The sequence below is a fragment of the Scytonema sp. PRP1 genome (genome assembly GCF_036697665.2).
Taxonomy (GTDB): Bacteria; Cyanobacteriota; Cyanobacteriia; order Cyanobacteriales; family Nostocaceae; genus Kalymmatonema; species Kalymmatonema gypsitolerans.
The window spans coordinates 1-57,671 of sequence record NZ_JBAHYJ020000072.1 but is presented as its reverse complement, the minus strand read 5'-3'; the positions used below and the strand labels follow the sequence as shown (position 1 = coordinate 57,671).

The following is a 57,671-nucleotide window of genomic DNA, read 5'->3' as shown; positions in this document are numbered from 1 at the left end:
AATGCATTGAACCAGCCGGCGCACGCCATATTTCACGTGCAACTTGTGCCACAGTACCTTCATCCCAATCTCGCAGCGGCAATTCTCCGAGATTTATGGTGAACAGTAAAACTGCTGCCAAAAGCAGCACTATTACCCATACCCAATCAATCCATTTATCAACCGTGCGATACTGTTTTTCTAGACGACCCCAAATAAAGCTTCCTTCTTGCATATTCGGTGGATATTTGTTGTGCTAGCTGGTTCGATTAAACTCCAGACGCTCTGGAATCTCAAATGTTGCCACTTGTAACAAGGAATGTTCTTAAATCATCCCTTGATTTTAAATTAACTTACATTTCCTCGTAAACAAATAATATTTTTTAATAGATTTTTCCTATTTTTTCTTTAGTTTATAATCTTTTTTTTATAAAACTGCTAAAACTATGACTTATTAAAATATTTTTGGAGATAATTGAAAGGGCATTTGATAGCGAGCGTGGTCTTGCTATTTTTATAGATGCACCCTTTTGCTTCGATTTACAAAAGGAGAGTTATGAATGTGCGTAACGCGGGTAGACAACTTGTGTTCTATGACATAAATCAGTAGAGGAATATACTGTTTATCCCATTACGGCAAATGGTAGCTCTTGTGATAAAGTTAGAAACATCTTTTTAGTACTGATGGCTCTACTAGGTCGTTATGGTTTCCATAATCCTTTCGAGCAAATTGTATTTGTAACATCAAACGGTCTTGACGAGTTGGTATCATTGCCTTATGAAAACAAAAAGTATCTTCTGCGAATCCAAAACCAGCTTTTCCGCAGATAGGTACTACATTTTCAGAGCCATAATAGTCAATAATATCCTCATCGGAACTTCGTCTAAAAAATGACAGCAGATGAGCAATGTTCTTCTTTTTGTGGCTGCCACAAACACAAACGTGAGCCCCACTATATACATCTACATCTGTCAGGTAAAAGAAAAATTTTAAAAATTGATAGTCATCAAGGTCGTAATGAAAAAAATAAGCACCTTCTCTGGTACTTCCTTGTAATGAAAGAAACCTCATTTTCTCTAAAAGAAGGTGCTGCTCTTGTTCTTTCAGCGAAAACAACCACCAAAGACGACTTCCCGTCTGCACGGGAGTACCGCCTAAATATTTAGCGGCAATCTCCAATAACTTTGGGTCATTTCCAAGTTTTTTGATAGCTGGACAAAGCAAATTACTATTGAAATAGTCACCACGTTTAAAAGTTCTCCCACACTTAGATTCTGCTTTTTCTTTTTCAGTGTAATAAAAGCCAAGCTGGTGTTCTCCATCACCGTAACAATCTGTACTGCTTGCAAATTGTAGTATTTCTTGTACAATGCTTTCCGGCAGATTCAGCCCAAGGGAAAAACTATCTTTTTTCAAAGATTCAACGACATCATCTACTTCAATATCAAAGAAAGAACACGTTGCCTGATTTCTTTCAATTATCTGGGGTTGAACAAAGAAGCTTTTCAAAAGTGCCACACTCTTAAATCGGCTAATTATAACCATCAAAAACCATTCCGGATTTTCTAGCCGTTTCTTTAAGTATTGATAAGTGATGAAATATTTTGCCCAAAAATTTCGGCAAACTAAAGTAGCCGCGATATTTATTTCATTATTTACCATTGCAATCTCCTGATATACTGACATCTTGCACCAATCTTAAAAAGCAGATTGTTACACAAAAACAAAAACCCACAAACAAAGGGTGGAGAGAAAGATTAAGTTTAACTGATGAACCATGTTATTTATCAGTATTTACACTTAATTATTTTACAAACTTTTGTATTTTATAGAAGTCTTAATATCAAAAATCAAAAAATTAGATAAGTCATATGAAATCTATTTGTTTACTTATCGTATCCGCGAAACTTTACCCCTACCCCTGTCCTTACAAAGGAGGGGTAGCGCAACCTGCGTGAGGTATGGATTCTAGCGATTTACAACCCGTTGTAAAATATACCAAAGAAATAATGAACCACAGATAGACACAGATAAAACAGATAAAACAGATAAATCTGTACTTCATTTAAATGAGAAGCGCGATAGTAAGTACCAGATTTGATATCACCACTAAAAAAGGTGGTTTCTTCAAGTCAGCAACTAACCCTGGTTATATGTTGAGTTAAAGTTGTCGTTCAAGTTCGTTTTAAAATTTTAAAAAATAAAAATAACTCGCAATTCCCACTCTTTATCCTGACGAATAATCTCAATTTGTCGAATAAATTCTCGAAAGTAAAATCGTCGCTCTGCTTCAGACAAGTCTAACCAAAATTGCGGAATCGAAACAGCTTGGGCAACAGAACGCAAATTAACTGGTGGTAAAGTTGCTAGTTTTGCTTGGAGTGCAGACATTTCTGTGCGGATTTTATATGCTCTTAACTTTGCTGTTTCCACATCTAACACTCCTGTTTCCAACAAACAGGGTAACTGATTGAGTACCTCTTGCTGGCGGTAAATAGCTTCATTTAAGCTATTTTTGACTGCATCCAACTGAGGAAAATTCATAAGCGCCACAGCAAGGGGTAAGTCACGGCAAACCGTTTGGATTGTCTGTTCCAAAACTTGTTGGTAGGGAAGGGCGCGACACTTGGGGTGTTTGGGGCAGGTAATAGGACGTAAATAAAGATACTCTTTCTCTTGCTTGCGCATAGTCACACGAGTCACGCTCATGTGAGATTGGCACTCGTTACAGACAACCAACCCAGCCAGAGAACGCGGTGCGCTAGCAGTCCGAGGTGGTAAACGCCTATTGCGGCGCAACAGTCTATCAACCTGGGCGGCTTCTTCCCTGGTAATAATAGGAGCATGAGTATTGGAAATGATTTCTCCGTTTTGATAAGCTGTATCACCGCGATAAACCGGATTTGTCAACCAACGACGCCCGGTGGTGACAGAAATTTTCTTGCCGTATTTTTTCGCTAGGTGACGTACAGATCCTCGCAGAGAACCATAGAGTAGGAAGTGTTCAAAAAAATCTTTGACGACTGGGGAAGTCGTGCGATCGATGATATATTTTCCTTTGCCTCGACGGTAGCCGTAGGGGGCTTTACCAGGTGGTGGTGCAGCATCCAAACGGTTGCGGGCATGTCCTTGGCGGATGCGGCGGCTACGTTGTTGATGCTGAATTTCGTACAGTAATTTCAGCAATTCGGCGCGGAGGTTGGGACTGTCTTGGGAAGAATTGTAGTCTTGCTCAATAGCAATGAGTGTTATTCCCATGACTTCCAGTTCTGCAAGGCGCGAACTTACTTCGTCTAGAGTATCCCCCAATTCTTCTAAGCGGCGGATGAGGAGACAATTTGGTGGTTCGGTTTTACAGTCGTTGAATAATTTTTGTAGTTGAGAGCGTTTGCCTAAGTCTTGGTAAATACCGTCTAACTCCCATTCCCAAGTTGTGGGGTCAGGAGTGGGTTCTAGTAGGGGATCGCTGTAGGTGTAGGCGAAGATTTTCATTAACGAACCGCCAAGACGCGAAGAACGCAAAGGTAAGATTTGAGAGGAGTGTAACGCACTTGTGTTGGAATTTGAACCGCAAGAGGCAATAAACAAAGCAGAGTTAGGAAAAAATTTATCTTTCTACCTCATCTGCCTCATCTGGGCTTCTCATTGCTGACTTAGTTCTATAACATTGCCATCTGGGTCCTTGGTGAAGAGGGCTGGGCGTCCGGAGGCGCTGGGTTGAATAAGGCAATTTTGATCTAGGAGTTGTTGTTTGGCTGTGTCTAAGTCCGCAACGCAGAAGGCGATGTGGGGGTTGCGTCCCCATTTTTCGTTTTGGTCTTCGGTAGGAACTCGAACGGCGGCTATCAGGTGAATTTGATAGTTTCCAACTTGATACCAAGCGCCAGGGTATTTCAGGGAGCGTTCTATTTTGGGCAATCCTAGCACCTTTCCATAGAAATGTTCGGCGCGTTCTAGGTCAGTGACAAGAATGGCTGTGTGGAGACACTGAGTAATCTGCATTGGTCTTGGTTCGTTGGGTATGATATCAATATCATGCACCTGCATTGACAAAGCTCGGAAAGAAATTTCCACTTCTTGTTAGCGAAAGTCCTGTTCAAAGGACAAGGACAAAGCTTTTGAGTCCATTCTAAATCCGTCCATGAGAAAATAGACGCGTTTTTGGCTAAGATTAAGAGCAGGTTATAAATTACCTCGGATTTCACTTACGTAGTTTCATTCTTGAAAGTTTCGGTTGAGGAGCGCTATTGACCCCAAAGTAGGAGACAAAGTTCTAATTCTTCGTCCAGCATACGTAGCTGGAAAAGTTGGAGTTATTTGTGGTCGAGAACTACTCTCTAGCGGTCAGTCTAGCGATCGCTGGCTGATTCGAGTAGATTCTAAAAATGATTCTGAAAGTATAGTGGTGTCGCTAACCCCAAAAGAGTTTGAAGTACTCCTGTTGGACTCTGAGTAAGCTTAAGTTGCATCCGGTGGTGGCTCTGGTTCGTTTGGCGGCTCATCGCCAATCCCTAGTTCCTTTTTGCTACGTTTTAACTGTTTCCAGAGCGCCTTAATTTGCTCATAGGCTTGTTCAGGAGAGATTTTTCCAGAAGTTTCTAAATTGGTAATGTAGCCAACTTTTTGAGCAAATTCTTGCAGATTGGCGTTAAACACGAGGTTTTCTGGCTTAACTTGACCGTAATAGCGACTATGAGGGTAGAAAAAGCTGTCTTTGTCTCCCTGATCTGGCTGGCTCATAACTCACCCCTAATAAATAATTTTTTGTTAAATATATTTAATTTAACCTTAATCAATGTATTTTTTTTTACAAACAAATTAAAATTACGTATAGTAATCATGAAACCATATTTTACCAAAGTTTTTGGTAAAAATAACCTCTTAGAGATTTGAAAGGTCATATATCAGGCAATACGGTTCAATTAAGGATTGTTGATGATAGCGTAAGCGCAGCCTGTCCGGAATGTGCTGTCTTATTCCACAGGTGTAGAACTTTCGGATGCAAGGTTTCTACATTGCGATCCTGATAATCGTTTTGGTCTTATCACCAACTGTATTAATATATGAGGGAGGGTTCGTGCCATAAAATGTATACTTACTACAAGTTTTGCCTCTGGTGACACGAAACTTAACACTATCTCTTCTTGGCAGAGAATTTGAGCATACTGAGCTATTTATTTTTAACTTGAATTTAATTTTAACTTGAATTTTAACTTGTACTTAATTTTCAGTAAACAGCCCGATTTTCCGTAATTATTTAAGTAAAAATTTGATTTGTATACATGATTACTTACAAACTTAACTTTAATTAATACCTTCTGTACTGCAAGCTTAAGCTTAATTCATCCTTTAGGTGAAAACGAGACGCCTGCTAATAAGGGTAAAGTCTGAAATACACTAACATCAAGTCTTGAGTTTGAGAAGAAACTAGAGAGTTTTTTCTTAAAATTACTGCAAGGTTATTTTGGAATGACAATAAAACTATATTTGTACAAATTTGCCTAGAGGCGTTATGCTGCCTTTGTGTCACTTGGCTAAAGCGGTTTACAGGTGCGATTGAAAACAGCAACTCAAGAGGAATTATGAAAGAACTTAGTGAAAACGTTTCACCTTACGGTGACACTTTTGTTACCCACCGAAAATACAAAATTTTCTACAACTACCATAAAAAACATTGTGAATGGTTTGTCATCGTGTATGGCACAAATAAAGCAGTACGGTATGGCTATCCCTGCCTTGGTAGTGACTGGCACAAAACCAAAGAGAAAGGAATCGACTGGGCGAAAGCATTAATTGATCATGCTCTCGAAACGCCAAAAGCTCAAAAATAGAGGTTCAAACTAAATCTTTTAAATATAATCTATAGCAGTCCTATTTGATTTGTGAGAAATCGAGGACGTAGAGGAGGACACTTCTGTGCGGGGGTTCCCCTCGTTGTAGAAAGTGTCCGTGACACAGAGGAAGGAAATCAGAGAATTTCACAACTGATTTAGGATTGCTATAGTGTTTAAATATGTATAGTAGGACTCCGGTTATTGCAGTCACAAGAAGGTCAATCAGCAGTAGGTAACTGGCAATCTGGAGGTGTTTAGTGCCTACCATCAATTTCGGTGTTACCTTGTAAGGAGTTATTATATGAACCAAATCAATCGGGTTGCGATCGTTGGTGGAACCCACGGAAATGAGTTCACAGGGGCATACCTGATTAAAAAATTTGACCAGTTTCCTTATTTGATTGAGCGACCTAGCTTTAAAACTTTGACGTTATTAGCCAATCCCAAAGCCTTTGAGGAAAATAGGCGCTACATTGACAACGACTTAAATCGTTGCTTCAAAAGTCAAGATCTGCTTGACCCAACGCTCTGTGACTATGAACAGATGAGAGCAAAAGCCATTGACCAAATACTGGGACCGAAAGGCAAATCCCAAGTGGATGTGATTTTGGATTTGCATACTACAACTGCAAACATGGGATTGAGTATTCTGGTGGAGAACGAGCATCCCTTCAGTCTGCGATTAGCTGCGTATCTGACCTCGATGAATCCCTTGATAAAGGTTTGTTGGACACAACCGAAGCAAGAGAGCCCCCTTCTGAGATCCCTATGCGAATTGGGTTTTGTCATTGAAGTGGGTTCTGTGGCTCAGGGTGTCTTGAATGCAGACTTGTTTGCGAAAACCGAGAAACTGGTTTATGTCATCTTGGACTACATAGAAGGATACAACAAAGGTTTAGTTCCACAGACTCACAGCACACTCACTTTGTATGAATATGTGGGAACCCTCGACTATCCCAGAAATGAGAAGGGAGAGATTCAGGCGATGATTCACCAACAGCTTCAGTTTAGGGACTATGAGCCTCTCAATCCAGGCGAGCCGATTTTCCTCACTTTTGATGGTAAGGAGATTGCTTATGAAGGAGAATCAACAGTCTATCCAGTTTTCATTAACGAAGCAGCTTACTACGAGAAAGGCATTGCGATGTGTTTAACCAAGAAACAACAGGTACTGTTGAGAGATTAAGGCGCTGGTGCTCAAACAAAAACGTTCTGATATCACATCCGTTTGTTTACTTATCATATCCGCGAAACCTCACTTCTTCCCCTCTGCGAACTTACGAAGAAGGGTGCCGTTAGGTGGGGTGAGATGTAGATGCAGTAAGTGAGTAACTGGATTTGATATGAAACATAGATGTGTCTTACTATAAAAGACTAAACACTAATGAGAATAAGCAGCGCTTTGTATTTAAGTATAAAAAACAAAAATTTCTGTAATTTTTAGTAATTTTCCGGAAATAAAACCAGATATGATGTTTAATTTATATTATTTTTTGATTTTATCTGGAAAAATGCCCTCAAAGGCTCATATTTAGTAAGTTATAAAAAAAGTAAATCCTCCATAAGAGATATTTTTAAATAAACATTTATGAGTGAATATATATTTAGTGGTACAAATTGTCGATAACAGCAGTCACACCCTAAAATCATGTTCACGAGTTTTGAAAAATCGCAGCTATCCTGAATTTGGAGTTATCAACATCAATCTCATTCATCGTTTGGCAATATATAATTCTTGACCAAAGAGGCAGGGGAGCAAGGGGCAGACGAGCAGGGGCGAAAAAGTTAAACCTAAGTTTTCCTGAATTTATAGGAATTGAAGATATCCTTAAATCTATAAAGAGAGCAAAAAAGATTTATATTCAAAGCAATTGAACGAGATTGTCGAAAGAAATGCTATTTATATTTTCATCTATCATCTATATTATTAAAGAGTTCAGGGAAAAATTCTGAGAAGAGATGAATGGTTATTTTTTAAGATGTAGCAAAAAAGATGATTTTAAAGCAAAGATTATCTCATAAAATAAATGACGCCAAGTTACTATATAGTGTTTTAGGTGCGTATAAAAACTACATCGAAAAAGTTATTAGTTCAATGGGAGATGCCTTGCTAATAACGACTAAGTTAGGAGAAATCAAGAAAGTCAATTCCGCAGCATTAGAATTATTTGGTTATAGTGAAGAAGAATTAGTAAATAAACCAATTTCTTTAATATTTGAAGATAATAATTTTTGGCAACAAGCTTTTCAATCGATTTCTTTATATAAAAAAAGTTTTCAAAATAGAGAATTTATTTGTCGCAAGAAAACAAAAGAAAAAATACTGATTGCTTTTTCTTGTTTAGTGATTAAGAAAAAAATAGATGGGTTAGAAGATATTGTATACATTGGTCGAGACATCACCGCCAGACAGCGCAGACAAGAACGCAACAATACACAATCTGCTATAACCCGTATCTTATCAGAGCCTCAAAGTGTAAAGCAGGCGATTCCGAAGATTATACAAACAATTTGTGAAAACCTGGCATGGGATTTAGGAGAACTTTGGACATCAAATCAATATATGGAAGCATCGGTACAGCGATGCAGTTTCAATCCAGTTCTCAGGTGTGTGGAAATTTGGTCGAGTCGAACATTTGCGGAGCAAGAATTCAAAGCAATCACTTGGCAGACGACTTATACCCCTAGTGTAGGCTTACCTGGTCAAATTTGGGTGACGCGATCGCCCGTTTGGATGAGTCATATATCGCATCATACTAATATTGAGCGATTGGGCAAGGAACAAGGCGCTGACAGGCGATCTTCTGCCGCTGTTGAAGCCGGATTGCATACAGCATTTGGCTTTCCCATCTTGGCTGACAATGAAATATTAGGCGTGATGATTTTCTTGAGTCGGGATGTACAATCAAAAGATGCAGACCTGTTGCAAATGATGGTTTCTATAGGTAGCCAAATTGCTCAATTTATCAAACGCAAACAAGCAGAGTCAGCGCTACTGGAAAGCGAAGAACGGTATCGAGACTTGTTTGAAAACACCAACGACTTGATTCAGTCTGTGACTCCCTATGGTCGTTTGGAATATGTTAATCGAGCATGGCTTCAAACTTTAGGATATACTCAAGCTGAAATTCAGAAGATAAATTTGTTTGACATCATCCATCCCGATTTTCAAGAAGAATGTCGGGAACTATTTTGTCGCGTGATGTCAGGGGAAAAACTCGAACAACTGACAACTGTATTCGTTTCTAAAGATGGTGAAAAAATCTTTGTGGAAGGGAATATTAACTGTAAATTTGTAGAAGGAAAACCAGTTGCCACTCGCGGCATTTTTCGTAACATGACTGGCTCCATTGTAGCAGAGGAAGCACTACGCCATCAACAGCAACAAAACGCGTTCGGTTTGTTGGATAATTTACCAGAAGCAATATTCAACCCCTTGAAAGAAGAACCAGGTACAATTGCAGAAGACTTTGCTAATATCACAGTTCTGTTTGCAGATATTGTAGGTTTTACTGAAATCGCCTCTCAAATAAGTGCAATTCAATTAGTCAACATACTCAACAAAATTTTCTCAGTTTTCGACCAACTTACCGAGCGATATGGTTTGGAGAAGATTAAGACTACCGATGATGCTTATATGGTAGTTGGTGGTCTGCCTAGGCGATGCCCAAACCACGCCCAAGCGATTGCCCTTGAGGGCACTGCGCTGAGTCCCGAAGGGACACGCTACCGCGAACGCGCAATCGCCCAGATGGCGTTAGATATGCAAACAGCGATCGCCCAGTTCAATACTGAAAACAACCAAAACTTTAGCATCCGTATCGGAATTCATAGCGGTCCGGTGGCGGCGGGGCTCATTAGCATGAAAAAGTTTACCTACGACCTCTGGGGAGACACAGTAAAAATTGCCAGCCGTATGCAATCTCAGGGCTTGGCTGGCAAAATTCAAGTGACAGAAGTTACCTACAAATGTTTACGTGATGAATTCCTATTTGAAAAACGTGGTGAAATCGAAATCAAAGACAAAGGGAAGATGACGACTTATATGTTGGTCAGTCGCAACTGATGAGGAGATAAGGAACATGAGGAAGAATTTTCTCCCCCTGCTCCCCCATCTCTCTTACTCCCCGCCTCCGGTATTAGGAATCAACCTGCCTACAGGATAAGTTGCGACTTCTTGGGGAGAACCGCCATCAGTCACAGCAGCTGGTATTTCATCTACTGATTGAGTTTTAGCTGCTAAATAATCTGTCCGCAACTTTTCTAACATCTGTTCCCGCTTGTCATACAGCCGCTTCAAAGAACGAGGCTGGTTTTGGTTTAAAACGTAAGCTGTGACTAAGGGCAGTGCAATTGTGCTATCGGTATAACAAACGATGGTGCTGGGTAACTCATCTGGGTCAATCTTACCCCAACTCACAGCTTCCGAGGGTGTTGCTCCAGATAACCCTCCAGTATCAGGACGAGCATCAGTGAACTGGACAAAGTAATCGTGTCCTCGTTCTTCTAGTCCCAAAACTTCATGAATTTGCGGTTGTGTTTGTAGCAAAAAGTTTTTCGGACTGCCACCACCAATAATGACAGCTGCACTCTTGCCTCCTGTCTCCCGCGCAGAGTAGGCAATAGCTGCTGTTTCATTGACATCTATCGAAGGGTCTAAGATTAGCTTGGAACCTTCCAACGACAATGCGGCAACGTTCATACCAATGGAACTATCCCCCGGCGAAGATGTATAAATAGGTACGCCACACTCGTAAGCTGTAGCGAGCAGGCAGGAATGCTTAACCCCCAGTTGCTTTTCTACTTCCCGGACATACTTGCCTAGTAGATGATGAAATTCCGCAGTTCCCATCCGTTTTTGGAATGGTTCAGCTTGCAAAACTTTACGGATGAAAGCATCTGTTTCCAACAGCACATCATAACCAAAGATAATGTCATAAATACGGATAGTGCTTTGCTGGCGCAGCTTCACATCATCCAAAAATGGATTGCCAGCGAAGAGTTCAAAACCTAGCCCATAGTGCATATCATGATAAAGATTAGCACCAGTGCTGATGATCCAGTCAATAAATCCGTTGCGGATTAACGGTGCCAGTGCAGAAACTCCGTATCCTGCTGGTGTCATCGCACCAGAAAGGCTGACTCCTACCGTCACGCCTTCCTTGAAGACATCTCGACTAAGGAGATGACATATCTCCCGTAACCGTGCTGAATTGTAGGCGGTGAAGTAATTATCAATCAAATCGACGACGCCGATATCAGTTGGCATCGGTGCAGGTGAGATTTTTTTACCCAGCTGTTTTGACATGGTAGCCCCCAAAGAAATAACTGATAAGTTTACTAGACATCTGTCCAGCTAAACTCAACGACAAAAGATTTCTAGTCTGCATAGGCAGGTTTTCTGCTGCAAACCCCAAGCATGAAAATCTTCCTCCCCTTGTCCTTTTTCTAGTTAGCCCCAGACTTGTATTCTATGGACGACTACATGTCAAATTTGAATAAACAGACAGGATACAATCGTATCTACCTTTGAGTGATTTCTTGCATCACCTGCAAGTAGCAATTGTAAGCGTTTTGCCCAAAACAAACGAAAATGGCTTGTTCTAGGGAATCATTGCTCTGTAAAAACTTATTAACTTCACTAACAGCAATTTTAGTAGCCCGGTGGAGCGGAAAACCATAAGCGCCTGTGCTAATGGCTGGAAAAGCAATGGTTTTTATGCCATTTTGCACTGCTAAGGCTAGACTGTTGCGATAACACTGTGCCAATAGCTCATCTTCACCAGAATTCCCACCTTCCCACACAGGACCAACGGTGTGAATGACCCACTTTGCCGTCAGCTGATAACCTTTGGTGATCTTTGCTTGACCAGTATCGCATCCGTGCAACTTGCGACACTCTTCCAAAAGTTCTGGTCCGGCGGCACGATGTATCGCGCCATCTACACCGCCTCCTCCCAACAGGCTGTTGTTGGCAGCATTCACAATAGCATCTACCTGTAGCTGAGTAATATCGTCTTGGATAACGGAAGCTCTATTTTCCATAAATCAGCCGTCGTTGCATTCTTAAATGTTTTGGTTGATCATATCCCCTAGACCAGAGATGGTAGGTTTTTCAGGGAAGATACTTATACTTTATGCAACCGTGCAAATGTCCTGCAAACCAGGCAAAATTTAATAACCACCTCACTAAACTTTCTCTATCACGAACTCTCAGCATAAATTTCAAAGCAAGAATGACTGCGTCTTTGACAAACCCCTGCCATTTGATCAACTTAGGCATACCCACTTGTTGATGCTTTTTATGTAGCAAAACGTCGTAACAAGCTAATTTCCAAGATCGACGGTACAGACCTTCAATGGTGTTGCGAAACCGGAAATGAACGAGTGCATCTTTTGCACAGTCAAGTGTTTTCCCTGCCTCTTGAATCCTCCAGCAGTAGTCAACGTCTTGGAGTGAGAGCATCGTTTCATCGAAACCACCGACCATTTCATGGACTGAACGCTTGACACCAAGATTACTGGCACCTGCATATGGAAAATATGGATGTTTGTTAACTCCATTGCCCTCTGCGTATGCACAGCACTCAATGACCCACGGTTGATTCAATTTCGAGTACTCGTTGCAACCTGCAACTAAGTCGTGTTTGGAGAGTGCTTCAATCATAGCTGCTACCCATCCTGGGGCAACTTCGTCGTCAGCATCGCAGAATGCAAAGGCAACACCCTTGGCAACACTTGCACCAACGTTGCGGGCGTAGGCAGAACCTCTGCGAGCAGATGCTTCGACAAAACGAAGATGAGGTATGCGGTGCTGATATTGTTTGATGATCGCCACGGTGTCATCAGTTGAGCCGTTGTCGGCAACAACAATCTCCCACGGTTCGGAGCATTGCTGCTTAGCCAACGCCTCCAATTGAAAAGCGATGGTATCCGCAGCATTGAAACAGGGTACGATCACACTTAATTTCATCAAAATTTGATATTCCCTTCAATTCGTGCTTTTTCAGCACCTGAGATTGTTTATCAAAATTTTTTATATATTTTTTTTCTGATACTACTGAGCCTGCTGTGTGACAAATTTTTCACTGGTCATCGTACCAAATTTTGAGATTCTTTTGTTAGATAATTAACATTTATATCAGTGAATTTAAGGCAATGCCTTGGGTAGTGTAACGGAAGCTGCAATCAAATGGCATGTAAACTGAACGGTTTAGTTTAGTTGTTTTTGTAGCGATTGTTCACAATAGCATCTGTGCGAAAGTCATATCGCCTTGAATAACAAGAATTCTGTTTCCCGCAATTGAGTTCGCTTGCTTCAGATTGACTGTTTTGGTTCATGCTAGTAGTAATGACACTGAATTCAATGCCAGCGCCATGCAAACCGATGAAACTTGGGCAACGACTAGTGATGTAGCTGTTGGGGAGAATTCCTCCCTGACGTCAGAACAGTACCGCAAAAAGATGGAGCGACGCAAACAAGTGCAGGAGGTGCGAGTTACTAATGCCTCTACTGAAAAAGGGTTAATTATCGTAAATACTGGTAATGGCAAGGGAAAAACCACGGCGGCGCTAGGAATGGTGTTGCGTGCGCTTGGTCATGGTTATAAAGTCGCGATTATTCAATTTATCAAAGGAGCTTGGGAACCTGCGGAAAAAAGAGTTTTCAGTATTTGGCAAGATGATTTATTAGAATTTCATGCTATGGGCGAAGGCTTCACTTGGGAAACCCAAGACCGCGATCGCGATATTGAAAAAGCTGTCGAAGCTTGGCAAAAAGGATTAGAATATATCCGCAACCCAGATTTCAAGCTGGTGCTGTTGGATGAAATTAATATAGCTCTTAAACTTGCTTATTTAGGAGTTGAAGAAGTTTTAGCCGGGTTGGCTCAAAAGCCACCTGACAATCATGTTATTCTCACCGGCAGAGGCGCTCCTACGGCATTGATTGAACAAGCCGACTTGGTGACAGAAATGTCTCTCATTAAGCATCCGTTCCGCGATCAAGGCATTAAGGCGCAACCAGGAATTGAGTATTGACAAGCGGGTAAAATTGTGTATTAGAAATTGTCGGTTATTTTTGATTTCCTACTCCCTTACGGGCGCAAGGCATTACACCCCTACTGACTGATACCGCTTTGACACATTTGTAAAACCTGGCGATCGCTAGCAGCCATTCCATTGACCGGATAATAATCTTGGAGCGTTACAGAGTGGGCATAATTACTGGACTCATCATCCATGACCCGAGGCAATGTATTGTTTGTCGCCACCTGAGTAGGGCTTTTATCACCAGGGTAACCTGTTACCGTCATTGCCAACTGTCCTGAGGACTGGAGTGTGCCATTAAAACAACTAAACTCAGAGCTTGGCATATAGAGCGCACCAATCACTTTGCTCTGCCGTTTCTCAAATATGATATAGCCTTGCCCGAGTTCACCTGATTTTGGCGATTGACCATAAAGGTAAACACCATCTTGTTGGGGAAATTTAGCTCCAGCAGCCGCAGCTGTGGCTTTTTTGGCAGATGTTTGGGGTTCTACAACCTTTGCTGTGGTTGTTGTAGAGACGATTTCTAAATTATTTGGTTGAGTGATATTTGGTTGAGTGACATGACCTAGAACACTCACTGATTTTGTCAGTGCTTTGCGCAAACGGGCTTGCTTGTCCCCACTGAATTCTGAAGCAGGCGAAGGATGACTTTGCAACCAAGTGTAAGTTGGTAACTGAGAATCTGTAGAGGACACCGTGGATGGATCAAGGTATGCAGTTTGGTTACTGAGTACTGGTTTCGGAAAATTAGCAACAAAACCAAGGATGAGAAGTCCGCCTACAAAGGGGATTCCTAATAAACTTGAAGAAACAAACTTTTTGATGTTGTTAGCCACCCTACTACTCCTGTAAAAAAATTATCTGGGTTTTCTACAACTTACTTACAAGTTACCGAAGTATTGATATATAAAGGCTCCGTCAATGGTTTGATTTATATTGTCTGGAGAAATCTTTGCCAACAAATAAATTTTTCATTGAATTTTCGGCGATGATCTTAACCTACCATTATTCGTTCTATTCGCGCTTCACCCCTAAGGTTCACCCCATAGGATGATTGTTTTGAAAAATGAAAAATGAAAAAGAAAACCTAATTTTTAGCATTTTTCTTGTTGATTATTTAATTTCAAAAACAATTAACACCTTTTTGCTAGAGTCATCTCTCTAATGTATGAACAAGCTAAACTACACAAGCAATTTTCTTGATTCCGAATTTCGTCGAGAAATTTTGGCAAAAATAACTGAATATAGGGAAGTAGGGGGAAATGGTAACGCATGACCAACAAAGAACTCAGAATTCAGGACTCAGGACTCAGAACTGAGTAGAACTTACGCACTATACGAATTTACCCATATAGATATTGACAATAGGTTGTTTTTGCCAGCAGCTTATAGGAAGCTGTTGGTTTAACTTTAAGCTGCAATTGTGAAGAACTTGGGAATTTTTAAAGACAACCCTCAAAAATTCTCTTGTCTTAAGTTCAAACTTAACGAGCGTCCCGCTGTACCAGGCTTGATATAAGCTCACACAGCAAGTGGATTCATCTGTGGAGGTGATTGTGAGTTCTGTGTTCTGTGTTCTCCTCAAAAAAAATCGCCCCCTGAATTCAGGAGGCGCGTCGCCATGATTCATTCAAGACGTAGCAATGCTACGTCCGTAGATTAGCTAGCAACGTATTCTTTAACATTGGCACGACGACGACGCAGATGAGCAAGGGCTTGATGCTCTAACTGACGGACGCGTTCGCGGCTAAGGTTCAACCGTTCGCCAACTTTCGCCAAAGACATTTCGTTTCCATCCAGTAAACCAAAGCGCAGGGCTAAAACTTCTCGCTGTTGCGGGGTAAGTTCTGCCAACATATTGTTTAAGTCTTGGCGCAAGAATTCCTGGGTGGTGTAATACTCTGGTGATGGTCCTTCATCTTCGAGCATTTCTTGCAGTTCGGTATCTTGGTTATCGCCAACTTTTACATCCAAAGATACTGGCTGACGCGCCATGTTGAGGTACTCGCGGATTTGCGCTGGTTCTAACTCAAGTTCTTTGCCAATTTCCGCAGGAGTTGGCGATCGCCCCAACTTCTGAGCCAGTTCACGCTGCACTTTTTTGATTTTGTTCAGCTTCTCGGTAATGTGGATCGGTAAACGAATCGTACGACCTTGCTGAGCGATCGCCCGCGTTATCGCTTGACGAATCCACCAGTAAGCGTAGGTTGAGAACTTATAACCACGCGTTGGGTCAAATTTCTCCACACCCCGCTCTAATCCTAGTGTTCCTTCCTGGATCAGATCCAGAAACTCCATGTTCCGCTTCTGGTACTTCTTGGCAATGGCAACAACTAAGCGCAAATTCGCTTCAATCATCTTCTGCTTTGCGCGCTTGCCTTGGTGTACGATCTGTTTGACCTCAGTCTCAGATTTGCGAACATGAGCAGCCCATTCTTCTAAGCTAGGTTCCTGGCGTAATTTCTTCGCCAAAGCCTCCTTAGCATCCAGGAGCGTCATCATTTGTTGTACCTGCTTCCCAAAGACAATCTCTTGCTCACGGGTTAGCAGCGGTACACGACCAATCTCGCGCAGATAGGTTCGCACCATATCAGCCGTGAATTTGGCGTTAAGGTTTTCGGTTTGGGTATCAACAGTAGGCATTGGTGCGTTTTCCTCTACTCCGTAAACAAAAATTAATACTTAATAACTAGGGCGGATTGGGAAAGTTAGTACACGTAATACGCATCCAGGGGAACTATCACAGAGAAAATTGATTTCTACAGAATTTGTCAAGACGGTTACTCTTTTCGATAGGTTCCCCTACCTTCCCTAAATTTTGAAATCGTTTATAACCATACTGGTTTGTCTTCAATAATTTTTTTAATCCTTAAATCGCTGATGGCGAGAATCATAATACGAAGTCAGTATGACTTCTAGATCTTCTATAGTACGATATATCATGTTAATCGTAAAGTACTTTAGTTAAATCTTTCTATTATAATGCAAATCAATCTTATTGTACGAAGAGTCTAATACTCATTTTGAAAAGTTACACTATCTATAGTGACTCTAAAATCCCGTAATCATTCCTCCATCTATAGCCGGATAACCGAACTGAAATGGTTCTCATCATGGAGGGATGTCACGAAATCTAGAAATCGGGAATTGGAAATTGAGAATTGGTAGTTGAGATGTTTTCTCCCTTAACCTGGGTTTAGAGCTATCACTTTTTTCACCAAAGACTCAATAGCCGAAAAGGGCGCTCCAGGCTTGAGAGCCACTTCAAAAGCCATGTAAGTATCTATGCTCGTAAGTTTTGAGCCAGTTCCAACTCTCCTTTGAACCGAGATACCACTTCTGACGTAAGGCAAAATAGTCTTCAAGCAGCGTATATAGCAGCCACACACGACGGTAATCAGCTTCAATGTCTCGTTGGGAGATGCGCTTTAACATCTTGTAGCACCAAGTGCGCCGCAGTTGAATTTCGTTTGCTGATAGCGCCGCAGGATTCAGTGGCAAAGAACTCGTCTACTTGCTTGAGCAAGTTTTGCCCGAAACCTTCCCGTTGCAATACTACGCCCCCGAGAATCTGCAGGAAGGAACTATCTACGATTATAACATCTTTCTGGTTATAGATGAAAATATCTAGATAGTTATTATTCCAGAAACGGGCATCCCGCAGACTCAAAGCCAGTTTGTTTAACAGCAATCAGGTCGTAGTCATGCTTGAGCGGTGTGTGTACGTTTAGCTGTTGAACCGTACAAAATTACAATATGGCATCCGTGAACGTTGCAAAGTTCATCAACCACTGCTGCAAGAATTTTGTCATCCTTGAGTTGATGCGCGGTAGCTGGACATAATTACAGAGTTTGTTCAACAAGTGGTCATGGGTACGTAATTGCGCCCAAGCGCGACTAAAAACCTAAATATCAACTACGAATTACCCACCCCGATTACCAATGTTAGACCTTTTGTTACTCCCATCGCCGACTGCCTATCTTTATATCTTTTTGAAGAGTGATGGATAAGTTACTGGTTGGTTGTCCACCTAAGCTAGCGATCGCACTTTGAAGTTCCTCTTGGAGGATCGCAACACCTGCGCGAAAACCAAACACTTTTTGAAAGCCAAATGTGTCTCCTATTTTGCGTTGAAAAAATATATTTTCACCTTTTTTGAGCAAATGCGGAGACAGGTTTTGTCTGTATAGCCGCGATTTCTAATCGCCTGGATACATAAAAATAAGCTTTTCAAACATCCTCTTAAACAGCCCAAATGTTCCTTACTACATAATTGCCATCGCGAAAACTTAAACCGAGACTCAGCGCTCCTTTGTCTTGAAAAGTTTCCTAGGTCGGGAAACCCCTTCGGGTATCTCCTATGCCTGCGGCACGCCAAGGGCGAACGGAGACGCTACGCGTATGCCTAGCGGCGCGCTTTGCGCTTACGCCAGTTGCCTAGGTCGGGAAACCCTCCTGCAGCACTGGTCTCACCTCCTGCAGAACTTTTCGCTGCGTTTACCGAGCGCGCTCCTGGTGCGTTTCAAAACATTACGAATTCATGAAATACTGTACTTAGCGACTACCAATTGTCAAATTTCAAATCGAAAATTTCTAAAACCCGAGATCCGCTTTGGCGAGTTGTGCTGCGGCGAAGACTTCTTCATCTGGCTTTTCTTCCCAAGCAGTTTCGCCAATTTCTTCATAGAATTTGATATCGTAGGGACGCGTACGCACAACCACCGGCATGGGAACGGCGTGACCTAAAATTAAGGCTTGCTGCTTAGAGTCCAATTTTGCCAACACAGACCGCAAGGCACCTCCACCAGACACGCCTGTAAAAATGGCTTCAATGTCTTTTTCATCGTTGAGTAAGGCGGTGATGCGAGTGCCAATCTGGGACATAACTTCATTATCTATCCCCGAGGGACGTTGATCAACTACCAAGAGCGTTACGAAATATTTCCGCATCTCGCGGGCAATAGTACCAAAGATTGTACTTTGTACTGTCGCTGGGTCGAGGAAACGGTGCGCCTCCTCAATCGTAATCATCAATTGCGTTGGTTTATCGTTCGGATTTTTTGTTTGTAAAAACTTTTCTGCCTTACTGACATAGTGTTGGTGAATCCGCCGGGTAATCATGTTGGTCACCAACATATAAGAAAGCATATTCGATTGAGACCCAAACTCTACAACAATATTCTTCCCAGCTTCTAGGGAACGCAACATTTGATTGACGTAATTTTGGGGACACGCCGCACGCATATACTTTAAATTTTCCAATCGCAGGAGTTTGCGCTGCAGTGCGGTAATTGAACCTTGGTGTCCTCGCTTCTCTTCACAAAAGAGTTTGATTTCCTCATTGGTCATATTTATGAGTTGGAGAATCCAAGACTTGCCAAACTCAGCGAACAAAATATTGGCGTTATCCAAACTCGCTTCCGAAAGTCCTAAATCACGACTGCATAACTTAATATCTTCGACTTCAATTTGGTCGTAACTTAAGTAGAGTTCTTGAGCGTGAGAAACGCCTCGGCGCTTGGTGGATTCGGGATCGAGAGTGTAGACTTCAACAAGACTAGGAAAGAGCTGTTTTAAACCTTTAACAGTGCTAAATTGTTTCCCTTCCGAGACGGCTTCCCAGCCATACTCTGAGTGCATATCAAAAATCAAATTCACTGCAGCATTTTTGCGGATTGTCCCAGCTAAGAGTAACCTTGTTAAAAACGATTTGCCAGTTCCTGATTTCCCAAAAACGCCGTTGCTTCTTTCTACAAAGCGGTTTAAATCGAGGCAAACTGGTACCTCCATATCCAGTGGTTGACCAATGGAAAAATTTTTCCTTTGAGGATCATCTTCCCAACCGAATACCCGACGAAAATCTTCTTCGGAAGCTTCATAAACTTGGCTAAAGTGGCTGGGAATCGTTTTCACTGGGAGCAGTTCCATTGTCGTGCTGGTTTGCGGCTGAAATGATGCCAAACCTGTCGCCGATGGAACAAAAGGATTTGCAGATTTGCCGTTTGTTGGAGAAAAAGATTCTTGAGATTCCGGAGTAAACATCAACATAGGCGCGAGGTTGATGGTACCGTATGTGCCGCCTCCTGCTAAAATTTCTCGTAAAAAAGTATCTTCCCAATTAGGAGGATTAGCAATAATTCTTTGGTTGGCAATTCCTAACGCTACGTCTGTGAGCATGCAGAAAAAACGCGATCGCACCCCTTGGACAACTAAAAATTTACCCACCCGCATATCTTCTACCGAAACATCGGGGTGCAATCTAACTTCTAATCCCCCTGTGAGAGAGCCTTGTATAACCGAACCTAATGGAGCGTCCAAATTCATTTCATTAATCACATAGTGATGAGCTTTCTCATATGTTGCATTCTAATTGTACAAGACAAAATTGGCGACAAAAGTTTTGTCATTTGTCATTTGTTAAGAACCAATAACTAATGACTAATGACTATTGACTCATTACTCAATTTGAATTGAAGTAGGCGCATTTGGACTTGCTGTGGTGGTACCACCTATGAGTGGTCTGCGATATTGCGCATAGAGGCGATCGCGCCAAGCAAAGAACGGTTGGTAAGCTGGATTTTCAGCCAATACGGGGACTCCTTTGCCTCTGATGGTTTCTGGTAAATTTAGATAGGGACCATCCGGGAACTTCAGCAATATCGACAAACCCGCCACGGCAAAGTCAGCTAAGGTCGGTTCATCTCCTACTAAATAAGGGCTATCTGCCAACAACAGCACAAGCGCTTCCAAGTCTTGTTTCAAGTCGGCGATCGCGCTACGTATCGCATCTGGGCTATAACCCACCCCTAAACCCAAAACTGTCAGTACGTCGCTGGGTACTCCTTCTACCAGATTTTTGAGCACATCTGGTGTGTTGGTTGGGAGTAAGGACTTGCGAAAATTCTGGTTTTGACTAATGGCAGAAAACAGTGCTTTGCGACCTTTGACCCCAATTGATTCATCCGCCCATTCTTCTATTAATAAACATACACCCCGCTTTTTTGGATCGGTTGGTATCAAAGGGCGTTCTGGATACTGTGAGTCTAAATACTTGGCTATTTCCGTTGAATCCGCTATATATCTACTACCGTCCTTCAAAACTGGTACTTGACGCTGACCAGTCAACCGGAATAGTTCTACCTGTCCAATCCCTGGCGTCACCTCGATTTTGCGGTATTCCAGCCCTTTATAATCAAGGATCAGGCGCACTTTTTCTGAGTATTGAGATAATTCAAACTGGTATAATTCCAGCATTCTTCAGTTCCTATAGGTGGTTCCCTTATAAATTTTACAATGATGAAAGCAGAAAGCCCACTCCAACGAGCGTGTGGGACGCTACTCGCCTGCACTGGCTTCTCCGTCGGAGAGCGCACCGCGAGTGAATGCGTAGCACATACGCGGTGCTGCTCATATGTTTTCTAATCAATTGCTCAATATATTCACTTGCGCTTATTCCTTTTTCTTTTGGCTGGAATTATGCAATTCTGCCGGAATTTTCATTTTCCGGGAACAGAATAACTAATTCAATGGTCTATAAATAAATGTTTTTTCCAATTCAACTATATTTGATATAGATTTTTATGTGGGTGGTAAATTATAGCGAGTTTCAATTTCATGGAATACGTTTTGAAAGAACAAGAGAACAAGGCAACACAGAATTCATTCTCATTCCCTCGCTGATGAGTTGAGGAATATTATTTGCCCTAGCTGCACTTCATTCATGCCTTGAACCGCTATAAACTCATCAATAGGAAAATGTTCAAATTTTTCCAAATTAATATATTGCTTATTTGTGACAAAAAATCTTACTTCTTTAGTTAGATTTTCTGTCTACCATAATGATATAAATCATTATGGTAATGTGTGGAAATTAAAGCCAAACAAAGTTTATGAAGGTTGAATACAGCAATTTGCTGACCAAGTTGGCTGGCATAGTAGGAGTAACGGGCATTAGTCTCCTTATGGGTCTACCTACTGGAGCAAGCGAGATATTAAATTCTAATCCTGGTATTTTCAAGGAAGCAGCGTATAGTGATGCTCAACGCCTATTAGTAAATGCAGGTTATTCTACACCTAGTGAGCTTGCACTACAAGCTACATCCAAAAAAAACCCAGCTAAAAACACAACAGTGGCACAAGGACGACGAGGAGTAAACCCCAGTCCTAGTATTTTACAGGAGTGTCCTTATAACCGTGCTGCTTGTCCAGGTGGAGCTGGGACAAGTCCTTCTGTGGCTCCCACATCTCCCCCTGGAAGCACACCCACCCCGCCTGGAACAGAAGTACCTACAACACCAGGTACACCCACAACACCAACTACACCCACCACACCTCCTGCACCTGGAGCGGGTACAAGTAGCCAAAACTTGGTAGCGGTTGCAGAGTCCAACGGTTCCTTTACGTTTCTAACCAAGGCTTTAAGGGCGGCTGGACTAGCAGAAACCTTGCAAGGCAAAGGTCCTTTCACAGTCTTCGCACCTACCGTGATGCAGCATTTGCCAAACTGCCACAAGATGCGGTACAAGATTTGTTAAAGCCGGAAAATAAAGAAGTCCTGGTGAAGATTTTGCAATATCATGTGATCTCAGGTTCAGTATCGTCCGGTGATTTGAAATCTGGAGAAGTGAAAAGCATTGAAGGTGGTCCGATTAACGTCAAGGTTGATCCCAGCGCTGGGGTAACAGTGAATGATGCTAAGGTGGTTCAGCCTGACATCAAAGCCAGCAATGGCATTATTCATGTGATTGATAACGTGATTTTGCCTCCTGATTTGTAAGTTGTAAAGGTACAAACTGTAACAAAAGTAGGTTGTAATTAATTTTTTGACAAAAGAAATCCGTTCAAATGATAATTTGGACGGGTTTTTTTACAGATTGGCAATGCTTAACTGTCGTACAAAAATGCGTAACGTTGCAATGTAGCATCAACTTGAAGCTGGATCTCTTTGGAGTTAGGGTTTTTCAGCGCTTCTAGAGCCTCAAGCACCGCACGCTCATGATAAATGATTTGTCGGAGTCGTTTTATGGCATATAGCTGATACATATCTGAAGGATACTGTAACTCACCCAACAGATACATTTTGTAGCGTTCCAGAAAGTAGTTTTCAAACGCCAGAGTGCGATTGCCCAAGGGGCACTGGCGGAGCCAATCGCCCAACTCCAAAACTGCGATCGCATTGTCGCTTGACCCAAACTACACTTGCTGTTAAAGCTTAAGAAATTGACAAACGCAAAATCTACAGTATATGAATTTATAGTTTTTACTAGCTTACATACATCTTTAACATGGCATGATTTTTAACGTTTTCTCACCTCAGATTCAAAGCTTGGATAGCAAAGAGCTTGTCGAACTGCTGAAAAAATTGCTATATGCCGAAGCTCAGTGCTCTGGTATCAGTCTGCGTGGAGTTTCAGTACCCCTTCAGATTACTGTTCCCGATGGAGGAGAAGATGCACGAATTTCATGGGCTGGTGGTCTTGAACGTACAGATTATTTACCTTCTAGATTTTGTATATTTCAGGCAAAAGCTACCGATCCGGGACCAGCAGGCTGGAAAAAAGAGGTTTGGACAAAGGGTAGTCAAAAAAAAGGGGCTGTACGAACGCTGAATGAGGCGATGACAAAGGTCATTGCTGAAAATGGTTCTTATATCGGTTTCACATCTGCCGTGGTGATTGGAACCAAATACGATGAGCGAATTAAAGGTATCAAACAAGGTATTCGAGATGCTGGAGCTGATCCCAATCAATTAAAGAATATTGATATTTATGACGCGAATAAGATTGCTGATTGGGTGTCACAACACCCAGCGATCGCACTCTGGCTTAATGAGAGGCAGTGTGGGCTTAGTTTAAGAGGTTTTCAAACAGTTGAAAGATTGGGTAGAAAAGCTGATATTGCGTTAATTCCACAGGTCGAAGACAAAGCAAATCGTTTTCTGATTGGAAATAAAAAGATTCTCAGCCAGCTAGAACGCGAAGCTCCTAGTGAGAACTCACTTACTTTCGAGAAAATAAAAGAACGAATTGCAGACTATCTAGCCGAGTCTAAAAAATTCGTCAGGATTTTTGGTCCATCAGGTGTGGGAAAAACTCGGTTTGTATACGAGGTATTTAGAGATAGAACCACTATAGCGAAGATTGCATTAGCAACATCTACAATTTATTGTGATTTCAGGGACATTGGTCGTCAGATTTTCCAAACGGCTCAGAGTCTCTCAGAATCTGGAAGTTCTGCCCTCATTATTGTGGATGAATGTCCGCGTGAGACTGCTGCTCAACTCTGTGAAATCGTGATGACGGAAGGTAGCAACCTCAGAGTTCTAACGATTGGCAATGATAACCAACCTATCGAAAAAGATAACTGCCTCAATATCTCTGTTGCTCCTGCTGACGACACTCTTGTTGAGGGCATCATTCGACAACGCTACCCAAAAGCTGATGACTCAGATATCAACTTTATCAAGAATCTAAGTGGCGGGTACCCACGCATTGCTGTGCTAGCAACAGATAACTATTCAGAAGGAGCACCAATTCTGAAATCTGTCGAAGATGTTGTAGAGCGCATCCTCACAGGTTGCGGCATCAATCGAGTCGAACAAGTTCGAGCGATCGAGTGTCTTGCTTTATTCAAGCAAGTAGGTGCGGATGAAAATCTCAGTGATGAGATTGACTTTGTCGCTGAAAATTTAGCTCGACAAACTGGTGATGAGATGTATGAATATTTAGCTCATGCATCAAAACAACATCTTGTAGATCATCGTGGTTGTTATTTCATAGCCCAACCTCTCCCCATAGCTGCTTTTCTTGGAGCCAGAAGGCTGGATTTACTACGTGTAAAAACTATTCTTAACTTCATAGAAAATGCACCTCCAGCGCTACGTGCGTCTTTCCTAAGTCAATGGCGTTATTTTGATGTTTCAAAAACAGCCGCTATAGTTGCTCAACGGCTTTTGGCAAGAGATGGATGGTGCGGCTCGTTGGAAAGATTGAGTACAGAGCTTGGTTCACAGTGTCTTAATGCTCTGGTACATATTGATCCTGATGGCGTTGCCGATGTTATCCGGTATGTATATGGAGATCTATCTATAGATGATTTGAAAGAAATAGTGACGAGAAAGCAAAATCTTGTGGAAGTGTTGGAAAAACTTGTTTTCCGAAAAGGATCGTTTTACGTAGCAGCACAACTACTCATGCGACTAGCTGCGATCGAAAATGAAACTTATTCAACTAATGCAGCTAGTCGGTTCAAACAACTTTTTCAATTACAACTGAGTGGAACTGAAGCTGAGCCTTCTGAAAGGTTTGCAATACTTGATCAAGGGCTGTCATCTGGTGATGAGAGAATTATTTCAATTTGTATTGAAGCATTAGACAAAACTTTAAAGCAAGATTACATTGTTTGGTCTAGAGGCTCCGAATTAATAGGGAGCCGACCTCCTCTTAAAGATTGGAATCCAAAAAACTGGGATGAAATTTTCGATTTTTATAGAAATGGTCTTCAAAGGCTCACGAATATTCGTACTAACTATAGAAAATTTGCAGATAAATGTGAGAAGATTCTTGCTTCTCATATTCGAGCATTACTCTGTGAAAATCTGTTTGGCGATATTGAAAATATCGTAAAGGATATTGGAAAAGAGAAAGGCATTTGGCTTGAGGCTATTGAGGGAGTTGGTGATTGGCTCTATTTTGATCGAATGAAAGCATCAGAAAACTTCTCCCAAAAAGTTAGAAAGCTTTATGACGATCTTATGCCGACAGATCCAATCCAACGAGCCCTTCTCTATACGAAATTTTGGTCGGCGGATATTCGTAATCCCGATTTGAGTTATGACAGAGATAATAGCTCCACCCGAGATTTTGAATACTCATCCAGGAAAGCAAAGGAAGTTGCGGCTGAAATTGCGGTAGACAAAGAGCTTACATATCGTGCCATTCAAACAATGGCTAAAGAAGAACTGAATAATGCATTCCCGTTTGCCCATGAGTTAGCAATGAAATTGGAAGATCCGATAGATGCTTTTCAGGTTGCAGTGAACGAGTTTGAGGCATCTATCGACCGAAAGGGAATACAGTTTCTCCGTGGATTACTTGCTGGTATTGATAAAAGGGGAACAGAAGCTGCGGGTAAGTGTATCCAGATTGCTCTTAAATCTGACGCTCTCAAGAATCAGATGGTAAATGTATACACCGCCGTTAAGATTTCTGTTGAAAGACTTAATGAAATTGTTCAGAGTGTAAAAGAGGGAAGTATTCCTGCAACAGTATGTGTGTATTTCTCATATGGGAAGGGATTGGACAACCTCAGTGCCGAAGATATCCTTCCTTTAATTGATGAGCTAGCTTTTAATCACGGTTCGGAAGGTATATGGACAGCTCTCGAAATTATTTCCATGTACCAACACAACCGAGAGGAGCTTGACAAACAACTTGTCAAATGGATTAAACAACTGATTACTTCACACAGACTTCTTGAAAACGTTAGGGGCTCTGCAAGCGATGGGTATCTGTTTGAGGAGGTTACTCTCTTAGTTCAAAAACATTGTGGCATTGATGATGAATTCGCAGTTGGACTCAGCAATCAAGTTACACGGCTATGCCAAGTAGAATATCACAGGGTTTTCTTTGCACTAGATAGTAATTTCCGAAATATCATTAAATTATTAGTGAAAGAGAAACCAATTTTGCTGTGGGGGACTTTATCACGTTTTTTTGAGATTGCAACTCCATCAGAGGTTCATTACTTAAAAGCTCTTGTTGGACCACGACAACACAGGTTTGATGGAGAGTCTCCTAATAAAGAAGGCATATTATTCGGTATTTCCGACGCTGAATGTAGAGAATGGGCTAAAGTTAATCCAGAAATTCGTGCGCCGTTCCTATGTATTTTTTATCCTATGCTTGAAATAGACAAAACAGGTAATAATAAATGGCACCCAGCTTGGGAAAAGCTTACTCATGAATTTGGTGCATTTCAAGAATTTCGCCAAGCCTTAGAAGATCGTCTTTATCCCAGTATATGGTCAGGCTCAATTCCACACCTTGAGATGTATTTGATGCTCCTACAAACATGGTTTTATCACCCAGTACCTGAAATGTGTTTTTGGGCAAGGGATGTGAGCCGTTCACTAGAAAAGCAAATAGCCAGGGAACGTAATCGAGAAGGAAAAAATTCATAGCGATCGCAGTCTCTCCCGCAGCAAATCTCGAAGCACTATCGATAGAGACAGTGCTTCTGTCATTGATCAACTTTAAATCTACGGGCAATCCGTTCAAGGGCGATCGCGTAGCCTCCCGTAGGAAATCGCCCCTTGCCAGAAACGCGATCGCGAAGCGGGCGCTCTGCGCCATCGCCCTTTGGGCGGCTCCGGAGGAGCATCGCCTACTTCACATTTTCCATCAACCATTGTTCCAAATCTGGCAGGCTCTGAAATTTCAACAGAGCGAGACTGAAGCTTTGACGCGAATCACTTCCACCGCGTCATTACCCCAAAGGTAATGACAGCCAAAACCAGCATGAATCCTCCTGCTAAACCATAAGTCGTACCCAAACCAACCGATTGACTTAAGGGCTGACTGATGATAGGTGAAATGAACTGACCGAGGAAAAAACAAGTCGTCAATCCGCCTAACACTCGACCCCGCGAGACAGCAGGAATGACGGAGGTTAAACAAACATTCAGGTTTGGCATCAACAGTCCTAGTCCGAAACCACCAACTGCTAACCCAACAAGAACGATTCCATATGCCGGAGCAAAACCGATGATCTCATACCCGATGCCCATAAACAAAAAGGCGATCGCGTAAATATTAATGAATGACAGACGTGCTTTGATGCCCTGATATCCAAAAGCAGTCGCAGAATTGAAGAGCGTGCATAAGGCGATCGCCAATCCACTCTGAGAAGCATTAGCATTGCTCAACTGTTGGAGAAAGAAGGGCAATTGCACTGGTATCATGTAGAACACCACCTGGGTGACAAAAGCAATTCCGTAGGTTAGCACCAGCAACACCCACGGAAAATCACTTGGTTCTGGTGGTGTATCTTTGAGTTGAGTTGAGGAATTGCCTGTGCGACTAGGTTCGGGCAAAAGCAGGATAAAGGGCAAAAGCACTAAGGCAACCAGGTAAATTAAAAACGGCATCCGCCAAGAGATATCTGCCACAAAACCGCCGACAGTGAGGAAAATCACGCCCCCCAAACCCATAAATGCTGCCTGGAATCCCAGAAACTGGGCGCGGTTTGCACCAATGTAATAGTCAGCAATCAGAGTTGTGGCTGTGGTCATAATCCCCGCTACACTCAAGCCCAGCAGCGCCCGTCCTAGTAGAATAATTCCTATGGAGTTCAATACAAAGCCTGAGCTACCAGCCAAACCATACACAACCACAGCTATGCTCAGCAATGGTTTTCGTCCAAAGCGATCGATGATGAGCCCTGCAAAAGGAGCGCCTATTGCAATGCAGAGTGCTGGAAACGTCAAAACCAACCTCACCCAGTAGTCCACATTTGCGACACTGGCAAAATGCTCGCGCATTGCAGGTAGTGAAGGTGCGATCGTTGCCCCTGCCATAACAGTCAGGGTGCTTGTGGTAAGCAGAGTTGCTTTGACCAAGAAAGAATCAGTTTTTGGCTGCCGCATAATGTAGTGACATAATGGTGAGGTTTTTCTGTTATGGCAAGCCTAGTAGTTAACGCTTGAACACTTTAGTAGCAATGTTGCTGAATATACCATAACTCAGCTGATAGTTCTTGTATCTACTTAATGTCAAGGTTGGAATTGATTTTAAGGCTTGCCGCTCACCATTGTCTTTTCTTTTCTTGCTAAAAATATCCTAATATTGCTAAGTTGCTGCAATTTCGCACTACTTACGCGTGTAGCGGTGCTTCACCCCAACGGGGAAATATTCTGGATCGCCTGTTGGCGCTAATGCAACTTGTGGCATTTGGTATTCTGGGGGAACGTAGTTCGCAAATTCGCTGTTAAGGCGCTTGAGTTGGGTAAGAATGGAGGATGTTATGGCTTCCGTTTTATCTTCACTATCTTCCACGCCTGGTGCTAACTCCACAACCACAGATAAAAATCGGTTCTTGTCTGCATCTTCCTGCACTTGCAACACGAACTTACCCGTCACCCATTCTCTAATGACTGGTTGCTCTAATCCCACTGTCACATTTTCTGGGTAAATATTCGCTCCAAAGTAGGACACTGTAAAATTAGAGCGTCCAAAAACGTAAACGAAAGGTAGCTGACGAACGCCTCTTCCACCCTGATTTTGTAACTCCGCCACTGGATCGAAGCCATATTTTGCCAAAAATTCGAGCATGGCATCGTAACTAACTATTCCCCCACTATCTAAGATGTTATATCGCACGAGGGGAATGCCATTGTCTCCAGAAAATAATAATGTGCCATCTATCACTTCAAAAAAGCGACTTACGGGGTCATATTGTACCAGTGTAGGTAAACGAGACTCCCCGAACAAGGCACGCGCTGCCTCTGGGTGATTTGCCAAAAATCGCCGAATGCAGATACTTAAAGGGGTTTCGTTACCCAAAACACCCGCGTCTGCCGTGCCATAGAGTGATACTGAGTCGTAGCAGGAATGTTGGGAACCAACTCTTTCACCCACCAAACTACGCCATTCTTCGCTAAAGACTTCTCCCGCCATAACCAACTTTATCTGATATTCCTGCCACTCAATACCACGGGCAATTCCAGTATCAATAATATCTTTAAGAAACGGAGGATATCCTAACAGCACAACCTGTTCAAAATCCGAACCAAGTTCCTGCACGACTCGAAAGATTTCTTCTTTATTGTTGCCGGGAGTCACCACAGTGATAGGATAACCTTTGCTGCCAAGATAGCGACAGCAATTGGTGGTGTACATTCCACCTACCCAGGTTCCTAGACTAAAACAAATTACAGCTAGAGTGCGTTTAGTATCTGCATAAAAACTGTCATGAAATACCTGCTCAAAACGCGTAGCAATTTGCATTTCATCTGCAAAAAAACGCGGCCAAAATGTGGGTTTTCCTGTGGAACCAGAGGAAACAGCTATCATGTCGCACGTTTGTAACTCTCCGTGACGGCACAATTGGGCTAAAGGATAACGTAGCAGGTAATTTTCTTTGGTGAGTTGCGGTAATCTTTGGAAATCGTCAAAGGTTTGGTATTGATCAGGATTTACCCCATGATGTGCTAAAAAATCTTTGTAAGCGGGTACAGTAGCAGCCATATAGTGAAATAATGCCACTACTGTTGAAGTATCCGTGTTGAGATGCTGTTGTAGTAGTGTTTCTAGGGGTGTAGTTAAAAAGTCTTGAAATGCCGTAATTGCACGCTGCTGTTTTTCTGCTTTCATTTGCAAAAATCTGAGTATTTTTCTCTATTTTCTCCTTGTTTGCGAGGATTGCGACGTAGAATGTGCGATCGTTACCTAGATATACTCATTTAAGTGCTGTGAGTAGATTCCCCAGCAACTGTTATTTCTTTGTCCACCTTACCATTTTTGTTTTGCACGGTAGTGTGTTCTTGAGCTGTAAAGGAAGTTCCGTCTTGATTCCCATTGTTTCGGGGTGCTTGAGCAATACCCGCTCCTGCTGTTATTGCACTACTCACGACTCCCAGTATGGCAGCCCATTTCTCACCACTTAATTTTGAATTTGGAACGGCTGAAGCTACCGTTGCCACCACCATTATTATGGCTGCTAATCCAAAGCATACTATAGGATAAGAAGCTTTTGTTAATTCAACTTTTGCTTTCGTTAATTCGATTTTTTCACGTTCAGTCATTGGAAAACCTCTTTTATTTTTTTTAAATATCAAACTCACGTCATCTATTTGGGTTGTTATAAATTTTTATTAAAGTTATTTTTTATAAGTCTTACTTTATTGTTTCTACGTTCAATAAATATTGAGGAGCTTCTCAACATTATTGAGAAATTGATATTGATGAACTGAGTTCTAACACTTTATTCAAATGAACAAGAGGTATTTCCAGAAATCTCCCAATTTTTTTCTTGAAGCAAAAACAAGGAAAGTATTGTTGATAAACCCTATTTTGTATAAAATATCACTAGTATTATTAAAATATCTTGATTATTCTTCAATTCTATAAAAATGCAATATTAGGTTCTCCCTCACCCATAAAAAAGCAGGGCAAAATAATAAGGATAAAGGGCGAGATATGCGTAATCGCGGCTTTCCACTTTGTAGCAACTTAATAAAAACTTTTTATTCATCCTTCAGCGCTATGGATGTTTATTGCAGCAAACAACACGTAAACAATGAGAAGAACCGCTTTTGCACTCAATGCGGTGAGCCGTTACCTCTTGCGGTAGGGCAAATTATCGATAAAAAGTATCGGATTATACGTCATTTGGGTCAGGGAGGCTTTGGACGCACTTATTTAGCGGAGGATTTACATCAATCGCAACTACAGTGCGTGCTGAAGGAATTTGCACCCCAAGTTGAAGAACAGCAAGATTTAGAAAAAGCTAAAGAACTGTTTGAACGAGAAGCAAGTGTGTTGAAAAAACTTCAGCATCCTCAAATTCCACGATTTCACGCCTCGCTACAAGTACAGTTGGCTAATAAAGATTTTTTCTTTTTAGTGCAAGACTATGTGGAGGGTGACAACTACTGGGATTTATTAGAAACCCGCAAAACTCAGGGGCAAACTTTTAGTGAGGAGGAAGTTGTCAAACTGCTGCAACAGATGTTGCCCGTTTTGTCTTACATCCACTTTCTCAATGTTATTCACCGCGATATTTCTGCTGATAATGTGATTTTGCGGCATACTGATAATTTACCTGTGCTGATTGACTTTGGTGGTGTAAAACAATTGCCAGCCTCTCAGGGTTTTTGGTTTACCCAACTCGGTGGAATTCGTACTCTTTTAGGTAAAAAAGGATATGCACCAGAAGAACAACTCCGGCAGGGAAAAGCATTTCCTAGTAGCGATTTGTACTCTTTGGCAGTGACGGCGCTGGTGTTATTAACGGGACAGGAACCGCAAAAACTCTACGACAGCTTTGAGGGAACTTGGCGTTGGGGAGAAGAAATCAAAGTCAGCCCCAAACTAGAAGCTGTGTTAAAAAAGATGTTGGCTTATAAACCAAGCGATCGCTATCAAAAAGCCGATGACGTTCTCAAAGAATTACAGTCTCACATTCCTGCAGCCGAACCTGTAAATACCAAACCTGTAAATACCAAACCTGTAAATACCAAACCTGTAAATACCAAACCTGTAAATGCCAAACCTGCAAATACTTATATGACAAAGCTTAAGACAATGGTCGTTGCTCCTGGGCGAAAACATGTCAATACCGTTGTCGGCAAGCTTCATAATAAAACTCAAATGGTTGCTCAAGCGCTGCCTTTACCGATTTGGCTTCGTCCTTTTGCTTTCAGTCTTGTCAGTACAAGCGTCATTGTTTTAACTTTGGCTGGGACTTGGGCAATCGTAAATGTCGTTGTTCAAGCTGTATCATCTATTTCTATACCAACAATATCATTACCTAAAATTCCAGGAGGCTCAGATTCTCCTGAAGAACCAACTGTTAGCAAAGAAACAAATCGCAGCAACGAAATTATGCGTCGCCGTCAGCAGCTAGAAATTCCACAAGTATTTTTTATACAAACGGTAGATAAAATTTTTTATACTAAAAATCCTGGAGCTAAAGGACGGACTCTTACAAGTAATTCAGAAGATACTGCTTTACGAAAAGAATGGTACGCGATCGCCGACGACTTGTTGAATAACTTAGAACGGGCTAATCTGAACACCTCAGCGCGTCGCAACCTGGGAAACTACAGTGCGCGAGACTACGACAAGTGGAGACGTCAAGCACAAGCAGGACAATTGGGTAACTATACCATCGACCAACTCAACAAAGACACAAACAAAAAATTTGATAGATTGTTTCCGGGACAGCGACGCGGGGATGAGAAACTGGATAAACAAACATTTGGTCAAATATGGTATGCCCTTGCTGCGGAGCAAGTCAGTAAACTAGATGCCAACTAGGAGTAGGAGGAGTGAGGGAGTGAGGGAGTAAGGGAGTGAGGGGAGAATAATTTTTGACTAATGACTAATGACAAAGATGTACAGACGCGCTGAATGAAAGCGTCTCTACAATTATTGACTAATGACTAATGACTATGAATTCTGCTTATTGCTCCAAAGGACACGAAAATCCAACTGGTAGTCGCTTTTGTCTACATTGCGGCGAAAACTTGGAGAACCCGGTGAATCAAGGTATTCATGGCGGGCAAACTTTGGGTTATGGGGCAGATCGCCCGTCTGTTTGGGGCGATCGCTATCTTATTTTGCGTCAATTGGGACAAGGAGGTTTTGGACGTACATATTTAGCTGAGGATATTAACCGCTTCCGCGAACTTTGTGTTTTAAAGGAATTCTCCCCTCAAGTTCAAACGCCTTACGTTCTCCAAAAAGCTGAAGAACTGTTTCAGCGAGAAGCCAGCGTTCTCTACAAGCTGCAACATCCCCAAATTCCTCGCTTTCGGGAACTTTTCCGCATGAACTTGGCTGGTAAAGAATATTTATTTCTGGTGCAAGATTATGTAGAAGGGGAAACTTACCGCTCTTTATTAGATGCTAGAAAACAGCAAGGTTTGCTGTTCACAGAGGCGGAAGTACGTCTGCTATTGCAACAAATTCTCCCTGTTTTGGAGTATATCCATTCTATAGGAGTGATTCACCGCGATATCTCTCCAGATAACTTAATTTTACGCACGCCCCAAGCTCCCCCTTACCAAGGCGAAATAGAGGCGGGTATGCCAGTGTTAATTGATTTTGGTGGTGTCAAACAAGTTGCTGCAACAGTCGTTTCGCAATATTATCAACCCGGTGCTGCTGCTTCCCCACTTCCAACGTTATTAGGTAAAGCAGGTTACTCTCCCCCAGAACAAATGCAAACGGGGTTAGTTGAGCCTCATAGCGATTTGTATGCTTTAGCAGCAACGGTACTCGTTCTCCTGACAGGCAAACAGCCTCAAGAACTTATAGATAATTATACCCTTACCTGGCAATGGCGACGGGAAGTTAACTTGAGTCCAACTTTCGGGATGGTGTTAGATAAAATGCTATCGCCAACACCAGCACACCGCTACCAAAGCGCTCATCAAGTTCTACAAGCACTGATCCCGTCGCCTGTGGGCTATCCTCCACTACAGCAGATTTCCCCTCCAACACCGCCACCGCCACAAACAGAACAAACCCTAGCGGTAGCCTCATCCCCTCACCCCCCCGACTCCCCATCCCCCACTCCCACTCCCCCACTCCCTCCAGAAGCTGGTGGACACCTGGTAAAATCATTGTGATAGCAATGGTAATGGCTACTGCTGTTGGTGTGGGTATGTGGGGAGCAGCTCAATTGCTTGACTCATCTTCACCCATAATCTCATCTGACGATCCAAAACTTCCTCGAGAAGAACAACAGCGCAAGCAAAGATTAGATAATCGGCGTCAATACTTAGGTATTAACGAGAAATTCTTCATTAGCTTGGTCAATCAAGTCTTTTGGGATAGAAATCCGAGTTTACGCAACCGCACCTTGACAGATAAGCCGGAAGATGCACAACAGCGGGCAGAATGGGATAGCATCGCAGGCGAATTGCTGGAAAAGCTGGCGGTACTGAGTTCAAACGCACGTAAACAACTGGGTAGTTTTACGCAAGCAGAACGCGATCGCGCTAAAGTGGAAGTTAACCAAGTCAACGTTGGCAGCCGTTCTTTGTATGATTTAGGAGATGCGGCATTTTTCCAGCAATTTCCTGAACAGCGCGGCAAGAATTTTATCGATCAGCCTATTGGACAAGTCTGGCACGGATTTATCAGCGACAAACTCAATGCCATCCTTGCCGGCAGTGCTTTCAAGAAAATCGTTTTTGACAAAGGGGCAATTAGTACCAGAGTCAGTGGTACTCTTAAACCAGGAGAAGGTAAAGTTTTTATCGCCGAACTTGACGAAGAACAATTGATGAAAGTCAAGCTCAATGGGAATTCTAAAATTTTGCTTTCCGTGTATTCCCCTAGTGGAAAAGTGCGATTCTTAGAAGATTCAACACAACGTAGCTTATCCGTTAAACTTCCAGAAACTGGATTTTATGAATACGTCGTTGTTTCTACGGGGTCACAAACATCAAACTATACACTTGCAATCACAGCAGAAAATCCTGCTCCACCCCAGTCGCCTACACCAACTCCTACAGAAACTATTACACCTACATCCACACCAACTCCTACAGAAACTATTACACCTACATCCACACCAACTCCTACAGAAACCATTACACCTACATCCACACCAACTCCTACACCGACACCTACATCTACACCAACAGCATCGCCTACGCCTACACTGACACCGACACCTACATCCACACCCACGCCTACAATGACACCATCATAAGCAATACAAAATTCAAAATCGCCACTTTTTTCTCAGTACAAACTTAGTGTCCCAGTCCCTCTAACCACCTTTTTGTGCAACCCAACCACTGAAAGATAATGATGTTACTTTGGGACTGCCCGTCCCTAGCTCTTGCCCTTCGGGTGAGTTCTTCGGACACGCTACGCGAACGCCAGTCCACTCGGCGGCAGAGCCGCACGTGTGGCTGGACTCACAAGATTCAGAATATTTATCGCTGCGTTCACATCTCTATGAAGGTACGAACCACAACTATATTTATGGGTACGAGTTGAAAGAGATTTTTTCACAATTGCATCGCAATCCGAACACTTTTGAGATGTCATTCTAGGATTGACGGCAACAACTTGAGTATTGAAGTTACGAGCAAAATATTCGCTCCCAACGACGAAATAGAGTCCAAGCCGCATCATTGATTGACTTGGCAAGACAGTGATTCTTTACCATACCTTTGACATTTAAGGCGATCGCACAAGAAACCCAAGTTTACACCCTCGCTGAACCTCCGAAATTTTTTGGGCAAGGCGCGGTGAAACAAACAGCATAATTTGTAACCGATAATTAAAAACTCAATTATCGGCTACTCAGATACCCGACTTCTTAAAGAAGTCGGGTATCTTGTTGTTCACAAATAATTTAGGATTGCTGTATTATTGTGATTCTTTTTCAGTGATTTTCATTGTGACTTATTTAAGGGTATACCTGCGGTACGCTACCCGAACGCAGGCTATAAAGCCCCACCTATTAATTCAGGTATTAATTTAGAAAAAAATATGATAGGTACACCCTGTAACAAAAGTTAAATACACCCTGTAACAAAAGTTAAATACACCCTGTACCCGAAGAAGAGGACAACACCCTGTGACTGAAGAGGAATATCTAAAGTATGCAGAATTTCTTGAAATTTTTTTTCACTCTAAAGTAATATTTCATACCTACTACTAAAGACATATTGAGTTTCTTTTAAGGTGTAGCTGATAGCTAACCTTTTGAAGTTTTTTTAAGAAAGGGTTGAATCAGATGAAAATATCTTTCTCAAACCCCCTTTGATAATATTTTTTAGCTGTCGCGTGGGACTTCGTTGCACCGTAACAACCTAATCGAAGTCTGTAGGCAAATCTGGAAGGCGGTGATGCTGGAAAAGTCGGGTGATTTGAGATGGCGTCACACGTCCAAGTGACAGTTCCGGAATCGCATCTTCAGCAAAGAACTCGACTTCCTCCGTTTCGATACTTGGCGATGGGGAACCACTCACAAGTTCGCACAGAAAAAAGAGCTTGTAGATGTAATGTGGATGTGGTGGATGTCCCTGTCTGTTTCTGTCATAGACAGCGAGCAGTTTTACAGGGCGTGTTTGATAACCAGATTCCTCATACACTTCTTTAACAGCTACTTCACTGGGGGAGTCACCAACATCAGCCCATCCGCCTGGTAAAGTCCAGCAGCCGTCCTCTCTTTCCTTCACTAACAATATGGTATTGTCGCGAAACACTGCTCCACGCACGTCCACTTTGGGTGTTGCGTATCCTACTTCACGGGCGAATAAATCGAGGATAGAGCTGTGTTCGACGTTCGAGTAAGTTGCCATGATTTCAGCGGCGATCGCCCGTAGCGCTTTGTAACGTTCTATATCAAAAGGATCTTTGGAAAACGTTAGACCATTTTGGGCGATCGCTTGTAATTTTTGCGTCCATTCCAGCCATTTGGGTTCCACAATTTTCTCCCTATTAGTGTAGAGACGTGCCATGGCACGTCTCCACAGTATGCTACGTCTCTACATTGGTTTTACCTATGAGCTTTTATGCTTCATCTAGCGCGACGATACCAGGTAACTCCTTACCTTCAAGTAACTCCAAGCTAGCGCCACCACCAGTGGAGATGTGGCTCATTTGGTCGGCTAAACCAACTTTTTCCACAGCCGCCACAGAGTCACCACCACCGATGATAGTGGTAGCACCTGTTTTGCTGATGTCGGCGAGAGTGCGGGCGATCGCCTCCGTACCTGCAGCAAACTTATCAAACTCAAATACGCCCATTGGACCATTCCAAATGACCGTTTTGGTGTCAGCAAGGGCTTGTTGGAAAAATTTCACCGAGTCAGGTCCGATATCCAACCCCATCCAACCATCAGGGATGTTTTCCACACTGACGGTTTGAGAATTGGCATCAGGGGCAAATTTATCAGCGACAACCACATCGGTGGGAAGCAGCAAGTCAACACCGCGTTCTTTTGCCTTTGCTTCCAAAGACTTCGCCAGTTCTAGCTTGTCTTCTTCCACCAGTGACTTACCGACATTCAAACCACGTGCCTTAAAGAAGGTGAAAATCATTCCACCGCCGATGATCAGTTTGTCGCACTTTTCCAGAAGCGTTTCAATCACGCCAATTTTACTGGAAACTTTGGAACCACCGATAATCGCTGCCAGAGGACGTTGAGGATTTTCGATCGCGCTTTGCAGGTACTGCAATTCTTTTTCAATCAAATATCCACCAACCGAGGGACTCAGGTATTTAGTCACGCCTTCAGTAGAAGCGTGGGCGCGGTGTGCGGTACCAAAAGCATCATTTACATACAAATCAGCATTTGCTGCCAGTTTTTTGGCAAATTCTGGGTCGTTTTTCTCCTCCTCCTTATAGAAACGGACGTTTTCCAACAACAGCACTTGTCCGTTTTGTAAAGCCCCCACTTTAGCAGAAACTTCATCACCGATAGAGTCGTCAGTTTTAACAACTTCTTGTCCCAACAACTCAGATAGACGCTTGGCAACCGGGGTTAGGCGCAATTTGTCATCTACACCCTTAGGACGCCCGAAATGGCTCACTAGAATCACCTTAGCTCCCTTCTGCGTCAAATCCTGTATGGTCGGCAGAGCAGCACGGATGCGAGTATCATCTGTAATGTTGCCGGCATCATCCACAGGTACGTTAAAATCAACTCGTACCAGGGCGCGTTTACCAGACAAGTCTTCTGCAGATAAATTTGCTAAAGTTTTCTTTGGCACGGCACAAACCTCCTGATTGCCTTTTTGTTATGTTTTTTAAGTAGATCCATCCAGATTTTACCGAGTCAGGGGGCGGAGGTGAATCAGAATGTTTAAAACAGTTCTATTTCCAATTGATCAAAGTCGGGAAACACGGGAAGCAGCCGATATGGTTGTCAAACTCGTGCAAAAACATAGCAGCCGCTTAGTGCTGCTGAGTGTAGTTGAGGAACCCGTCGCAGACTCGCCCAACGGGGATGTAATGTCCTCACCAGAGACAGTTGCCCAACTGCTAGAAACAGCCAAATCTCTGTTTTCTGGGCAAGGCATTCCAGCCGAAACCATTGAACGGCAAGGCAAACCTGCTTTCACCATCTGCGATGTTGCAGATGAAATAGGGGCAGATTTAATCGTTATGGGGTGTCGCGGGCTAGGCTTAACTGATGAAGGGGCAACTGATAGCGTTACCACTCGTGTGATTAACCTTTCTCCTTGTCCAGTGTTGGTTGTGCCGTAAAAAGAGTTACGAGTTATTTACCTGTAGGGTGCGTTAACGCAGTGTAACGCACCACTTTAAACTAATTTGAAAATTCTTGCTTATTGAGCAACTTCCAATTCATCTAGCACCACAATACGTAATTCTGTAACGCGCCTGAATGTCACATCATTAGTCAAAAATGCCTCACAACCTGCTGCTAAAGCTACAGCAATCTGAAAGGCATCAGGTAATTGTAAGTTGTATCTGGCTCTGATTTGAGCAGCATCTATTGCTAAAGTTTCGTCATCAATTGGCAAAAACTCTATGTTTTCAGTGTCAGTCATCAACTGAATGAACTCTTGCTGTAATTCCGTTTGTCCTAAACGGTAAGGCTGAACTAAACATTCAGCAAAAGTAACGGGTGAAATAACTCCCGTTAACACACCATTTAAAATATGATCAAATACCACGCTAGCAGATGCAAAATATTGTGGGTTTCGTTCGACGTAGTAAATAACTGGTGCGGTGTCCAAAAACAGGCGCGTAACATCCTGTAAGCTTTCTGTAACGTTCACTCCTCTTTCCTTAATTGCTTTTCTGCAATTTCTAAATCAGGAAACTCTCCACGCCTCATGCGTGTGACGTATTCTTGAGCATCCATCCCTCCAAGTAGATTGGGTGCTATTCCAGCAAATTCAGTTACTTTGCGGCGTGGCTTCCGTTTAATTTCGCAATTTCGTAATTTTTGTGTTAGGTGGGCAATGAGACGCAATTGCTCATCGGGTGTGAGTGCGTCTGCTTGTTTCATCACTTCAAATAATTCTTTAGACATTTTGTATTATTCTCCCTTTCTTCAAGGTTATCAATAGTTAGTAAGAGATGAAACATCACTTGGAATTTTACAGATAAATCATTGATTATATCGGCTACGAAATCTGTTGCTGACGCTTTTCAATTTCGGCAATAGGTAATAACAATGTGTCTTCAATTTCCTGTCGCACTGCGGGAGACACTTCACAATCACTATTAAGGCAATCTAGCAATAATTGATTAGCATTGTAGTACTGTTGAAGCATTTTTTGCTGCTGTTCGCTGAACTGCCAATCATTACCAATATTAGAATCATTAAATATTAAAGATTTCAAATCCGGAACTAATACTTTATGGCTTGATTTCCAAATTTCAATTAGCTTATAAATTCTGTTATTCATCTCTTTGAAATGGTCTGTAAAATCTTCTCCTAATTCACGTGCATTACTAATTACATCTATAGGTATTAATAATGCTTTTATTTTGTGTAGAGTCAGTAATTTATCTATATTTTGACTACGGCTGTTGTCAGTATGTTCACTTAAAAAATTATCAATAATATTCATAGGATAATCACCAATCTGACTATCAAGCTTTACTGATATATCCAAAGTAGCGGATGAAAATCCATAATTTACTTGTATTTCTACAAAGTTTTTCATAATTTTAAAAGCAGAATCATAATCAATTTCAAAATCATAATCGATAAGGCAACGAGCTAACTTAAGGTTGTAATAAGCATATCGCAATAAAAAATCATGATAATAAGCAAGAAAAGATTCAAAGTTATAAGGGATATCAAATAATTCATACAATAATTTTGAGTTTTTATATATCTGTGAGAATAAATTCTGCAAATAATCATCTGATGCCAGCATTAAGTCAATTTTTCGCTTCATTAACAAGAGTAGGCTATCGGCAGGTTTGATCATTTGAAATGAGAGTAAAAAGACTTCCCGCCAGCCTTTCTCACTCATGTGGCTCATCAAACCTTTCCAATCAGTACGCTCAACAAACCATTTTGCTGTGAAATACTCTTGAAACGTTAAATGGGAGAAAGAGTAAATTCCCCTCGCTCTCTCCACTACTAACCCATGTTCCGCCTCAATAGATTTTAGCAGCGCCTTACTATTCCGTTGTAAGGTTGCTCGGTCATTTTGGGTATTAGGTAAAGTACGGAGATAGTCGGCAATATATTGCTCAACTTCGTCTTGTTCAAAGAAGTAACGGCTTTTTTTAAAAGTAATCGCTGCAACTTGACTTAAAAGCTCTATCTTGTGTTCTAAAGACAAATTGTGATAAAAATCATCCCGTTGAATACCCCTCGATTCATCCCATGTGACGAGCAGAATGTCCAGTCCTTGCTCATAAAGCTTGGAGCGTTTTGACGGAAATTCGCCTTTTGCTTGGAAAACAAAGCAAGTTAAATTCAGCAATATTGGTGTTACTGCGAGTTTTCGGATTGGCTTGTTTTCTGGTAGATTCAGCTTCTTAATAAACAGCTTTGCTGTAGCTTTCCCCCCTTCCGCATCATTCCTGGCAACTGCTATATACCACTTTGTAGCAAAGGCTGCAACTTGCTCATCGTTAAAATCTGCAACTTCAATATCAATAAAATTTTCTACCGAAAATCTGTATTTTTGGGCAGCAACGCGACAGGTGATAATAAACTGATTTTTAAAATATTTATTAACAAAGTGGCTAATCTGTTTGACTACTTCATCATCATCTTCTTCTGATACTTCATCCAAGCCATCTAGCAAAATTAAGGCTTTGCCCTTGATAAGTATCATTTCAATAACCGATTTATCGGCAATACCACAATCGCTAAATTCTTGGCTAATGTAGTTCAATAATTTGAACTTGCTGTCATCTCTTCTAGTGTCTTCAGCAAAGTCTTTCAGCCGAATGAATATCGGTACTCTATCAGGCTGAAACTCGCCTAAATCGCACTTAATGGCTACCCACTGCAAAAACGTGGTTTTACCGGCCCCTGGTTTACCAAGTACCATCAGCTTAGAGTAGCGCGACACAGCAAGTAACCCTGGTACTCGTTCCTGAACAACTCTGTCTAATCTGTCAAAGTCGTCTAACTCTGGCTTGAAGTCTTTCAGCAAGTCTGGAATATCTAGCCATTGCTGGCTTGTTATCTTTTCCAATATATTGACATCAGTGTAAATATCCGCCAGTGCAACAGGTTGGGAAATGTCCAGCATCCGCATGGTACCGCACTGGTATTGGATTTTTTCGTGGCGCTTTTGGCGCACTTCTTGCACCAGTGCATCAATTTCGTTAGTGTCCTGCTTGTTCTCCTCTAATTCAGGTTTCTCATCTTTGGGTAAATCAGCAATCTCTCGCCAATCCAATTTCAATTTCAATTTCTTGCAAATCTTGTGAAAATATTCACGGCTAACTGGTTTACGCGCAAAAAAGTTCTGAACAATTGTGCGAGAAATTTGTAACTCCGCTGCCAAAGCTACTTTAGACTCAAAATTTAGCAGCGCTTGTTCAGCTAACTTGAGTCCTTGTAGAGATAAATTGAGCGATCGCGCTTTACGTCCCGCCATTTCAGAGTTACAGCTTTTTTTCTAGTCTAGTTACCTGGTCAAAAGTTGTACATAAGTTGAGATAAACTGTACAGTCTCTAACCGTTACGTGGTCAAGGTCGTAGGCATTGATTAGCCATGATGAAAGCGTTCTGATTCAAAGAGATTTTTATGGACCCCATCTCGATGATTATTCTTAGTGCTTTCATTAGTGCGGTAATTACTTGGTCAGTCGAAACTTCTGCTAATGCTGCCTCACAGTGGCTACGTGAACTTTGGGCAAAACGCAAGCGCGATTGCCCAAGGGGCACTGGCGGAGCCAATCGCAACCCCAACCCCCCCGAGCAAAACAAAGAAAACGGCTAAACACCCGTTGTCATCCGCTTGGAATTTCAGAGCCAGGCGGTAAAATCTCTCCCTCCCCTCCCTCTGCGCCCTCTGCGTCCTCTGCGGTTTATTCCCCCAACTCCTTAAACAACCCCGCCAACACCACATTAGAAAACAAAAACCCATCGGGATCAGTTAACCGCAATCTTTCTTGCACAACTTCCACCCAGCCTTTCTCTCATGGTAAACAAAATTCTCCTGATTAATCGCATTCCAACTGTTCCGCCAACACCGCTAAACTCACACCCTCTGCCAACCGCAACCCCAACATAAATTTTCTAATAAAACTTCATCTGGTGATGTCACTTCGCAATCAATCACAGCACCGTCTTGCACCCACTGATAGTACTCCTTGGTTTTACGCGGACGGTTGAACCGTTTCCCTTCTACATAACTCGCTGCGCCCATACCAAACCCGTAATACGGGCGATTTTCCCATAAACCCGATTATGGCGACACTGATGTCCCGGCTGTGCATAATTAGAAATTTCATAATGCTTATAACCTGCACTCGTCAAAATTTGCTGTGCCATTCGGTACATTTTGACTGTGGTTTCATCTGTCGGCAAAGGTTGATCCCCAGGTTTATAGTAACGACCAAAAGCCGTTCCAGGCTCAATAGTGAGATCGTAAATCGATATATGCGTGGGTGCTATACAACCGCTTTTTCTACTCCTGCCACCTATCTAAAGTTTGATGCGGTAATCCTGAAATTAAGTCTAAACTGAATTCGGGAATCTTCACCTGCCGAATCAAGTCCACAGCTGCGAATATATCAGAGACCGAGTGCGATCGCCCGCAAAGCTGCAATAAGTTTTCTTGAAACGCTTGTATACCTAAACTTATCCGATTCACACCTGCACTGCGGTAGCCTTGTAGATGTTCCAATTAAACGTACCTGGGTCTATTTCCATTGAGATTTCCACCCCAGGAGATACACCAAACCGTTTGTCAAGCGCTGTTAATATTCGTTGTAACTGTTCTGTAGACAGAGAGAAGGAGTGCCGCCGCCAAAGAAAATTGTAGTCAATGATTGACCGAGGGCTGGTGTGATGGCAATTTCTTGACATAACATATCAACGTATTGGGAGATAGTGCCAGATGTTTCGCCCCGCAAGCGATCGCCCACAACTGATACAGGGAAATCACAGTAAAAGCATCGCCTTCTACAAAAGGGAATATGAATATAAGCAGAACTCGGAATACCGGAAGCAGAAACTTTTTGAATCATATTGATAAAGTTTTCAATTATTATTTACAGAATGACAAACTCATGAAAATTACTCTGTTATTTAAATGTTTTTATCGTTTGACAACAAAAACCTGAAAAAGATAAAGCATAAAAATCTTTGGTTATAATGATTGCAGATGTTGTCATATTAAGGGCTTAATATGACGATAAATCTTTTCTAAATCTATCTTACCGAGGAAATAAACAATACTTGACTTGATCGGTTAACACAGTTCCAAAAAAACAATACAACAATGCTTGATGCCATTATTATTTTCTCATTCGTCCTGGCAGCAGCGGGAACAGGTTACTACAGCATGGATCTGTTACCAGCAGGGGTACTAGCTAGAGTTTCTAACCTGGAAGCTTTACGCATGATTGTTGCTGCTTTTGCCGCCATCTTTGGGGGTGCAGTTGGATTGAGTTTTCAAACAGGATATCGTCGCTTGCAGGCTCAAGTCCGAGAACTGCCACTCGAAGTTATTTTAACTCGTGCCATTGGATTGGTGATTGGACTATTAATAGCCAACTTAATGCTTGCCCCGTTATTCTTGCTACCAATTCCAACGGATTTTAGCTTTATAAAACCATTGGTAGCAGTTGTGGGTAGCATCATTCTGTCATACAGTGGTATGAATTTAGCAGATGCCCACGGACGCGGATTATTAAGGCTGCTTAATCCCAACACCGTGGAAACAATGGTCGCGGAAGGAACTCTCAAACCTGCTAGTACCAAAGTTTTAGACACCAGTTGCATTATCGATGGTCGCATCGAAACACTGCTAGAAACTGGGTTTCTGGAAGGACAAATTCTTGTACCGCAGTTTGTCTTGCTAGAATTGCAACAAGTAGCCGATGCGAGCAAAGACCTAAAGCGAGTACGGGGAAGACGAGGACTAGAGATTCTCAACCGGGTCAAATCAGCTTACCCTGATCGCATCCTGATCAACTCTATTGACTATGACGATATTGCCACAGTTGATGCTAAATTAGTGCGTTTCGCTCAAGAAATCAACGGTACATTGCTAACCAATGATTACAACTTATCTAAAGTTGCTAGCCTCCAGAAAGTGCCTGTATTAAATGTCAACGATTTGGTGAACGCAGTTCGTCCCAGTTATCTACCTGGCGATAACATTGACCTGAAGATCCTTAAAGAAGGCAAAGAACCCAGTCAAGGCATTGGCTATCTAGATGATGGCACAATGGTTGTCGTTGAGGAAGGCAGGAATTATGTGGGAGGGGAACTCCGGGTGGTAGTTACCAGTGCCTTGCAAACTTCCGCAGGAAGGATGATTTTTGCCAAACCTCAAGCTTCAGCGTTTGCATAAGGGCAATGGCACGTTCAATTCGAGTTAAACTTTGTGGTCGGTGCAGTCAACCTGCACCGATTCTTTATAGAGCTTGTCGTAAGACACCATTATCATAGACAAGTCTAGTCACTCATTGACAATTATCATTATCTTCAATCAACTCATCGATAAGATTTCTTAGCCGTTCCTGCCAATTAGGAATGGTTTTTAGCTTATCTTTCACACCTTCACGCACTCTCACGCAAAGAGGGGACTTATCGAAAGGCTCTTCATTAAAAGGAAGCGCACCTAATTTATGTTTTTTCTGAAAAGGCATTGATAATTTGCTTTTATATTTGTATACTAATAAATATAGCGCAAAAATTGAGGTCGATCAATGCTTTTATCCATCAAGACTAAGTTAAAGTTGACGCCAGATCAAAAAACAGTGATGAGTAAACACGCAGGTATTGCGCGATTTACTTATAACTGGGGTTTGGCTACTTGGCAAAGCTTATATCAAGATGGGTACAAGCCTAATAAATACCTCCTTAAGAAGTTCTTCAACAATGAAGTTAAACCAAAGTTGGAATGGATTAAGGAGAAAGGGGTTTGTCAGAAAATTACTCAATATGCTTTTGACCAATTGGGTGCTGCTTACGACCGATTCTTTAAAGGGTTAGGGGGATATCCAAAGTTCAAAAAGAAAGGTCAAAACGATTCTTTTACGATTGACGCTAGCGGTAAAACAATTCCTGTGGGTGGTGTCCGCGTTAAGCTACCTACCATTGGATGGGTTAAAACTTACGAAGGACTGCCTCATACAACGACCACCAAGTTAACAATATCTCGGATAGCTGATGACTGGTACATAGCTTTTCCGTATGAGGTTGAAACTGAGCCCACGCCAAAGTTAGTGGATGCCGTCGGGGTGGATTTGGGAGTTAAAGAATTGGCTACACTTAGCACAGGCGTTGTGTTTCCAAATCCAAAAGCCTATAAGAAGAACATCCAAAAACTTAAGCGATTGTCCAAAACCCATTCCCGAAAAAGTAAAGGTAGCAACAACCGCTACAAGTCAAAAATTAAATTAGCGAAGCATCATGCTCGTGTCTCAAACATTCGTAAAGACGCGCTTCACGCTCGTCACCAATTACTTATGCAAAAACCACGCTGTGATAGTGATTGAAGACTTGAATGTTTCGGGCATGATGCAAAACCATAAGCTTGCTCAATCCATAGCTGATTGCGGGTTTTATGAATTTAAGCGACAACTTGAGTACAAGTGCAAGAAGTTTGTCGCCAAGCTGGTTTTAGCGGATAGATGGTATCCGTCTTCTAAAACCTGTAGTAATTGTGGTTGTAAAAAAGAATCCCTGTTGTTAAGTGAACGTGTTTACGAATGCAAACATTGCGGGCACGTGATAGACAGGGACTTGAATGCCGCAATAAATTTATCGCGTCTGGCTAAGGCGTGAATGCTTTCTGAGGGATAACCGCTCCCATGCTCCCCATGAAGAAAGAAGTAAAAGTCTAGACTTGTCTAGGTTTTATGTAGCAGTAAAGTACGAAGAAGATGGGCAATGGGTTTTTGTCTGCCCTGAATGTTGGACACTGTTGAGTGAAAATAACCCGTTTTATGTTTATGGCGGAACGTGGAAAGCTCACAAAAGGCATTGACCAAGAAGGGGAAAGGGGGAAGGTGGGGTCCCCTCTGGGGATAAGGGGCAGGGGCAAATCCCTTACCACTGAGGATTGACCATGATTAACGCCTCTGCCCCAGAGCTGTCCAATGGATGAGAGAAAAAATACCCCTGTCCATATTCACAGTTCAACTGTCTTAGGAGTGCGAGTTGAGAAGCTGTTTCTACTCCCTCAGCTGTCACCTGATAATTTAGTTTGTGTGCCAGGGTGATAATTGTCTCAATCATCTCTTTATTCCCAGGCTTTGCACCGATTGGGCTGACAAAAGAACGGTCAATTTTCAACCCACTAATTGGAAAACTGTGGAGACGACCTAATGATGAATAGCCGATGCCAAAGTCGTCAATAGACAACTTAATCCCGAGCGATCGCAGTTGTGAAAGTGCGCTCATGGCTTCATCACTATTTTCCATGATCACGCTTTCCGTAATCTCCAGCACTAAAGCGTCAGCCGCAAGACCAGTTGAGTGCAAAATATTCGCTATCTGCTGGATCAAATCCGCTTGGGAAAATTGCTTGATAGATAAATTAACGCTGATTTGGTTAGGTGAGGAAGTTCCCAAGCGCGATCGCCAGGCTTGCATTTGTCGGCACGCCTCCTGCAGCACCCAGTAGCCAATCTCAACAATCAGTCCAGTTTCTTCCGCCAAAGGGATAAAATTAGCAGGAGAAACCAGACCACGCTCTGGATGTTGCCAACGCAGCAGAGCCTCAAAACCGGAAATTCTGCCACGACTGAGTGAAACAATCGGTTGGTAATAAACCCGAAACTCTTGGCGTTCAATTGCTCGGCGCAAATCGGTTTCTAACTGCAATCTAGCGACAGCGTCTTCATACATACCTGGGTTGAACAGCTCATAACGCGCCTTACCCAGTCCCTTGGCTCGGTACATCGCCGTGTCAGCATCCCGCAGCAAGTCTTCCGGTTTGTCATAGCTTTGTGTTGAACTCAAGGCGATGCCAATACTCGCCGTAGTGAACACTTCTTGCCCGTCAAGCTCAAACGGCAAAGCCAGTTCCTGTTGAATCCGTTGTGCCACTTGAATTGCGTCTGATACGTTATGGATTCCCGCAAGCAAAATAGTAAATTCGTCTCCCCCAAGCCGTGCCGGTGTATCCGTAGAGCGTAGGCATGCTTCTAGCCTGCTTGCGATAGCAACGAGCAATTGGTCTCCCACAAGATGTCCGAGGCTGTCATTAATCACCTTAAAGCGATCCAGATCCAGAAACAGTACAGCAAATAAATAATTTTCATGCCGTTTTGCCCGCTCAAGTGTATGCCCAAGGCGTTCCATAAACAAAGCCCTATTGGCTAAACTCGTGAGTGGATCGTAAAATGCATTCTGCAACAGCTGTTCTTCTGCCCGTTTGCGCTCAGTAATATCAGTAGAGATTCCGCAGATTGCATAAATTGTCCCGTTAGCATCTTTGAGGGGAACCTTAATCGAGATGTAGGTGTGTAAACCGTCATCTTGAGGGATTACTTCCTCAAATTCTAAGGGCTTTCCAGTTGTCAAGACCTTGTAATCGTTTGCTCGTATGGCGTCAGCAATCTCACGAGGTAGCAAATCGTAGTCAGTTTTCCCCTGAATTTCCTCCGGTTCCATCTGCAACTGGCTTGCATCGTGGCGGTTAACCAGTATATATCGACCCTCGATATCCTTGACATAGATACTAGCTGCCGAGTGATCCAAGATTGCCTGTAATCGCTCCCGGCTCTCCCTGAGCGCTTCCTCTGTTTGCTTGCGCTCGGTTATATCATGGGTGATCCCAAAAATTTGATGAATTTCCCCATGTTCATTTAAAAGCGGTACATAACTGACTACTACGGTGAAAGGATCACAACCAGGCAAACTGATTTGGCATTCTCCAGTTTGCTTGGTGCGAGTCTCCATAGTTTTTTGCAGGAGTGGTAAATACGCATTCGTGACTTCTGGCGGGTGTATTTCGTCATCAGTATGACCAATATATGCCTCCAGAGGATAACCACCGCGCCTAACTCCAAAAGCATTGACAAACTGAAACCGCCGTTTGGCATCGTAAATGACAAATGTATCAGGGATGTTATCAATTGCCAATCGAAATCGCTCTTCACTCAGGCGTAGTGCCGCCTCCGCCTGCTTACGCTCAGCAATTTCAGCTTCTAGTTGTCTGTTCGCTTTCAATAATTCTGTATTCTTAACCGTAAGTTCACTAGAAGAAGCTTGTAAGTTTGTGTAAAGTTCTGCATTTTCAATTGAGATAAATATTTGGGTCGTTAATAACTTTAATACTTCCAAACGATCTTTCGTAAAAGTCCCAGTTGTCAGATTATTTTCCAGGTAAAGAATACCTACCAGTTTGCCTTGATTTAGCAGGGTACACACAAAATTGATTTCGGTTGCTGTTTAACAATGTAAGAAGTACGGGTGAAATTCCCTTCATCAAAGCATCGTTCAAAATGAGACTCTCTTGGGTACGGATAACGTAATTGACTATGCCAAGAGACAGCATTGGGATATCGCTGCTGTCATCTAGCGTTTCAATTGGGATGGATGGTAAAATTTTGAATTCATGATTATCAACTGTTCCTGATGCCGAAATCACCCATTGCCCTTGTTTGTTCAAAATAAGATAACCTTTTTGTGCCGCTGCATTTTCAATGACAATTTTCATCATCTTTTCTAGCAGGGTATTAAGGACAATTTCACCTGATAGGGCTTGCGATGCTTTGAGAACGCTAGTTAAATCGAGTTCAGTAGATGTTTTTGAGTCGGTGGATAAAATTGTTGTGGTAGTCTTGGTGGAACTTGACGACGTTTTGGTAAAAAACTGAGGATACCGTTGTTCCAAATCTCTTACTTTCGCAGTTGCTCCCCACCTAACATAACCATAATGAGCCTTTGTCATGTAGAGTTGGGCAAATTCCTCCATTCCACGTGCTTCATAAAACTCTGCTGCTAACTCATAAGCTAATGCTTCTTCTTGAATATATTCATTGTCTCTTGCTCCTTTTATAGCTCGTTCATAAAAATCCATTGCTTCAGCAACTTGACCTAAGACTCGCGCTTTTTCTGCCTCGACTAGATCATAAGTGTGCTGAAAATTCATCGGTGCATGGTCAGCCCAGATTTTCATTTCCCTTTGGTTAGCTGCCACTTGTTCTATATATTGTTTTCTCTCTTGCTCTTCTTGATTAAGATAATTGGCTAGAAGAGAGAGAGAGTAATATAAATTATGTTCAGCATAAGGCAATAGACCTTTCATAGATTGTTTATTGCCTGCTGCATTTTTGGCACTATTAACTGCTGCTGTATAATTATTGAATAAATAACTGAGCTTCGTTTTTGCTAGCTCTATGGCAAACAGAGATGGAATATTATTATTTTTTTGTAAAATCGGGAGCATTTCAGTTTCATTGAACATCTCTCCTATTAACCTGTTGGATTCTCTAGATTGTTTTATTAAATTTAATACGAATTGCCCCCATATTTTAGTATAATTTAGAGAAAAGCCTTGTTGAGTAGATTGAATTAGTTTAATGCGATTTTTATACTTTTGCTTGACAGATTCTAACGGTTCTCCCACTAAAACTAAATTAGAGCAGTAATTAATAGCTGCATAAGAAGCATATTCTATATCTCCAGTTTCAATTGATACTTGAATCGTCTCCCACAAAGATGCTAAAGTTGCGCGTTTATGTTCTTTCCACGGTCTGATACAACAGTTAAATAATAAGTTAACTTTACCTTCTATTTCTGAAGCATCAAATTGGTTCAACATTTTCAACGAAACTTTGCCAAGCTGATAGCCAAAATCAAGCTGGGATGGTGTTCTACAAAGAAGCAAGGCATATAAAACATAAGCAAAAGCGGCAAAGGATGAATTTCCATAGTTTACGCATAGCTCCACCATTGTAAATATAATGAATGGAGCTAGCGAGGAATTCGTAGTATGAACCGGAGACCATATAGTCTTTAAGATTCGCATAGCTACCAGCTTATCTGGATCAGTCATTGGTGGAAGATTGTATAAATCATTAATAATCAGTGCGCTTGGCGGTGATTCTGACAAAGATATACCTAACAGATTCAAAAATTCCAGCCCAATATCTATTGAAGCTTGCATCTGATTTTGAGCGATATAAAGCTGAATTTTAGTTTCATACACATTAGCTTTTTCCCGCACTGTCTTAACTTGTTGTAGAACAACATTAGACAGCAATTCACTTCGTTCATAGTCCGTGTTTAAATATTCCGCATATACTGCTGACTCATACAAATTTAGCGTCAAGTCGTACTGAGTTTGCCAACTATCTTCTGCTAATAAGTCCAGCCCTACATTCAAATACTTGACTGCTGCTTCATAAGCCATACCTGACTTTGCTTTCTGACTTGCCATCAAATTCAGTCTGGCGATTTCATATCGTTCGTCTTGATGGGTCACAAGCTCAATGCCTAAATTTAGATGCTCGACGATTTTAAATATCTCTTCTGATAATGCTTCTGGTGCAGTATTTTGCAAAACTAGGCGACCAATGTGTAAGTGAAGGGCTGTTTTTTGTGCTTCATCAATTAAGGAATAAGCAGCTTGTTGTACCCGGTCATGCAGGAATTTAAAACTGACTTCACTTGCTGCAAAATCATCTCCTGATTCTATTAATTTGTATTTATTATTCAAAGGAACAACTAAGTCTTCTTGCATTGCAGGGAACAAATCAGCCAAGGACTCAGTAGGTTGATGTTGATAAATAATTCCTAAAGTGGATATATTGAACTTATTGCCAATACAAGCGGCTAACTGCAAGACAGTTTGGGTAGAAGCAGCTAACTTGCCAATTTTACCCACCATCAATTCCACCACATTGTCTGTGATATCCTTAGCTTGGATTTGTCCCACATCCCAATCCCACTTTCGCGCTTGTTGGTTGAAGGCTAATAACCCTTCGTTGTAGAGTGATTTCAAAAACTCAGCGGTGAAAAAGGCGTTACCTTGTGTTTTCTCATACACTAAATCTATTAACGGGTGCGTTGAGGTGGGAGAACAAGCTAAAGCCTCAGCAATTAAAGCGTTAAGGTCTTGTGGAAGTAGATTATCTAAATGAAGAAATGACAAAAAATCTTGTTCTTTGTTGATTTCTTCTAAAGTCATGATCAACGGGTGAGTGAAATCTACTTCGTTATCTCGATAGGCACCAATGATGAGTAAATATTGAATATTGGCATCGCTCATTATTGTTCTGAGCAAGCTTAGTGAAGCCCCATCTGCCCATTGCAAGTCATCAATGAATAAGACTAGGGGATGCTCTGGTTGACAAATGACTTTGATAAAGTTTTGAAAGACTAAATTGAAACGGTTTCGTGCTTCAGATGGTTCCACTTTGTCCACAGGTGGTTGAGAACCAATAACTCGTTCCAAATTAGGGATAACGTCTATCAAAACTTGTCCGTTCTTACCAATAGCTGCTAATATTTTTTCTTGCCATTGATTTAAGACTGCTTCACTTTCAGTTAGCAGTTGATTGCACAAATCGTTGAAAGCTTGAGATAAGGCATAGTAAGGAATATTGCTTTGGTATTGGTCAAATTTGCCAGAGATGAAATTTCCACGTTTAGCAGTTATCGGTTTATGGACTTCCCGAACCAAGGCAGATTTCCCTACGCCAGAATAGCCAGTAATTAACATCATTTCAATAGAACCGCTACTGATGCGTTCAAATGCTGTCAGCAAGATTTCTATCTCGCGATCGCGCCCATACAATTTCTGCGGAATTTGAAATCGATCTGAAATATCTTGCCTCCCAAGAGGGAAGCACTCTATTTGCCCGTTACTTGTAAGCTGGTGGAGACATAACTCTAAATCCGCCTTAAGACCATAAGCTGATTGATAGCGGTCTTCGGCGTTTTTTGCCATGAGCTTGAGTATAATATCTAATACGATGAGCGGTAATTCCGGTTTAAGTTCGTGCGGCGGTATGGGTTGTTTGGCAATATGACTATGCACCAATTCCAACGCATCTAAACTCTGAAATGGTAATTGACCTGTCAGCAATTCATAAAAAGTAGCACCTAATGAGTAAAAATCGCTGCGATAATCTATTGCCCGATTCATTCGCCCCGTTTGTTCAGGTGAAATATAAGCAAGTGTCCCTTCTAAAACATTAGGATTGCTGAATACGGCATTTTCTCGTGAAAGTACTGTTGAAATCCCAAAGTCGATAATTTTGACTTGTCCAGTGGTTCGATTAAGAACAATATTGCTAGGGTTAATGTCTTTGTGGATAATATTGGCAGTATGAATTTGACCTAAAATGTCAGTCACAGCGATCGCCAACTTCAAAAACTCACATAACTCAACTTGATCCGCTATCCCTAACAACTCCAACGAGTCGCCGCCGAAATCTTCTAAAATCATCACGAGGCGTTGGTCGTCACGTAAAAGGGCGTAAGCATCAACCACCCCTGGTATTGTCAGGTTACGCGTGACTTCATATTCTCGCTTAAACCAAGCAGTGCGTTCTGGAGTTGGATAGGTGTCTTTGAGAATTTTCAGCACAACAGGTTGCTTATCCGACACCTGCCAACCACGATAAATCAAAGAATTAGCGCTTTCATACAGTTGCGCCACAAGGCGATAAGCGGACATCGTCAACATTTGTAGCCAGTTTGATACAAGATGCGGTCAAAGGTAAAGCTAACATTCCGCACCCTCGTATGGTACAAGACTTTGATGACCGATTCCTCACAGGTATAGACTTCTTGCAAAAGTATAATGAATGGATATTTCAAACCGCAGCCTATAGCAGATGAACGCAGATGAACACAGATAAATCATCTATGTGCATCTGTGTGCATCTGTGGTTTTTTTACAAAATTAACTTTTGCACTCTTGTTTCATGACTCTAATGCTCATAAATCTCAAGAGGTAGATGATCTGGGTCTTTGAAAAAAGTAAATTTTTTACCAGTAATTTCATCAATTCTAATATTTTCTACCTCGACTCCTTGCAATTTTAAGTCATTAACACTTTGCTCTATATCATCAACTTCAAAAGCAAGATGCCTTAAACCGCAAGCTTCAGGACTATTGACTCGTTGGGGAGGATTGGGAAAAGAAAATAACTCACTTTGGTGATTTTCCCCCACTTGCAAATCCAACTTATAAGAATTTCTCTGTTCACGATATGTCTCATTAATAATAGAAAAACCTAAAACCTCCACATAAAACTTTTTCGAGCGTTCGTAATCCGAACAAATAATAGCAACATGATGAATGCCAGTAGTTTTCATTCTCTTCTTTTCTCTTTTCTCTACGTCCTCTGCGCCTAAAGCCCTTTGGGCATGCGCCTTCGGCGTAGGGCGGTTTATTTCTTCTAAGGGCAGGCAAAAAGCCCGCCCGATAAACTAAGAATCCTGCAACACAGTCTTGGAAACAATCCTGGTTTTCTTGCGATCGCTTTCGGATAACTGTTCGCCAGCTTGCAGCCGGGTTGCAGAAGTTTGCAACACTGTAGCTGCACTTTTATCTCCCATTTGCAAGGCAGTTTTGGCAGCAGTTTGTAGCATTGTTGCAGCACCAGCGCGATCGCCCTGTTGCAATTTTGCCTCTGCGAGCTGCGTTTGCCGATATTTGGCTAATGCCAAAATATGCTGCTGCACTTCGGGAGCAGGAGAAGATTGGTACATCCGGATGACATTTGCCTCAACTGGAATGGTTTCTGAAAGTAACCCTGTTTTATTTTGCGCCGGATCGTCGTAGCGGACTTGCAACTTAGCGATCGTTTGTCTACCTTCTGGTAACTGTCCCAAGTAGACATTTGCCAAAACCACCCGTTCCACATCCTTCATCAAATCGCCCAGACGCACAGCAAAACGTCCATCAGCTTCTGGTTGCACTGGCAATTCAATTGTATCTGGGGCAACTTGGGCAATGGGTTTGAGTTCTGCTAGCCGCACATTGGGCATGAGGGAGAATAATAAATAAGCATTAGTCAATCCCACCGTTTGAATGCGGTTGAAAAGGCGACTAAACTCATCTACTGCTTGTTCTGGTTGCGCAATGTAAGACAAAGTCCCACCACCACCATCGGCGATTTTTTCAAGCACATCCTGGTTCCAATTGTCGCCAAATCCTAAAGTGTTCAAAGTCAAATTATAACCAGCAGCCAATTGGGCAAATTTCAAACAGCGGTTATTGTCACCGTGTTCATTTTCACCATCAGTTAAGAGAAAAGCTTGAGAAATTGTTTCTTTTTTTCCCTTTGCCAGTTCCTCAATACCCAAGCGCAAACCTTCATCAATCGCAGTTCCACCATCAGCAGAAAGGCGGTTAATTTGCTGTTTAATCCGCTCAGGGTTTTCGATAATTTGATTGGGGACTAAAACCTTTGCACGATGGTCAAAAACGACAATGCTCAGGCGATCCCCAGGATTAAGTCTATCAACAAGACGGCTTGCCGCTTTTTTGACAGTTTCTAAAGGTCGCCCACCCATCGAACCACTATGGTCGAGAATTAGGCATAAATTTAGTGGGATGTTGCGATCGCGATTTTCTGCACTTGCAGAAATGGAAATTGCCAACTGACGTTGACTGTTAGATTGATTGGCATCTAAGTTGCCATCATTGAGAGCAGGCTGCAAGCTAACCTTCATAACCCCCCAAGGTTCCTACACAAGTTATACATATTTATAAATAACTTCAACGCACACCATCACAACTTCGGAAAAGTTATCTAACAAGAACTTTAAATCAAGTTCATAATAAAAAGTGTATGGCAATGGCGAAAGGGGAATACTTTTTGTCGCCCTTGTACCGATACACCGCTACACCTTAGAGAGAAATCCACACCTCCCGTGCAAGCAAGCATCGCGCTAGGATGTACTAGAGTTAACGGCATCAATTTAGGCAACAGTTCCTATGGAAAATTCCATCACCAAGGCTGTGCAAGCACCTTACGGTGGCGACAGCTTCTACCGATCACCACCGCCAGATTTACCTTCTTTATTGTTAAAGGAACGTATTATATACCTGGGACTGCCCCTAGTTTCACCTGATGAGTATAAACAACAACTAGGTGTAGACGTAACAGAACTCATTATTGCTCAGCTTCTGTACCTGCAATACGACGATCCAGAAAAGCCGATTTCTATCTACATCAACTCCACGGGTACTTCTTGGTACACTGGTGATGCCATCGGCTCTGAAACAGAAGCTTTTGCTATCTGTGATACCCTAAATTACATCAAGCCGCCAGTGCATACCATCTGTCTTGGTAACGCTATGGGTACAGCGGCAATGATTCTCTCTTCGGGAACCAAAGGCTGTCGCGCCAGTTTACCGAATGCGTCGATTGTTCTGCACCAGGCAAAACGTGGTACTGGCTACGCTCAAGCGACAGACATTCAAATTCAAGCACAAGAAGTGCTGAAAAATAAGCAAATGATCTTGAGTATTCTCTCGCGAAATACTGGGCAGCCCACGGAGAGAATCGCCAAAGATTTAGATCGCAAGTTATACATGACACCGCAACAAGCCAAAGAATACGGCTTGATTGACCGGGTTTTAGAAAGTTCCAAAGAACTTCCTCAAGCATTGGCTGCTGCTGTTCCTCGTTAAATCTGTTAAATCTTTTTTTTCGCTAAGAGTAAAAAAACCTATGCCGATTGGTATTCCTAGAGTCCCTTTCCGCTTCCCTGGAGATCCTTACACCCAGTGGATTAACCTTTACGAACGCCTTGCTCTGGAACGAATCATTTTCCTGAGTGGAGAAGTGAGCGACGGCATGGCGAATGCCATTATTGCCAGACTGCTCTACATGGATTCTGAAGACCCAACCAAGGATATCAGTATCTACATCAACTCACCAGGTGGTTCAGTGACAGCAGGTCTTGCCATCTATGACACTATGATGCACATCAAAGCAAATGTGATCACCATCTGCGTGGGGATGGCAGCTTCAATGGGTTCGTTCCTGCTGGCAGCTGGTACCAAAGGCAAACGTCTTGCCTTGCCTAATTCCCGAATTCTCATTCACCAACCTCTTGGCGGCGCTCAAGGTCAAGCTACCGATATTGAGATTGAAGCTAAGGAGATCCTGAGAATGCGGCAGCAACTCAATGAAATGCTAGCTGCTCGCACAGGTCAACCTATAGAAAAAATTCAAAAAGACACAGACCGCGATTACTGGATGTCTGCTCAAGAGGCAAAAGAATACGGTTTGATTGACCGTGTGATTGACGAACGCTAGTGAAGAGGAGTGGAGGAGTCCAGGAGTGGAGGAGTAACTGATTATTTCCTCTTCTCCCCCTCTCCTCTTGTCCCCCTCCCGCTGCTGTTCAAAACTGTGAAGTATGAACTTTCAATGCGAATCGAAGTCTTTATGATTTAGACTTCAGCCTTTAAGCTTAAAGCTGATAGCCGATACTCGCGATCGCTGATAACTCAAGATGGATCTTGGAGATTGCTACCGTTTATTAGGTTTAAGGTCAGGAGCCTGTTTCGCCGACATCAAAGCGTCTTATCGCCGGCTGGCGCAACAATATCATCCTGATATCAACCCAGGTGACAGTAAAGCAAAAGAAAAGTTTATTGCCGTGACTGAAGCATACAAGCTGCTGTTGCAGGTGATACCACAACAAGAGACAGCACTGGCTTCAAACTCCCCAGTCGTTGGACATCAGCCTACAAAAGTAACGCGGAAAGAAACAGCAACAAAGGAAAAACCAAAAGAAAAACCAAAGCCAAAGCCGCCTAGTTTTTCAGAGATAGAACAGCGGTTAAAGTGGAAAACTTACGAACATTTACAGCAGTTTTTGAAAGAAAAACGCTTCCCCCAAGCAATTTCCTTGGCGGAAGCGTTAGCACAGCGTTTACCAGCAGATGCAGAAGTGCGTCAGTGGCAAGCTATTTCCTATCAAATTTGGGGACGGCACCTGG

Annotated in this window: 44 protein-coding genes and 4 pseudogenes (1 of these 48 running past the window's edge); 17 read left to right on the top strand and 31 right to left on the bottom strand. The window is 42.3% G+C overall.

Annotated elements, in window-relative coordinates; translation table 11 throughout:
* The 4 genes from V5G28_RS15715 to V5G28_RS15700 form a co-directional block, all read right to left on the bottom strand.
* Positions 1-214, bottom strand: partial view of an ArnT family glycosyltransferase gene (locus tag V5G28_RS15715; RefSeq protein WP_332996979.1) — the 5' end (the start) only. It extends 1,400 nt beyond the left edge of the window; the window shows 214 of its 1,614 coding nt (coding positions 1-214); it begins with the start codon at positions 212-214; the stop codon falls past the left edge of the window.
* A 426-nt stretch (positions 215-640) separates the two neighbouring features.
* Positions 641-1,642 carry a hypothetical protein gene (locus tag V5G28_RS15710; protein WP_332996977.1) on the bottom strand — a complete coding sequence of 334 codons (1,002 nt, stop codon included), beginning with the start codon at positions 1,640-1,642 and terminating at the stop codon, positions 641-643.
* A gap of 531 nt (positions 1,643-2,173) precedes the next feature.
* A complete protein-coding gene (locus V5G28_RS15705) occupies positions 2,174-3,472 on the bottom strand; it encodes a recombinase family protein (protein WP_332997018.1) in 1,299 nt (432 codons plus the stop codon).
* Positions 3,473-3,622: 150 nt separating this feature from the next.
* Positions 3,623-3,982 carry a VOC family protein gene (locus V5G28_RS15700; protein ID WP_332997016.1) on the bottom strand — a complete coding sequence of 120 codons (360 nt, stop codon included), beginning with the start codon at positions 3,980-3,982 and terminating at the stop codon, positions 3,623-3,625.
* 232 nt (positions 3,983-4,214) lie between these two features.
* On the opposite strand from V5G28_RS15700, the gene V5G28_RS15695 reads away from it, so the two are divergent.
* A complete protein-coding gene (locus tag V5G28_RS15695; protein ID WP_332996975.1) occupies positions 4,215-4,436 on the top strand; it encodes a hypothetical protein in 222 nt (73 codons plus the stop codon).
* Between the two features lie 2 nt (positions 4,437-4,438).
* Here V5G28_RS15695 and V5G28_RS15690 read toward each other — a convergent pair whose 3' ends face one another.
* Positions 4,439-4,720, bottom strand: coding sequence for a DUF7219 family protein (locus tag V5G28_RS15690; RefSeq protein WP_332996974.1), 282 nt, complete (start codon positions 4,718-4,720; stop codon positions 4,439-4,441).
* 842 nt (positions 4,721-5,562) lie between these two features.
* Between V5G28_RS15690 and V5G28_RS15685 the strand changes: the two genes are divergently transcribed.
* The 3 genes from V5G28_RS15685 (at position 5,563) to V5G28_RS15675 (ending at position 9,880) form a co-directional block, all read left to right on the top strand.
* Positions 5,563-5,811, top strand: coding sequence for a hypothetical protein (locus V5G28_RS15685; protein ID WP_096562805.1), 249 nt, complete (start codon positions 5,563-5,565; stop codon positions 5,809-5,811).
* 304 nt (positions 5,812-6,115) lie between these two features.
* Positions 6,116-7,000, top strand: coding sequence for an aspartoacylase (locus V5G28_RS15680; RefSeq protein WP_332996970.1), 885 nt, complete (start codon positions 6,116-6,118; stop codon positions 6,998-7,000).
* An 807-nt stretch (positions 7,001-7,807) separates the two neighbouring features.
* On the top strand, positions 7,808-9,880 hold the full coding sequence (locus V5G28_RS15675; protein WP_332996969.1) for an adenylate/guanylate cyclase domain-containing protein: 2,073 nt from the start codon (positions 7,808-7,810) through the stop codon (positions 9,878-9,880).
* A 54-nt stretch (positions 9,881-9,934) separates the two neighbouring features.
* Here the strand turns inward: V5G28_RS15675 and V5G28_RS15670 are convergent, their stop codons facing one another.
* The 3 genes from V5G28_RS15670 to V5G28_RS15660 all read right to left on the bottom strand — a co-directional run bounded on the left by V5G28_RS15670 (position 9,935) and on the right by V5G28_RS15660 (position 12,787).
* On the bottom strand, positions 9,935-11,122 hold the full coding sequence (locus V5G28_RS15670) for a homospermidine biosynthesis protein (protein WP_332996967.1): 1,188 nt from the start codon (positions 11,120-11,122) through the stop codon (positions 9,935-9,937).
* A 215-nt stretch (positions 11,123-11,337) separates the two neighbouring features.
* Positions 11,338-11,859, bottom strand: coding sequence for an O-acetyl-ADP-ribose deacetylase (locus V5G28_RS15665; protein WP_332996964.1), 522 nt, complete (start codon positions 11,857-11,859; stop codon positions 11,338-11,340).
* Positions 11,860-11,929: 70 nt separating this feature from the next.
* The gene (locus V5G28_RS15660; RefSeq protein WP_332996962.1) at positions 11,930-12,787 is read right to left on the bottom strand and encodes a glycosyltransferase; all 858 of its coding nucleotides are present in this window, start codon (positions 12,785-12,787) and stop codon (positions 11,930-11,932) included.
* 404 nt (positions 12,788-13,191) lie between these two features.
* Here V5G28_RS15660 and cobO point away from each other — a divergent pair, with 404 nt between their 5' ends.
* Positions 13,192-13,854, top strand: a complete 663-nt coding sequence (gene cobO / locus V5G28_RS15655) for a cob(I)yrinic acid a,c-diamide adenosyltransferase (RefSeq protein ID WP_332996960.1) — start codon at positions 13,192-13,194, stop codon at positions 13,852-13,854.
* Positions 13,855-13,934: 80 nt separating this feature from the next.
* On the opposite strand, the gene V5G28_RS15650 is transcribed toward cobO, so the two are convergent.
* From V5G28_RS15650 to V5G28_RS15625, 6 genes are all read right to left on the bottom strand, one after another.
* Positions 13,935-14,702: a hypothetical protein gene (locus tag V5G28_RS15650; protein WP_332996958.1), complete on the bottom strand. Its 768-nt coding sequence runs from the start codon at positions 14,700-14,702 to the stop codon at positions 13,935-13,937.
* 823 nt (positions 14,703-15,525) lie between these two features.
* Positions 15,526-16,509, bottom strand: a complete 984-nt coding sequence (locus V5G28_RS15645) for an RNA polymerase sigma factor, RpoD/SigA family (protein WP_332996957.1) — start codon at positions 16,507-16,509, stop codon at positions 15,526-15,528.
* A 621-nt stretch (positions 16,510-17,130) separates the two neighbouring features.
* Positions 17,131-17,367 (bottom strand): hypothetical protein, encoded by a 237-nt coding sequence (locus tag V5G28_RS15640; protein WP_332996955.1) that lies wholly within the window; start codon positions 17,365-17,367, stop codon positions 17,131-17,133.
* Positions 17,368-17,823: 456 nt separating this feature from the next.
* Entirely contained in the window at positions 17,824-17,964 is a 141-nt protein-coding gene (locus V5G28_RS15635) for a hypothetical protein (RefSeq protein ID WP_336230874.1), read from the bottom strand.
* A gap of 496 nt (positions 17,965-18,460) precedes the next feature.
* On the bottom strand, positions 18,461-20,191 hold the full coding sequence (locus V5G28_RS15630) for an ATP-binding protein (RefSeq protein WP_332996951.1): 1,731 nt from the start codon (positions 20,189-20,191) through the stop codon (positions 18,461-18,463).
* A 132-nt stretch (positions 20,192-20,323) separates the two neighbouring features.
* On the bottom strand, positions 20,324-21,121 hold the full coding sequence (locus V5G28_RS15625; RefSeq protein WP_332996949.1) for a glutathione S-transferase family protein: 798 nt from the start codon (positions 21,119-21,121) through the stop codon (positions 20,324-20,326).
* A 635-nt stretch (positions 21,122-21,756) separates the two neighbouring features.
* Here V5G28_RS15625 and V5G28_RS15620 point away from each other — a divergent pair.
* Positions 21,757-22,643: pseudogene (locus V5G28_RS15620) on the top strand (fasciclin domain-containing protein).
* A gap of 107 nt (positions 22,644-22,750) precedes the next feature.
* Here the strand turns inward: V5G28_RS15620 and V5G28_RS15615 are convergent.
* Positions 22,751-23,023 (bottom strand): hypothetical protein, encoded by a 273-nt coding sequence (locus V5G28_RS15615; protein ID WP_332996945.1) that lies wholly within the window; start codon positions 23,021-23,023, stop codon positions 22,751-22,753.
* Positions 23,024-23,156: 133 nt separating this feature from the next.
* Here V5G28_RS15615 and V5G28_RS15610 point away from each other — a divergent pair, with 133 nt between their 5' ends.
* The gene (locus tag V5G28_RS15610) at positions 23,157-27,047 is read left to right on the top strand and encodes a hypothetical protein (protein ID WP_332996943.1); all 3,891 of its coding nucleotides are present in this window, start codon (positions 23,157-23,159) and stop codon (positions 27,045-27,047) included.
* Between the two features lie 93 nt (positions 27,048-27,140).
* Here the strand turns inward: V5G28_RS15610 and V5G28_RS15605 are convergent, their stop codons facing one another.
* The 4 genes from V5G28_RS15605 to V5G28_RS15590 all read right to left on the bottom strand — a co-directional run bounded on the left by V5G28_RS15605 (position 27,141) and on the right by V5G28_RS15590 (position 30,668).
* Entirely contained in the window at positions 27,141-27,275 is a 135-nt protein-coding gene (locus V5G28_RS15605; RefSeq protein WP_332996941.1) for a hypothetical protein, read from the bottom strand.
* A 60-nt stretch (positions 27,276-27,335) separates the two neighbouring features.
* Positions 27,336-28,511 (bottom strand): MFS transporter, encoded by a 1,176-nt coding sequence (locus V5G28_RS15600; protein ID WP_332996939.1) that lies wholly within the window; start codon positions 28,509-28,511, stop codon positions 27,336-27,338.
* A 223-nt stretch (positions 28,512-28,734) separates the two neighbouring features.
* A complete protein-coding gene (locus tag V5G28_RS15595; protein ID WP_332996937.1) occupies positions 28,735-30,237 on the bottom strand; it encodes a phenylacetate--CoA ligase family protein in 1,503 nt (500 codons plus the stop codon).
* 89 nt (positions 30,238-30,326) lie between these two features.
* Positions 30,327-30,668 (bottom strand): hypothetical protein, encoded by a 342-nt coding sequence (locus tag V5G28_RS15590; RefSeq protein ID WP_332996935.1) that lies wholly within the window; start codon positions 30,666-30,668, stop codon positions 30,327-30,329.
* Between the two features lie 460 nt (positions 30,669-31,128).
* On the opposite strand from V5G28_RS15590, the gene V5G28_RS15585 reads away from it, so the two are divergent.
* Both V5G28_RS15585 and V5G28_RS15580 read left to right on the top strand, forming a co-directional pair.
* A complete protein-coding gene (locus V5G28_RS15585; protein WP_332996933.1) occupies positions 31,129-32,904 on the top strand; it encodes a serine/threonine-protein kinase in 1,776 nt (591 codons plus the stop codon).
* Between the two features lie 134 nt (positions 32,905-33,038).
* Positions 33,039-35,311 (top strand): annotated as a pseudogene (locus tag V5G28_RS15580) (protein kinase domain-containing protein).
* 215 nt (positions 35,312-35,526) lie between these two features.
* On the opposite strand, the pseudogene V5G28_RS15575 reads toward V5G28_RS15580, so the two are convergent.
* The 3 genes and pseudogenes from V5G28_RS15575 to V5G28_RS15565 all read right to left on the bottom strand — a co-directional run.
* Positions 35,527-35,791, bottom strand: a pseudogene (locus V5G28_RS15575) (RNA-guided endonuclease InsQ/TnpB family protein); the annotation flags it as partial.
* 634 nt (positions 35,792-36,425) lie between these two features.
* Positions 36,426-37,043: an NUDIX hydrolase gene (locus V5G28_RS15570; protein WP_332997014.1), complete on the bottom strand. Its 618-nt coding sequence runs from the start codon at positions 37,041-37,043 to the stop codon at positions 36,426-36,428.
* An 85-nt stretch (positions 37,044-37,128) separates the two neighbouring features.
* Entirely contained in the window at positions 37,129-38,331 is a 1,203-nt protein-coding gene (locus tag V5G28_RS15565; protein WP_332996931.1) for a phosphoglycerate kinase, read from the bottom strand.
* An 88-nt stretch (positions 38,332-38,419) separates the two neighbouring features.
* Here V5G28_RS15565 and V5G28_RS15560 point away from each other — a divergent pair, with 88 nt between their 5' ends.
* Positions 38,420-38,827 carry a universal stress protein gene (locus V5G28_RS15560; protein WP_073634808.1) on the top strand — a complete coding sequence of 136 codons (408 nt, stop codon included), beginning with the start codon at positions 38,420-38,422 and terminating at the stop codon, positions 38,825-38,827.
* 80 nt (positions 38,828-38,907) lie between these two features.
* Here the strand turns inward: V5G28_RS15560 and V5G28_RS15555 are convergent, their stop codons facing one another.
* From V5G28_RS15555 to V5G28_RS15545, 3 genes are all read right to left on the bottom strand, one after another.
* Complete coding sequence (locus V5G28_RS15555) at positions 38,908-39,363, bottom strand: type II toxin-antitoxin system VapC family toxin (RefSeq protein ID WP_332996929.1); 456 nt, start codon at positions 39,361-39,363, stop codon at positions 38,908-38,910.
* Positions 39,360-39,620 (bottom strand): hypothetical protein, encoded by a 261-nt coding sequence (locus V5G28_RS15550; RefSeq protein ID WP_332996927.1) that lies wholly within the window; start codon positions 39,618-39,620, stop codon positions 39,360-39,362. Before V5G28_RS15550 ends, V5G28_RS15555 begins: the two co-directional genes overlap by 4 nt.
* Positions 39,621-39,714: 94 nt before the next feature.
* Positions 39,715-42,072, bottom strand: coding sequence for an NACHT domain-containing protein (locus V5G28_RS15545; protein ID WP_442994268.1), 2,358 nt, complete (start codon positions 42,070-42,072; stop codon positions 39,715-39,717).
* A gap of 243 nt (positions 42,073-42,315) precedes the next feature.
* Here V5G28_RS15545 and V5G28_RS15540 point away from each other — a divergent pair, with 243 nt between their 5' ends.
* On the top strand, positions 42,316-42,510 hold the full coding sequence (locus V5G28_RS15540; protein WP_332996923.1) for a synaptotagmin: 195 nt from the start codon (positions 42,316-42,318) through the stop codon (positions 42,508-42,510).
* An 88-nt stretch (positions 42,511-42,598) separates the two neighbouring features.
* On the opposite strand, the pseudogene hemW reads toward V5G28_RS15540, so the two are convergent.
* Positions 42,599-43,762, bottom strand: a pseudogene (hemW, locus tag V5G28_RS15535) (radical SAM family heme chaperone HemW).
* A 254-nt stretch (positions 43,763-44,016) separates the two neighbouring features.
* On the opposite strand from hemW, the gene V5G28_RS15530 reads away from it, so the two are divergent.
* Complete coding sequence (locus tag V5G28_RS15530) at positions 44,017-45,093, top strand: PIN/TRAM domain-containing protein (RefSeq protein WP_332996921.1); 1,077 nt, start codon at positions 44,017-44,019, stop codon at positions 45,091-45,093.
* Positions 45,094-45,205: 112 nt separating this feature from the next.
* On the opposite strand, the gene V5G28_RS15525 is transcribed toward V5G28_RS15530, so the two are convergent.
* Positions 45,206-45,391, bottom strand: coding sequence for a hypothetical protein (locus V5G28_RS15525; protein WP_096562770.1), 186 nt, complete (start codon positions 45,389-45,391; stop codon positions 45,206-45,208).
* A gap of 114 nt (positions 45,392-45,505) precedes the next feature.
* Here V5G28_RS15525 and V5G28_RS15520 point away from each other — a divergent pair, with 114 nt between their 5' ends.
* Positions 45,506-46,243, top strand: coding sequence for an RNA-guided endonuclease InsQ/TnpB family protein (locus V5G28_RS15520; RefSeq protein WP_332996918.1), 738 nt, complete (start codon positions 45,506-45,508; stop codon positions 46,241-46,243).
* On the top strand, positions 46,158-46,532 hold the full coding sequence (locus V5G28_RS15515) for an RNA-guided endonuclease InsQ/TnpB family protein (protein WP_332996916.1): 375 nt from the start codon (positions 46,158-46,160) through the stop codon (positions 46,530-46,532). The genes V5G28_RS15520 and V5G28_RS15515 overlap by 86 nt, the downstream gene beginning before the upstream one ends.
* Positions 46,533-46,796: 264 nt before the next feature.
* Here V5G28_RS15515 and V5G28_RS15510 read toward each other — a convergent pair whose 3' ends face one another.
* From V5G28_RS15510 to V5G28_RS15495, 4 genes are all read right to left on the bottom strand, one after another.
* A complete protein-coding gene (locus V5G28_RS15510) occupies positions 46,797-49,124 on the bottom strand; it encodes a bifunctional diguanylate cyclase/phosphodiesterase (protein ID WP_336230869.1) in 2,328 nt (775 codons plus the stop codon).
* Positions 49,069-53,391: an ATP-binding protein gene (locus V5G28_RS15505; protein WP_336230867.1), complete on the bottom strand. Its 4,323-nt coding sequence runs from the start codon at positions 53,389-53,391 to the stop codon at positions 49,069-49,071. Before V5G28_RS15505 ends, V5G28_RS15510 begins: the two co-directional genes overlap by 56 nt.
* Before the next feature lie 247 nt (positions 53,392-53,638).
* Positions 53,639-54,025 carry an SMU1112c/YaeR family gloxylase I-like metalloprotein gene (gene gloA2, locus V5G28_RS15500; protein ID WP_332996912.1) on the bottom strand — a complete coding sequence of 129 codons (387 nt, stop codon included), beginning with the start codon at positions 54,023-54,025 and terminating at the stop codon, positions 53,639-53,641.
* 114 nt (positions 54,026-54,139) lie between these two features.
* Positions 54,140-55,387 (bottom strand): vWA domain-containing protein, encoded by a 1,248-nt coding sequence (locus tag V5G28_RS15495; protein ID WP_332996910.1) that lies wholly within the window; start codon positions 55,385-55,387, stop codon positions 54,140-54,142.
* 265 nt (positions 55,388-55,652) lie between these two features.
* Here V5G28_RS15495 and V5G28_RS15490 point away from each other — a divergent pair, with 265 nt between their 5' ends.
* The 3 genes from V5G28_RS15490 to V5G28_RS15480 all read left to right on the top strand — a co-directional run.
* Positions 55,653-56,351 carry an ATP-dependent Clp protease proteolytic subunit gene (locus tag V5G28_RS15490; RefSeq protein WP_332996908.1) on the top strand — a complete coding sequence of 233 codons (699 nt, stop codon included), beginning with the start codon at positions 55,653-55,655 and terminating at the stop codon, positions 56,349-56,351.
* A gap of 40 nt (positions 56,352-56,391) precedes the next feature.
* Entirely contained in the window at positions 56,392-56,982 is a 591-nt protein-coding gene (locus tag V5G28_RS15485) for an ATP-dependent Clp protease proteolytic subunit (protein ID WP_073635350.1), read from the top strand.
* Positions 56,983-57,181: 199 nt separating this feature from the next.
* Positions 57,182-57,671 (top strand): J domain-containing protein (locus V5G28_RS15480; RefSeq protein ID WP_332996906.1); only part of this gene is annotated, 490 nt, incomplete at its 3' end.

What these genes read in the sequence shown, in the direction of transcription:
- V5G28_RS15665 (WP_332996964.1), bottom strand. Translation starts at nt 11,859, where the DNA reads ATGGAAAATAGAGCTTCCGTTATCCAAGACGATATTACTCAGCTACAG.
- V5G28_RS15550 (WP_332996927.1), bottom strand. Translation starts at nt 39,620, where the DNA reads ATGTCTAAAGAATTATTTGAAGTGATGAAACAAGCAGACGCACTCACA.
- V5G28_RS15660 (WP_332996962.1), bottom strand. Translation starts at nt 12,787, where the DNA reads ATGAAATTAAGTGTGATCGTACCCTGTTTCAATGCTGCGGATACCATC.
- V5G28_RS15690 (WP_332996974.1), bottom strand. Translation starts at nt 4,720, where the DNA reads ATGAGCCAGCCAGATCAGGGAGACAAAGACAGCTTTTTCTACCCTCAT.
- V5G28_RS15645 (WP_332996957.1), bottom strand. Translation starts at nt 16,509, where the DNA reads ATGCCTACTGTTGATACCCAAACCGAAAACCTTAACGCCAAATTCACG.
- V5G28_RS15585 (WP_332996933.1), top strand. Translation starts at nt 31,129, where the DNA reads ATGGATGTTTATTGCAGCAAACAACACGTAAACAATGAGAAGAACCGC.
- V5G28_RS15625 (WP_332996949.1), bottom strand. Translation starts at nt 21,121, where the DNA reads ATGCTGGAATTATACCAGTTTGAATTATCTCAATACTCAGAAAAAGTG.
- V5G28_RS15490 (WP_332996908.1), top strand. Translation starts at nt 55,653, where the DNA reads ATGGAAAATTCCATCACCAAGGCTGTGCAAGCACCTTACGGTGGCGAC.
- V5G28_RS15515 (WP_332996916.1), top strand. Translation starts at nt 46,158, where the DNA reads ATGCTCGTGTCTCAAACATTCGTAAAGACGCGCTTCACGCTCGTCACC.
- V5G28_RS15710 (WP_332996977.1), bottom strand. Translation starts at nt 1,642, where the DNA reads ATGGTAAATAATGAAATAAATATCGCGGCTACTTTAGTTTGCCGAAAT.
- V5G28_RS15605 (WP_332996941.1), bottom strand. Translation starts at nt 27,275, where the DNA reads ATGGTTGATGGAAAATGTGAAGTAGGCGATGCTCCTCCGGAGCCGCCC.
- V5G28_RS15680 (WP_332996970.1), top strand. Translation starts at nt 6,116, where the DNA reads ATGAACCAAATCAATCGGGTTGCGATCGTTGGTGGAACCCACGGAAAT.
- V5G28_RS15560 (WP_073634808.1), top strand. Translation starts at nt 38,420, where the DNA reads ATGTTTAAAACAGTTCTATTTCCAATTGATCAAAGTCGGGAAACACGG.
- V5G28_RS15530 (WP_332996921.1), top strand. Translation starts at nt 44,017, where the DNA reads ATGCTTGATGCCATTATTATTTTCTCATTCGTCCTGGCAGCAGCGGGA.
- V5G28_RS15700 (WP_332997016.1), bottom strand. Translation starts at nt 3,982, where the DNA reads ATGCAGATTACTCAGTGTCTCCACACAGCCATTCTTGTCACTGACCTA.
- V5G28_RS15705 (WP_332997018.1), bottom strand. Translation starts at nt 3,472, where the DNA reads ATGAAAATCTTCGCCTACACCTACAGCGATCCCCTACTAGAACCCACT.
- V5G28_RS15505 (WP_336230867.1), bottom strand. Translation starts at nt 53,391, where the DNA reads ATGTTGACGATGTCCGCTTATCGCCTTGTGGCGCAACTGTATGAAAGC.
- gloA2 (WP_332996912.1), bottom strand. Translation starts at nt 54,025, where the DNA reads ATGAAAACTACTGGCATTCATCATGTTGCTATTATTTGTTCGGATTAC.
- V5G28_RS15590 (WP_332996935.1), bottom strand. Translation starts at nt 30,668, where the DNA reads ATGACTGAACGTGAAAAAATCGAATTAACGAAAGCAAAAGTTGAATTA.
- cobO (WP_332996960.1), top strand. Translation starts at nt 13,192, where the DNA reads ATGCAAACCGATGAAACTTGGGCAACGACTAGTGATGTAGCTGTTGGG.
- V5G28_RS15600 (WP_332996939.1), bottom strand. Translation starts at nt 28,511, where the DNA reads ATGCGGCAGCCAAAAACTGATTCTTTCTTGGTCAAAGCAACTCTGCTT.
- V5G28_RS15520 (WP_332996918.1), top strand. Translation starts at nt 45,506, where the DNA reads ATGAGTAAACACGCAGGTATTGCGCGATTTACTTATAACTGGGGTTTG.
- V5G28_RS15495 (WP_332996910.1), bottom strand. Translation starts at nt 55,387, where the DNA reads ATGAAGGTTAGCTTGCAGCCTGCTCTCAATGATGGCAACTTAGATGCC.
- V5G28_RS15675 (WP_332996969.1), top strand. Translation starts at nt 7,808, where the DNA reads ATGATTTTAAAGCAAAGATTATCTCATAAAATAAATGACGCCAAGTTA.
- V5G28_RS15525 (WP_096562770.1), bottom strand. Translation starts at nt 45,391, where the DNA reads ATGCCTTTTCAGAAAAAACATAAATTAGGTGCGCTTCCTTTTAATGAA.
- V5G28_RS15630 (WP_332996951.1), bottom strand. Translation starts at nt 20,191, where the DNA reads ATGAATTTGGACGCTCCATTAGGTTCGGTTATACAAGGCTCTCTCACA.
- V5G28_RS15595 (WP_332996937.1), bottom strand. Translation starts at nt 30,237, where the DNA reads ATGAAAGCAGAAAAACAGCAGCGTGCAATTACGGCATTTCAAGACTTT.
- V5G28_RS15540 (WP_332996923.1), top strand. Translation starts at nt 42,316, where the DNA reads ATGGACCCCATCTCGATGATTATTCTTAGTGCTTTCATTAGTGCGGTA.
- V5G28_RS15610 (WP_332996943.1), top strand. Translation starts at nt 23,157, where the DNA reads ATGATTTTTAACGTTTTCTCACCTCAGATTCAAAGCTTGGATAGCAAA.
- V5G28_RS15670 (WP_332996967.1), bottom strand. Translation starts at nt 11,122, where the DNA reads ATGTCAAAACAGCTGGGTAAAAAAATCTCACCTGCACCGATGCCAACT.
- V5G28_RS15685 (WP_096562805.1), top strand. Translation starts at nt 5,563, where the DNA reads ATGAAAGAACTTAGTGAAAACGTTTCACCTTACGGTGACACTTTTGTT.
- V5G28_RS15485 (WP_073635350.1), top strand. Translation starts at nt 56,392, where the DNA reads ATGCCGATTGGTATTCCTAGAGTCCCTTTCCGCTTCCCTGGAGATCCT.